This is a genomic window from Chromobacterium sp. FG22, assembly GCF_057809415.1.
In genome coordinates, this window is the sequence record NZ_JBMDJX010000014.1 from 1 (window position 1) to 57671 (window position 57671).

Sequence of the window (57671 nt, forward strand, 5' to 3'; positions counted from 1 at the left end):
TAAACCCGTCAACACCTTTTGCGAGAAAAACCTCAACAAAAGCGGACCCCGCAGGCCAAACCCTTGATGCGGCAAGAAATATCCGAAAGGGGTATTTGCCGACACACCTCAACCGCCCCGCCGAACCATGAAAAACGGGCCGGCGCTTCGCCGGCCCGTTGCAGGATGCACGCAAATCTTCTAGTTTTTCACGCTCTCCGCCGGCTTCAGATAAGGCAGGAAGGCGTTGACGACTTCCGGATCGTCCGGCTTGGTGCGCGTGCCTATGCTGACCACCTTGCTGGCGCCGGGCAGGATCAGGTATTTGTGGAAGTTCCATACCGGAGCGTCGTCAGTGGCCTTGATCAAGGCTTTGAAGAACGGCTGCGCATCGGCGCCGCGCACATGCCCTTTTCCGGCCATCGGGAAGGTCACACCGTAATTGGCCTCGCAGAAGGCGCCGATCTCCTTATCGCTCTCCAGTTCCTGAAAGAAATCGTTGCTGGGAAAGCCAACCACCATCAGCCCCCTCTGCCCATAGGTCTGATACAGCGATTGCAGTTGCTTGAACTGCGGCGTGAAGCCGCAGTGGCTCGCGGTATTGACCACCAGCAACGGCCGGTCCGCGTACTGACATAGATTGATCTGACCGCCCATCAGACCCGGCACCGTGTAGTTCAATAAAGCCGGGCAAGCCGCCATCACCGCCTGACTGCAAAAAATCAGCATTGCGCCCCATCGTTTCATTCGCGTCTCCTCGCTGCGCCATACCTATATAGATGGCAGACAAAATAATAAGGCAATGCCTGAAGCATTGCCTTATCTATTGTCCTGAGCGCCGCGCGTCGGCGCCAGCTGTCATTCCTGCTGGCTGGCGATATCGGCCCGCACCTTGTCCATGTCCAGTTCGCGCAGCCCCTGGATCAGTTGTTCGAATTGCGCCGCCATCATCGCGCCGGCCTGGTTGAACACCATGATGCCGTCCTTGATGGCGATCAGCGTCGGAATGGAGCGGATATTGAAGTGAGCGGCCAGGTCGCGTTCGTCTTCGGTATTGATCTTGCCGAACACGATGTCGGCGTGTTTTTCCGACGCGGCTTCGAAAGTGGGGCCGAACATTTTGCACGGACCGCACCACGGCGCCCAGAAGTCGAGGATGACCAGGCCTTCCTCTTTCATATGGATGTTGAAGTTGTCGGCGTTGAGATTGATGTAAGCCATGGGGATGTCTTTCGCTGTCTGAAGCGCCCGCCAGCGGCGGGCTGTTGCAGCAAAGATAGGTACGCGGCCACGTCATTGCAAGGCTATCGCCTGGTTGAATTTATCAATCCGGGCGATAGCCTCCGCTGCCGCAAGGCTTAGCCGATGAAGGGCAGTGCCAGGTAGAGCTTGATTACGATGGCGTTGACGATGTCGATGAAGAAGGCGCCCACCATGGGCACCACCAGAAAGGCCAGATGCGAAGGGCCGAAGCGCTCGGTCACCGCCTGCATATTGGCGATGGCGGTGGGGGTGGCGCCCAGGCCGAAGCCGCAATGGCCGGCGGCCAGCACCGCCGCGTCGTAATTGCGGCCCATCACCCGGAAGGTGACGAAGATCGCGTACATCGCCATCGCCGCGGTTTGCGCCAGCAGCAGCACGAAGATGGGCAGCGCCAACGCCGCCAAATCCCACAAGCGCAGCGACATCAGCGCCAGGGCCAGAAACAGCGACAGGCTGACATTGCCGAGCACCGACACTTCGCGCTCGAAGATCTGATACCAACCCAAAGCCGCCAAGCCGTTGCTGATCAGCACGCCGACGAACAATACGCAGACGAAGGTGGGCAGTTCCAGCGGCGTGCCTTTGAGCAGGCCGCCGAGAAAGGTGCCGCCCAGCAAGCAGACGGCGATCAGCGCCAGGGTCTCGATGAAGGAGTGCGGCGTGATCAGACGCTGGGCGTCCGGTTGTTCGAAGGCCAGCGGCGGATCGTCGGCATTGTGCTCGGCGCCCGGGGTTTTGACTTTCTTGACCAGGAAGCGCGCCACCGGGCCGCCGATCAGGCCGCCCAGCACCAGGCCGAAGGTGGCGCAGGCCAGCGCCAGTTCCGAGGCCGAGGCCAATCCGTATTTGGAGGCGAAGGTGCCGCCCCAGGCGGCGCCGGTGCCGTGACCGCCGGACAAAGTGATGGAGCCGGCCAGCAAGCCCATCAATGGGTCCAGGCCCAGCAAGCTGGCCAAAGCGATGCCCAAGGTGTTCTGCACCAGCAGCAGGCCGACCACCACGGCCAGGAAGACGCCGACGGTCTTGCCGCCCTGTTTCAGGCTTTTCAAATTGGCGTTGAGGCCGATGGAAGCGAAGAAGGCCAGCATCAGCGGGGTTTGCAGCGAAGCGTCGAAGCGGACTTCGCTGCCGGTGACTTGGCGGAACAGCAGCAGCAAGGCGGCGATCAGCAAGCCGCCGACCACCGGCTCGGGGATGTTGTAGGTGCGCAGCGCGCCGACATGCGCCACCAGTTTGCGCCCGAGCAGCAAAACCAGCGACGCGGCCACCAGGGTGCCGTAGAAATCGAGTTGAATCATCGAGTCTCCTTATTGTGATGAGCGAAGGCGCGCATGATTCAGACTAGCAGCTGTCGGAATGTTGTCGCGCCATGCAATACGATAGGAAACCCGGCGATAAAGTTCGGCCTCTAATTAACCAGAACCTTATATAGAAGACTCAAACCGCTAGTCGCGGCGTATCTGCCAGCACTGATGGATGGCTCGGTTGCGGAAGTCTTCCGGCACCGATTGCGCGCTGATGTCGCGGATGACGTAATCCTCGGCCAGTCTCTCGTCCAGCTTGAAACTGCGCAGATTATTGGAGAAGTACAAGGTGCCGCCCGGCGCCAGCAGCGCCATCGCGTAGTCGATCAGCCAGACGTGATCGCGCTGCACGTCCAGGATGTCGCGCATTTTCTTGGAGTTGGAGAAGGTGGGCGGGTCCATCACGATCAGGTCGAACTGCTTGCCGCCGTCCACCGCCTCTTCCAGATACTGGAACACGTCGGCCCTCACCAGCTGATGCCGGGCCAGATCCAGGCCGTTGAGCTCGAAATTGCGGCGCGACCAATCCTGATAGGTATTGGACATGTCCACGGTTTCGGAACTGATCGCCCCGCCGCAGCCGGCGTAGACGGTGAAGCTGCCGGTATAGGCGAACAGATTGAGGAAACGCTTGCCGGCGGCCTCTTCCCTCACCCGCTTGCGGGTATTGCGGTGGTCCAAGAACAGGCCGGTGTCCAGGTAGGCGTCCAGATTGACGATGAAACGCTGGCCGAACTCATCGATGATGAAGTCGTCGCCCGACTGTCCCACTTTCTCGTACTGGCTGACGCCCTTTTGACGGCGGCGGTTCTTCAGCGTCACCGCGCCGGGCGCAAGGCCGGTGACCGCGCACAGGCTGTCCACCACCGCGTTGATCCAGTCGCGATAGGCCTCGTCCTCCATCTCCCAACCGGTGTCGTACTCCTGCAGATGGACGCGCTCGCCGTACAGGTCCACCGCGAACGGGAACTGCGGCACGTCCTTGTCGTAAACGCGCCAGGCGTCCAGCCCCTGGCGGCGCGCCCATTTGGCGTGGTGCTTGAAATTCTTGGCCAGGCGATTGGCGAATGGGCTGACGTCCAGCATGAGTCCTCGATATGGGCGATGGGCAAAACACAAAACAAACGCGCCGCTGACTGCAGGCGGCGCGTGAACGGATATCCAATTCTATTACAGCCGCGGCTATTCGGACGAATACATCTCGATCAGCTTGCTGTAGACCGGCTCCGGCAGATATTGGCGAATCACGCTTTCCCAGCCGCGCGGCCCCACCAGGCCTTTGACCATCGTCGACGACACCTCGGCGTATTCGCGCGGCGGCAGCAGGAAGATGGTGGTGATGTCCGGGTGCAAATCGGAGTTGATGTAGCGCATGGTGCGCTCGTACTCATAGTCGCTGGCGGTGCGGATGCCGCGGATGATGTAGTTGGCGCCTATGCTTTGCGCGTAATTGACCAGGAACTGGTTCTCGAACACATCCACCCGCAACTTGCTGAAGCCGCCGGTGACGGCGCGCAGCAAAGCCACTCGTTCCTCGACACTGAAGGTACAGTGTTTTTCCGGGTTCACTCCGACCGCTACGATCAATTCGTCAAACAGTTCCACCGCTTCGCGAATCATCCATAGGTGACCGTTGGTCACCGGGTCGAAGCTGCCCGCGTACACGGCTCGCTTCAATTCTCGTTTTCCTTTGACTGTGTGTGCCATGGCGAATGTATCGTGGTCGTTGGGGGCGGGTAAAGCAATTTTTGTGCATTGCGCAAAATGTTTCGCTTCCAGCTGGACTATCCGCAGCAGAATCTGTCCATTTTCCTCATTATCGACAAAGCGCGGCCAAAAAAAAGCGGGCCGCGCATGGCGGTCCCGCTGACAATAGGACAATACGCGCTCAGACGTTGATGTCTTCGGCGCGATGGCAGGCGATCATGCGCTGATCCAGCTCGCGCAATTCCGGCACCTCTTCCCCGCAACGCTGGTTCGCGTGCGGGCAGCGCTTGTGGAAGGCGCAGCCCGACGGCGGCTTCAAGGGGCTGGGCAGTTCGCCCTCGATCTTGATCTTGATGCGGCGCTGCTCAGGATGGATGGACGGCGTCGCCGACAACAAGGCCTGGGTGTAGGGGTGCAGCGGCCGTTCGTAAACGCGGTTCTTTTCCCCCACCTCCACCGCGCGCCCCAGGTACATCACCATCAGGTCGTCGGCCACATGCTCAACCACCGACAGATTGTGGGAGATGAACACATAGGCGGTCTTGAACTCGTCCTGCAAATCCATGAACAGATTGAGCACCTGGGCCTGGATGGACACGTCCAGCGCCGAGGTGGGCTCGTCCGCCACCACGATCTTGGGGTTCAGCATCATTGCGCGCGCGATGGCGATGCGCTGACGCTGGCCGCCGGAGAACATGTGCGGATAGCGGAAGAAGTGCTCCGGCCGCAGACCGACCCGCTGCATCATGCCGCGCACCTTGTCTTCGCGCTCCTTGGCGTTCAGCGAGGTGTTGATCAGCAGCGGCTCGGCCAGCTGGCTGCCGATTTTCTGACGCGGATTCAAGGACGCGTACGGGTTTTGGAACACCATCTGCACCTTGGTGCGCATGGCTTTCAAGTCGGCCTTGCCGGCCTGGGCCGCGTCCTTGCCGTCCAGCAGCAAAGAACCGGAGGTCGGCGCTTCGATCAGCGTCAGTTGCCGGGCCAGCGTGCTCTTGCCGCAGCCGGATTCGCCCACCACCGCCAGCGTCTTGCCGGCCTGCAGTTCGAAGGAGACGCCGTTGAGCGCCTTGACCTGCGCCGAGGGCTTGAGGAAGCCCTGGGACACGTCGTAATAGCGGGTCAGATCCCGCGCTTGCAATACGGTGCTCATTTCGCCTCCTTGTCCAGCAACGGGTAGTGGCAGCGCACGGCGCCGCCTTCCACCGGGGTCAGCCCCGGACGCTGGGTCCGGCAGTTGTCCTTGACATAGGGGCAACGCGGCGACAACAGGCAGCCGCTGGGACGGTCGTACTGCCCCGGTACGATGCCGGGCAAGGTGTTCAGCCGATGCGCGCCTTTGCTGTGCTCCGGAATCGACGACAGCAGCGCCTCGGTGTACGGGTGGGTCGGGTGATTGAACACGCCGGGCACCGCGCCCATCTCCGCCACCTGGCCGGCGTACATCACCGCCAGCCGGTGGGCCACCTCGGCCACCACCGCCAGATCGTGAGTGATCATGATCAGCGCCATGTTCTGGCTTTTCTGCAGACTGACCAGCAACTCCATGATCTGCGCCTGAATGGTCACGTCCAGCGCCGTGGTCGGCTCGTCGGCGATCAAGAGCTTGGGATTACAGGCGATGGCCATCGCGATCACCACGCGCTGGCTCATGCCGCCGGACAGCTGGTGCGGATAGGCGTTGAGCCGCGAGGCCGGCGCCGGAATCTCCACCAGTTCCATCAGTTCCAGCGCGCGCCGCTTCAGCGCGGCTCCGCGCAGGCCCTGATGCAGCTTCAGCACTTCCATGATCTGGTAACCGACGGTGTAGCTGGGGTTCAGCGAGGTCATCGGGTCCTGGAAGATCATCGCGATGTCCTTGCCGACGATCTTGCGGCGCTCGCGCGAGGAAATGGTCAGCAGGTTCTTGCCGTCGAAGCTCAGTTCGTCGGCCACGATGCGGCCCTGGCCTTCCAGCAGCCCCATCATCGCCATCATGGTCACCGACTTGCCGGAGCCGGATTCGCCGACGATGCCGACGATCTCGCCCTGATTGACCTCTAGGTCCAGCCCTTCCACCGCGCGGAAGGGATTTTTTTCCGAACCAAACTCCACCGAGAGGTTCTTGATTTGCAACAAACTCATGTCCATCCCCTCAAGCGGCGCGCTTCAGTTTCGGGTCCAGCGCGTCGCGCAGGCCGTCGCCCATCAAGTTGATGGCGAGCACCGACAGCAAAATGGTCAGGCCGGGCAGCGTCACCACCCACCAGGCGCTTTCAATGTAATCGCGGGCCGAGGCCAGCATGGTGCCCCACTCCGGGGTGGGCGGCTGCACGCCCAGGCCGAGGAAGCCCAGCGCGGCGATTTCCAGAATGGCCGAGGAAAAACTCATGGTCGCGTGCACGATCAAGGGGGCCATGCAGTTGGGCAGCACGGTGACGAACATCAGCCGCGGCAGGCCCGCGCCGGCCACGCGCGAGGCGGTGACGTAGTCGCGGTTCAGCTCGGTCATCGCCGACGCGCGGGTCAGGCGCACATAGGCGGGCAAGGACACGGTGGCGATGGCGATCATCGCGTTCATCAGCCCCGGTCCGAGAATGGCCATGATGGCCACCGCCAGCAACAGCGAGGGCAAGGCCATCATGATGTCCATCAGCCGCATGATCGCGCCGCCGAGGGCCTTGGGAAAGAAGGCGGCCAACAGGCCGAGCACCACGCCCGGCAGCAAGGCCATCAGCACCGAGCACAGGCCGATGAACAGCGACAGCCGCGCGCCGTGAATCAGCCGCGACAGGATGTCGCGCCCCAATTCGTCGGTGCCGAACAGGAACTGCGCCGAACCGCCGTCCACCCAGGCCGGCGGGGTCAGCAAATGATCGCGGTACTGCTCGATGGGGCTGTAGGGCGCCACCAGCGGCGCCAACAGCGCACAGGAGGTGACGATCAGCATGAAGATCAGGCCGGCCACCGCGCCCTTGTTGTGGGAAAAACCCTGCCAGAACTCCTTCAGCGGCGAGGGATAGGCCAGCGCCAGGTCCGGCCCGGCGTTGACTTGCGTAGTCTGAGTCATAAGTCCACCTACTGGCTGTTACTTGGCGTGACGGATGCGCGGATTGGCGATGCCGTACAGGATGTCGACGATGAAGTTGGTGACGATCACCAGCGTCGCCACCATCAGGATGCCGTTCTGCACCACCGGATAATCGCGGCGGCTGATGGCGTCGATCAGCCATTTGCCTATGCCCGGCCAGGAGAAGATGGTTTCGGTCAGCACCGCGCCGCCCATCAGCGTGCCCACTTGCAGGCCGATCACGGTCAACACCGGGATCAGCGCGTTGCGCAGGGTGTGGATGAAGATCACTCGCGCCGGCGACAGGCCCTTGGCGCGCGCGGTGCGCACATAGTCTTCGCGCAGCACTTCCAGCATCGACGAGCGCGTCATCCGCGCGATCACCGCCAGCGGAATGGTGCCCAGTACGATGGCGGGCAGAATCAGGTGCATCAGCGCGTTCTTGAAGGCGCCGGCGTTCACTTCCGGATCCGCGACCTCCGCCATCCAGGAGTCGATCAGCATGAAGCCGGTGTGCGGCGCGATGTCGAAGGTCAGGTCGACGCGGCCGGACACCGGGGTCCAGCCCAGCTTGACCGAGAAGAACATGATCAGGATCAGACCCCACCAGAAGATGGGCATGGAGAAGCCGGTCAGCGAGATGCCCATCACGCCGTGGTCGAACAGCGAGCCGCGCTTGATGGCGGCGATGACGCCGGCCAGCAGACCCAGCACGGTGGCGAAGATCAAGGCGGAGATCGCCAATTCCAGCGTGGCGGGGAACAGGGTTTTGAATTCGGTCCACACCCCGGTCTTGGTCACCAGGGACTCGCCCAGGTCGCCATGCAGCAGATTGACCACGTAGTCGAAATACTGAGCGTACAGCGGCTTGTCCAGACCCAGGCGATGCAAGGCTTCGGCGTGCATTTGCGGATCGAGCGCGCGCTCGCCCACCATCACCTCCACCGGATCGCCCGGAATCATGCGGATCAGGCCGAAGGTCAGCAGCGTGATGCCGAAGAAGGTTGGCACCAATAAACCCAACCTTCGCAGAATAAAGGAAAACATGAGGACTTCTCCCTTGCGCCGGCCCCGCTGGGCGACTGGGCGCAATACTCAAATGAGACCCAGAGCGACGACGCCTTGCATGGCAAACGGCGAACGACGGCTCTATTGCGTTTTGGGGAGACGTTACCGGAATCGGACGGAGAAGAAGCAAGGAAAACAGCAAGAAGAGCGCCGAAGCGATGGCATGCAACTGAACCACCCACCCACATCAGCTGCGCCACCGCTACGGCAAGTGCAAGATAGCACCCCTCGCCGCAGACGAGCTTGACCCAGGTCAAGCCGGACGCACAGCCTCTCCACGCTGTGACTGACTACCCTCTGAAAACCACCCAGTAGACGTTCCGCCGCCATCGGGCCCGCCGCCTCTGCGTGCGACTGGAAACCCAAGGCTTGTAGTGGCCAATAGCGCTCCGCTTCAGCGTCGGTCCCGGCCGCAACGCGGACAGGCCGGCATCAGCAGCGCCATTCGCCGAACTTAGCCAAAACATCGGGGGCCAGGCCCCCGATGTCGCCGTGTTTTTATTATTTCAGGCTTACTTGACGCTGACGCCGTAGAAGGAGTTCAGGCCGAAGGGGCTGACCTTGAAGCCCTGCACCGATTTCAGCATCGGCTGATTGACGGTGGAGTGGGCGATGGTGGTCATCGGCACTTGCTGTTTGACGATTTCCTGAGCCTTCATGTACAGCTTGGTGCGCTCGGCCACGTTGGCGGTGCGCTTGCCCTTCTGGATCAGGTCTTCAAACGGCTTGTAGCACCACTTGGAGAAGTTGTTGCCGTTCATCGCGTCGCAGCCGAACAGCACGCCCAGCCAGTTGTCCGGATCGCCGTTGTCGCCGGTCCAGCCGATCAACATGGTGTCATGCTCGCCGGCCTTGGCGCGCTTGATGTACTCGCCCCATTCGTAGGAAGTGATCTTGGCCTTGACGCCGATCTTGGCCCAGTCCGACTGCACCATTTCCGCCATCAGTTTGGCGTTGGGGTTGTACGGACGCTGTACCGGCATCGCCCACAAGCTCAATTCAAAGCCGTTGGGGTAGCCGGCCTTGGCCAGCAGCGCCTTGGCCTTGGCCACATCGTAAGGCGCGTCTTTCAGGCTCTTGTTGTAGGACCACTGGGTCGGCGGCATCGGATTGGTGGCCGGCTGGCCGGCGCCCTGGTACACCGCGTCGATGATGGCTTTCTTATTGATCGCCATGTCCAGCGCCTGACGCACTTCCAGCTTTTCCAGCGGCTTGTGCTTGACGTTGTAAGCCAGGTAGCCCAGGTTGAAGCCCGGCTGCGCGGTCACCGACAGCTTGGAATCGGCCTTCATCGCGGCCAGATCGGTCGGACGCGGGTTGACGGTGATCTGGCACTCGCCGGCTTTCAGCTTCTGGTAGCGCACGGAAGCGTCGGTGGTGATGGCGAACACCAGATTGTCCACTTTCGGGCCGTCGGCCTTGTTCCAGTATTCCTTGTTGGCGGCGAAGCGGATCTGCGCGTCTTTCTGGTAACGCTTGAAGATGAACGGGCCGGTGCCCACCGGCTGCTGATTGATCAGCTGCGGCTTGCCGGCCTTGAGCAGCTTGTCCGCGTACTCGGCGGACTGCACCGAGGCGAAGCTCATCGCCAGGTTCTGCAGGAAGGCCGCGTCCAGGCTCTTCAGAGTGAACTTGACGGTATTGGCGTCAATTTTCTCGACCTTGACGATATTGGTGTCCAGGCCCATATCGGTGAAATACGGGAATTCGGTCGGATAGGCTTTGCGGAACGGATGGTTTTTGTCGACCATGCGGCTGAAGGTGAACACCACATCGTCGGCGTTGAATTCGCGGGTCGGCTTGAAGTAGTCGGTGGTCTGGAACTTCACGCCCTTGCGCAGATGGAAGGTGTAGCTCAGGCCGTCGGCGGCCACATCCCATTTCTCTGCCAGCGCCGGCACCACCTTGGTGCCGCCGCGTTGGAACTGCACCAGGCGGTTGAACACGGTTTCGGCGGAAGCGTCGAAATCGGTGCCGGTAGTGTATTGACCAGGGTCGAAACCCGCCGGGCTGCCTTCGGAGCAGTACACCAGGGTGCCGGCGGCCTGGGCGGCCATCGCGGTCCCGGCGATCAGGCCGGCTGCCAACAGCGCTTTCTTGACAGTTTGCATCTTTATTTCCTTTCCCTTGTACAGACTCATCGGTCTTTCTTGTCAGCGGGATCCAAGCCCGCCATGGGGGGATACATTATGCAGAGAGGACGCTTTTGACAAGCGTCCTCTGCTTTTTTCTGCCAAGGGCCCTTCGCGCTAGGACTATTTTTTCCGGCTTATCAGATTTTCCTCAGCACAACGCTGCCCACCGAATAGCCCGCGCCAAAAGATGAAATGACGCCGACATCCCCGCTCCGCAGGTCATCCGAATGCAGATGGAATGCAATCACGGAGCCGGCGGAACTGGTGTTGGCGTAACGGTCCAGAATCACCGGCGCCTCTTGATCGCCGGCCTCTCGGCCCAGCACGCGCCGGGAGATCAGCTGATTCATCGCCAGATTGGCCTGGTGCAGCCAGAAGCGCGCCACCTCGGCCGGCGCGATGCCCAGGCCTTCCAGATGCGCGGCGATATGATCGCCCACCATCGGGCAGACTTCCTTGAACACCTTGCGGCCTTGCTGCACAAAAAGCTTGTCCGGCTGGCCTATCCCCGCCTCGTCGCAACGATTGAGGAAGCCGAAGTTGTTGCGGATATTATTGGAGAACACCGTGGCCAGCTTGCTGCCCAGCACCTCGTAACGCTGCGCCGAGCTCGCCGCCTCGGCGCGCTCCAGCACCACCGCGGTGCAAGCGTCGCCAAAGATGAAGTGGCTGTCGCGGTCGCGGAAGTTCAAATGGGCGGAACAGATTTCCGGATTCACCATCAGCACCGCGCGCGCCTGGCCGCAAGCGACGGCGTTGACCGCGGTCTGAATGCCGAAGGTGGCGGACGAGCAGGCCACGTTCATATCGAAGGCGTAGCCCTGGATGCCGAGCGCCTGCTGCACTTCGATGGACACCGCCGGGTACGGACGCTGCATATTGGAGCAGGCGACGATGACCATGTCGATGTCCGCGGCGCTGCGGCCGGCGCGTTCCAGCGCCTGGCGCGCCGCGGCCACCGCCATCTCCGCCTGCACCGACAACTCGTCGTTGCCGCGTTCCGGCAAACGCGGCGCCATTCTGGCCGGATCCAGCACCCCGCTCTTGTCCATCAGGAAACGTTGCTTGATGCCGGAGGCCTTCTCGATGAATTCGGAACTGGACTCGGCCAGCGCTTCCATTTCTCCGGCGGCGATCCGGTCCGCGTGCTGCTGATTGTGAGCGTGTACAAAGGCATTGAAAGCCGCGACCAGTTCCTGGTTGCTGACCGCGTGCGGCGGCGTGAACAAGCCGGTTCCGCTAATGACGACCTTGTGCATGAATTGTCCTTTTAGCCCCCCGTGACCCGGGTAAGTGTAGATTTTTGTTGCGGCGACGACAGTCCTCGCTGCGCCGCCCGAGCGGAAATGCCCGCCCCGTTTCGGCCCGTCCGCGGACGATCCTTATCCGTCGCCGGATTCTACACCAAGCCCTTCATCTGAAAGTAATAAAACCGCAAACGCCGCCGCGGCGCGGCTCGCGGCCCTTCCCGCCCCTGCGCGGCCGGCTCGCGCCGCCCTGCCGACGCCCGATTCCGGCCTGCGGCCTGCCGCGGATCCCGTAGGCAAAACTACCCCTCGAACTAAAAACCGAGTAAAATGATCGGCTTTGCGCAGCCGCATCCTCTTGCCTCCGCCGATAATAGTTGACTAAAACAGTCGGATATTAGGTATAATCGTCTGCATCAGGAATTCATCCTCCTCCAAATACCCACTCTTGGAGACCAGAGACATGCGTTTAACCACTAAAGGGCGTTTTGCCGTCACCGCGATGCTGGATCTGGCATTGCGCGAGAGCGGCGGCCCGGTCACGCTGGCCGGCATCAGCGAGCGTCAAGGCATCTCGCTCTCCTACCTGGAACAACTCTTCGGCAAGCTGCGGCGCGCCGAACTGGTGGACAGCGTGCGCGGCCCCGGCGGCGGCTACACCCTGGCCAAGACCCCGATCGACATCTCCGTGGCCGACATCATCACCGCCGTGGACGAGCCGGTGGACGCCACCCAGTGCGGCGGCCGCGAGAACTGTCGCGGCAATCAGCGCTGCATGACCCACGATTTGTGGACCAATCTGAACGTCACCATTTTCGACTACCTGTCCAAGGTCAGCCTCGCCAGCCTGGTTGAGCAGCAAAAGACCAAGGAAAACACTGTATTGCAGGATAAGCGCGAATGCAGCGTGGTTCACGCTTCTGCCGCCTCCGGCGCCCTGTGAGGCGCGGACCCATCTTCTGTGGAGAGAATATAAATGAGCCAGCTCAAGCATCCGATCTACCTCGACTACTCGGCCACCACGCCGGTAGACCCGCGCGTTGCCGACAAGATGATTCCCTATCTTTACGAAAAGTTCGGCAACCCGGCCTCCCGCAGCCACAGCTTCGGCTGGGACGCGGAGGAAGCGGTGGAGAACGCGCGCGCTGAAGTGGCCAAGCTGATCAACGCCGACTCCAAGGAAATCGTCTGGACCTCCGGCGCCACCGAGTCCGACAACCTGGCGATCAAGGGCGCCGCCCACTTCTACAAGAGCAAGGGCAAGCACCTGATCACCGTCAAGACCGAACACAAGGCGGTGCTGGACACCATGCGCGAGCTGGAACGCCAGGGCTTTGAAGTGACCTATCTGGGCGTGCAGGACAACGGCCTGCTGGACATTGAAGAATTCAAGGCCGCCATCCGCCCGGACACCATCGTCGCCTCGGTGATGTTCGTCAACAATGAAATCGGCGTGGTGCAGGACATCGAACAGCTGGGCGAAATCTGCCGCGCCAAGGGCGTGATCTTCCATGTCGACGCCACCCAGGCCCCGGGCAAGGTGATCATCGACATGGAAAAGCAGAAAGTGGACCTGCTCAGCCTGTCCGCCCACAAAGTGTACGGCCCCAAAGGCATCGGCGCCCTGTACGTGCGCCGCAAGCCGCGCGTGCGCCTGGAAGCGCAGATGCACGGCGGCGGCCATGAGCGCGGCTTCCGCTCCGGCACCCTGGCCACCCACCAGATCGTGGGCATGGGCGAAGCCTTCCGCATCGCCCGCGAAGAGATGGACAGCGAGCGCGAACGCATCCGCATGCTGCGCGACCGCCTGTGGAACGGCATCAAGAACATGGAAGAGGTCTACATCAACGGCGACATCGACCAACGCGTGCCGCACAACCTCAATGTCAGCTTCAACTTCGTCGAAGGCGAAAGCCTGATCATGGCGATCAAGGAGCTGGCCGTATCCAGCGGTTCGGCTTGTACCTCGGCTTCGCTGGAGCCGTCCTACGTGCTGCGCGCGCTGGGCCGCAACGACGAAATGGCCCACAGCTCGATCCGCTTCACGCTGGGCCGCTTCACCACCGAGGAGGAAATCGACTTCGCGGTGAATCTGCTAAACCAAAAGATCGGCAAGCTGCGCGAACTGTCCCCCTTGTGGGAAATGTTCAAAGACGGCGTGGATCTGAATTCGGTTCAATGGGCCGCCCACTAAGGGCGACAGCAATATCCAGCGCCGAGCCGGCCAGGCCGGAGCGGCGCTGAAGGAGACAATCATGGCATACAGCGACAAGGTAATGGATCACTACGAAAACCCGCGCAACGTGGGCTCTTTCGAAAAAGGCGACGACAGCGTGGGCACCGGCATGGTGGGCGCGCCGGCCTGTGGCGACGTGATGAAGCTGCAAATCAAGGTGGGCGAGGACGGCGTGATTCAGGACGCCAAGTTCAAGACTTACGGCTGCGGCTCCGCCATCGCCTCCTCCTCGCTGGTGACCGAATGGGTCAAGGGCAAATCGCTGGACGAGGCGCTGGATATCAAGAACACCGCCATCGCCGAAGAACTGGCCTTGCCGCCGGTGAAGATTCACTGCTCCATCCTGGCCGAAGACGCGATCAAAGCCGCGGTCAACGACTACAAGCAAAAGCACGGCAAATAATCAGCGGGGACACATCATGGCTATCACCCTTTCCGAACGCGCCGCCGCTCACGTCAGCGCCTTCATCGCCAAACGCGGCAAGGGCTTGGGCATCCGTCTGGGCGTCAAGACCTCCGGCTGCTCCGGCATGGCCTACAAGCTGGAGTTCGTCGACGCGGCCAGCGACGAAGACGTGACCTTTGAAAGCCATGGCGTCACCGTGTTCACCGATGCCAAGAGCCTGGCCTATCTCGACGGCACCGAGTTGGATTACGCCAAGGAAGGCTTGAACGAGGGGTTTCAGTTCAACAACCCCAACGTCAAAAACGAGTGCGGCTGCGGCGAAAGCTTCAACGTCTGACCCCGGCAGGCGGGCACGCTTCGGCGCCGCCCGCCCGTCGTCCAACTGTACGCTAGGTTTTCCGGCCCCGTCCCTATGAGCACCGATTTCAGCCAAGACTTCTTCTCCCTGTTCAATCTGCCGCGCCGTTTCGCCATCGACGGCCAAGCGCTGGAGCACGCCTGGCGCACCGCCGCGGCCCAGGTCCATCCCGACCGCTACGCCAGCAGCTCCGACGCCGAAAAACGCAGCGCGCTGATGCAGGCCACCCGGGTCAACGAAGCCTACCAAACGCTGAAGTCGCCGCTGAACCGCGCCCGCTACCTGCTGACGCTCGCCGGCGTGGACACCCAGGAAGACACCAACACTCAGATGCCGGCCGCCTTCCTGATGGCGCAGATGGAATGGCGCGAAAACATCGAAGAAGCCCGCGCCGGCGGCGAACTCGAACGCCTAGAAGCCTTGTCGCGCCAGTTGCGGGACGAGAGCCGCGCGCATCAGGCCGAGCTGGAGGTGGCGCTGGACCAGCGCGCCGACTTGGACGCCGCCGCGCTTCTAGTGAGAAAATTGCGGTTTTTGGAAAAACTGGACCAGGAAATCGGCGATGCCATCGAGGCGCTGCTTGACTGAGCCCTCGGCCGCCGGCCCTTCCCCGTCGTGGGGATCGCGCTCCGGCCCGTCCTCTCCATCCGCCTCCGCCGCAGCAGGCGGCTTACCTCGAACTGATTTGAACTGAATATGGCCTTACTGCAAATCGCCGAACCCGGCCTCTCCGCCGCCCCTCACCAACACCGCTTGGCGATCGGCATCGATCTGGGCACCACCAATTCCCTGGTGGCCTCGGTGCGCAGCGGATCCGCCGCCGTCCTCAAGGACGAGCACGGCCGCAGCCTGCTGCCCTCGGTGGTGCGCTACGCCGAAGAAGGCGGCGTCAGCGTGGGCTACGACGCCCAGAAAGAGCAGAACAAGGACCCGCACAACACCATCGTCTCGGTGAAGCGCTTCATGGGCCGCGGCCTGGCCGATCTGCCGGACGTCCGCAACCTGCCCTATCGCTTCGTCGACGCGCCCGGCATGCTGCAACTGGTGACCCGCGGCGGCATCAAAAGCCCGGTGGAAATCTCCGCCGACATTCTGCGCACCCTGAAACAGCGCGCCGAAGCCAGCCTGGGCGGCGATCTGACCGGCGCGGTCATCACCGTGCCGGCCTATTTCGACGACGCCCAGCGTCAGGCCACCAAGGACGCCGCGCGTCTGGCCGGCCTGAACGTGCTGCGCCTGCTGAACGAACCCACCGCCGCCGCCATCGCCTACGGGCTGGACAACGGCAGCGAAGGCATATACGTCGTCTACGATCTGGGCGGCGGCACCTTCGACGTCTCCATTCTCAAACTCAGCCGCGGCGTGTTCGAAGTGCTGGCCACCAGCGGCGACTCCGCGCTGGGCGGCGACGACTTCGACCATCGCGTCTACTGCTGGATGCTGGAACAAGCCGGCCTGTCCGGGCTAGGCGCCCAGGATACCCGCTTACTGCTGACCCGCGCCCGCGAGGCCAAGGAAGCGCTGACCGAGCACGCGGAGACTCAGATCACCGCGCTGCTGTCCGACGGCCAGGCCCTGAACCTGACGCTGGACCAGGACACCTTCCGCGGCATCACCAAGAACCTGGTGGACAAGACCCTGCTGCCGGTGCGCAAGGCGCTGCGCGACGCCGGCGTCGCCGCGGACGAGGTCCATGGCGTGGTGATGGTGGGCGGCGCCACCCGCATGCCCCAGGTGCAAAAAGCCGTCGGCGATTTCTTCCGCCAGGAGCCGCTGACCAATCTGGACCCGGACAAGGTCGTCGCCTTGGGCGCGGCGATCCAGGCCAATGTGCTGGCCGGCAACAAGGGCGACGACGAGTGGCTGCTGCTGGACGTGATCCCGCTGTCGCTGGGCATCGAGACCATGGGCGGCCTGACCGAGAAGATCATTCCGCGCAACAGCACCATCCCTGTGGCCCGCGCTCAGGACTTCACCACCTTCAAGGACGGCCAGACCGCGATGTCCATCCACGTGCTGCAAGGCGAGCGCGAGCTGGTGGCCGATTGCCGTTCGCTGGCCAAGTTCACCCTGAGCGGCATCCCGCCGATGGTGGCCGGCGCGGCGCGCATCCGCATCACCTTCCAGGTGGACGCCGACGGCCTGCTGGAAGTGTCCGCCCGCGAACAGACCAGCGGCGTGGAAGCGCGCATCGAGGTCAAGCCCTCCTACGGTCTGAGCGACGAGGAAATCAGCCGCATGCTGACCGAGTCCATGACCCATGTGCATGAAGACATCGAGGCGCGCAAGCTGCGCGAAGCCGTCGTCGACGCCACCAGCCTCAGCGAGGCCTGTCGCGTTGCGCTCGCCAGCGACGGCGATCTGCTGGACGCCGACGAACGCGCCGCGGTGGAAGAGGCGCTGGCCGCCGTGGACGCCGCCATCGCCGCCGCTCAAATCGCGCGCGAGGTCAACGAGGCCTCCGGCCGCCTCAACCGCGCCACCGAAGAATTCGCCTCGCGCCGCATGGATCGCAATATCCGACGCGCGCTCAAAGGCCACAACATTTCCGATTTGTAAGGATCCGCCATGCCGCGAATCATTGTATTGCCCCACGCCGACCTCTGCCCGGAAGGCCTGGTCATCGACAACGCCGAACCCGGCCAGAACATCTGCCAGGTCCTGCTGGATCACGATATCGAGATCGAGCACGCTTGCGAGATGTCCTGTGCCTGCACAACCTGCCATTGCATCGTCCGCGAAGGCGGCGACTCCCTGAACGAAGCCGACGAGCTGGAAGAAGACCTGCTGGACAAGGCCTGGGGACTGGAAGCCCAGTCCCGGCTGTCCTGCCAGGCCATTGTCGCCGATGAGGATTTGGTGATAGACATTCCCCGGTACACCATCAACCACGCCCGCGAACACCATTGAGTTTTCCTTCTCAAGCGCACTGCCTTTGTCGCCGCCGCCTTGCCGTGCCATAGCACTGTCTGCGGCTTGGCTTCGCGGCATCGCCGCTTGATAAGAAAAATCAAACTCAAGAACCGCAAATCAGGCTCAGGAGAGACACAAGATGAAATGGACCGACGTGCTGGACATCGCCATCGAACTGGCGGAAACCCATCCGGAAGTCGACCCCAAGACCGTGCGCTTCGTTGATCTGCACAACTGGGTCGTCGAGCTGCCGGATTTTGACGACGACCACAGCCGCGGCGGCGAACGCGTGCTGGAGGCGATCCAGCAAGCCTGGATCGACGAGGTGGAATAAGCCTCCCCGCCCCCCCGTTTTAGCAAGGCCGCGTCGCAGGATGCGGCCTTTTTGCCGTCTTGGGCCCAAAACCCGCCGTCTCCGCATAGGAAAAGACGGGCCGATGGCGGTATCATCGGACAAAGGCTGCGACAGCCCGCCGGCAGCCTCCTCTTTCGAAACGGAGCTCCCTGATGTTCACCCTCATCATCGGCAATAAAAACTACTCCTCCTGGTCCCTGCGCCCCTGGCTGGTGCTGAAAATGCTGGACGAGCCGTTTGAAGAGCAGCAGATCGATCTCTATCTGTCCGACACCAAGGCCCGCATCCTGGCCGCCAACCCGGCCGGCAAGGTGCCGGTGCTGATAGACCGCAAGCTGCGGATCTGGGATTCGCTGGCCATCTGCGAATACCTGGCCGAATGCTTTCCCGCCGCCAAGCTGTGGCCGGACGACGCGGGGCTGCGCGCGGTCGCCCGCTCCATCGTCGCCGAGATCCACTCCGGCTTCTCCGCGCTGCGCGAACACCTGGCGATGAATCTGACGCTGCGCCACATCAATTATCAGAGCACGCCGGCGGTGGAGTTCGACATCGCCCGCATCATCTCGCTGTGGGAAGAGCATCTGCCGCGCCACCAGGCCAACGGCGAATTCATCTTCGGCGGCTTCAGCATCGCCGACGCCTTCTTCGCGCCCATCGCCACCCGCTTCCACACTTATAACGTCAAATTGCCGGAGCAATCGCAGGCTTACGTCGATCGTCTGCTGGCTTTGCCGGCGATGCGGGAGTGGTATGAGGCCGCCCAGGCGGAAGGTCAGCGCGCTTCATAGCGGATAATGTCGCAATTAGAGTGGAAGGACGCGCCATAACTCATTAGAATGGCGCGTTTTTTTATCATTTTTACGCGTAGAAGGATAGTTTCATGACCACCCCGTTCATCATCGGCGTTGCAGGCGGCAGCGGCAGCGGTAAAACCACGGTGACCAATCAAGTGCTGGAAACCATTGGCTCCGAGATGGCGGCAGTGATCATTCAAGACTATTACTACCGCGATCAGAGCCATCTGACCTTCGAACAGCGGCTGGCCACCAACTACGACCACCCGCAAGCCTTCGATTGGCCGCTGCTGATCGAGCACATCGACGATCTGCGCAACGGCCGCGCCATCGAAATGCCGGTCTACGACTTCGCCAACCACACCCGCGCCGAGGAAACCATCACCGTGCAGCCGGCGCCGGTCATCGTCATCGAAGGCCTGTTCCCGCTGTACGACGCCGCGCTGCGCGACATGATGTCCTTGAAGATCTTCGTCGACACCGATTCCGACGTGCGCTTCATCCGTCGTCTCAAGCGCGACATCACCGAACGCGGCCGCACCACCGACAGCGTGATCGAACAATACCTGACCACGGTGCGCCCGATGCACAACCAGTTCATCGAGCCCACCAAGCGCTTCGCCGACGTGATCCTGCCGCACGGCGCCAATGATCCGGCGGTGGACATCATCACCACCAAGGTGGCCAGCCTGATGGTGCACAACTGATTTACCCGGCGGCGTCCGCGCCGCCGTCTTCCGCCCGCTTAGCGGGCCCCAAGCACAGGAGCACTCCATGCACACGATCAAACCGCGCAATCCGCACGCTTGCGCGCCCATCATGAAAAAAGGCGGCGCCCACGGACAAAGCCGCTCCGGACAGCGCCAGGCCGGACGCCAGGCCATGCTGGCCGAACTGGATCTGGATTGGGATCTGGATTGGAACGAAGCGGACGCCTATCCGCCGCAGCCGCAAGCCGCTGCCGACGACGAGCCGGCGGTTTTTGGCGACGTGAATAACAAAGAGCCGCGCAATGCGCGGCTCTTTGTTATTCACGGGGCCCAGCCGGCGTTTAAACGTCGGACTTCAACTGCAGCAAATCCCAGCGATTACCGTACAAGTCCTCGAACACCACCACGGTGCCGTATTCCTCCTCGCGCGGCTGCTCGCTGAAGCTCACGCCCGCCGCCGCCATGCGGCGGTAATCGCGCCAGAAATCGTCGGTATGCAGGAAGAAACCCACGCGGCCGCCGGTCTGGCCGCCCACCGCCGCCTGCTGCCGCGCATTGCTCGCCTTGGCCAGCAGCAGCGCGCACTCGCTCGCTCCCGGCGGCGCCACGCGCACCCAGCGCTTGTCCTCGCCCTGGCGTTCATCCTCCAGCAAGACAAAGCCCAGCTTGTCCACATACCAGGCGATGGCTTCATCGTAATCCGTCACCACCAGGGCGACCGAACCCAAAAACTGTTTCATATCACGCTCCAAACAAAAACGGCGCCCCCGAGGACGCCGTGACGCGTTAGCCGCTCAAGCCCCAAGGGGCCAAGCCGACAGCGCTTACTTGCCGATATGCGGCGCCAGCGTATGCAGCAGCTGCGCCAGCACTTTCGGGTTGGCGGCGACGATGTCGCCGGACTCCAGCCAGCCTTGTTCGCCGGACAAATCGGTGACGATGCCGCCCGCTTCCTGCACGATCAGGCTGCCCGCGGCGATGTCCCAAGGCTTGAGGTTCAGCTCCCAGAAACCTTCCACGCGGCCGCAAGCGACATTGCACAGGTCCAGCGAGGCCGCGCCTTCGCGGCGCACGCCGGCGGTCTTGGCCAGCACATCCTTGAGCATGCCCAGGTATTGGTCGATATAGCTTTGGTCGGACACCGGGAAGCCGGTGGCGATCACACATTCATTCATCATGAAGCGTTTGGACACGCGGATGCGGCGATCGTTGAGGAAGGCGCCGACGCCGCGCGAGGCGGTGAACAGATCGTTGCGGTTGGGGTCGAAGACCACGGCTTGCTGCACCTGGCCCTTATGCGCCAGCGCGATGGAGATCGCGTACTGCGGGTGGCCGTGCAGGAAGTTGGTAGTGCCGTCGATCGGATCGATGATCCACTCGTATTCCGACGAACCGATGCCTTTCGCGCCGGACTCTTCTGCTAGAATCGCGTGCTTGGGATAAGCTTCCAGAATGGAAGCGATGATGGACTCTTCCGCGGCGCGGTCCACTTCGGTCACGAAGTCATTGTGTTTCTTGCGCTCTACGCGCACCGCGTCGAGATTCAGCGACGCGCGCTGGATGACACTGCCGGCGCGGCGAGCGGCTTTCACCGCGACATTGAGCATCGGATGCATTGACGGCCTCTACACTTTCAACCATGACAGACGTCCGCCACATGACGCGACGTCTGCTAGTAACAATCTGGGTTAAGGAACAAGAAAAACCCGGCGCAATCGGGCAAGGCGACACGCCTGCCCAATCCGGCAAACGCTGGCCTTGCGCGCAAAACGGCGCGCGGGCTTTTCGATAAGCCGGCTATTTTAATGTGAAACTGCTGATGAATAAACCCCAAGTACCTGATTTTCTGAAAAACATTCGCATCGTGTTGGCCCGCCCCAACCATCCGGGCAATATCGGCTCCGCCGCCCGGGCGATGAAAACCATGGGCCTGAGCCGGCTGTATCTGGTTGAACCCAAAGTGTTTCCCAGCGACGAGGCCAATACGCTGGCCTCCGGCGCGGTGGATCTTCTGGAGCAGGCCACCGTGGTGTCCAGCCTGGCCGAGGCCTTGCAAGACGTCACCATCGCCTGCGCGCTGACCAGCCGCCGTCGCGAGCTGACCACCCCGCTGTCCACCCCGCGCCAGACCACGCCGGAACTGGTGGCGCGCGCCCGCGCCGGCGAACAGGTGGCCCTGGTGTTCGGCAACGAGACCTTCGGCCTGTCCATTGAAGAAGTCGAACAATGCAACCGCCTGGTGACCATCCCCGGCAACCCGGACTACTTCTCGCTGAATCTGGCGATGGCGGTGCAGGTGATGACTTACGAACTGTTCAGCCACACCGGCGTGGACGTCGACTATCTGCGCGCCGACAGCGACGCGGCGGCGCTGGGCGAGGTGGAGGGCTTCTGCGGCCACCTGGAACAGACCATGGACAAGATAGGCTATTTCCGCCGCCGCAACAGCGAACGGATGATGCGCCGGATGCGCACCCTGTTCAACCGCGCCGGCCTGCTGCGCGAGGAAATCGACATCCTGCGCGGCTTCCTCAAACAGGTGCAGCGCGCCGCCGACGGCGAAGTCCGCCGCGACGCGCCCGGACAGGATGGCGAATAAGCCGCTATTCACCCTGCCCTACGCGCACCCGGCGGTGCGCGATCTGGCTTTTCTGCTCTCCGCGCCCTCTCCCTGGCGCAGCGGCGCGGACATCCCGCCGCAGCGGCTGCTGGGGGCCGACGGCCCGGCCTTGCTGCAAACGCTGGACGCCGATCCTGCCGAACTTCAGCACTGGCTGGCGCGCCAGCCCACCCGCCGTCTGGGCCATTACGCGGAACGGCTGCTGTCCTTCTGGTTCCGGCTGGCGCCGCACATCGAACTGGTGGCCAGCAATCTGCCGGTGCGCGCGCCGGACGGCCGCACCGTCGGCGAGTTCGACTTCCTGCTGCGCCTAGACGGCCAACCGCTGCATCTGGAAGCCGCCAGCAAGTTCTATCTGCAACTGGGCCGCAGCGCGGACACCTTGACCGGCCCCAGCCTGCGCGACGCCTGGGCGCTGAAAGCCCATAAACTGCAAACCCAGCTGCGCCTGTCCCGCCACCCGGCGGCGCAAGCGACGCTGCCGGCGGGCTTTGAGGGCTGCGCGGTCGGCGCCCGGCTCAGCGGCTGGCTGTTCCACGCCCGCGACACCGCGCCGGAAGCGCCGCCCGGCGCCCAGCCGCTGTACGGGCAATACTGGCCGCTGCGCGGCGACTGGCCGGCGTTGAATGCGGATTCGCGCTGGGCCTGGCTGCCCAGGCTCAGTTGGCTGGCGCCGGCGCGCCGCTCGCGGGAACACACCGCCGACGCGGCGGAACTGCGCGCGCGCCTGGAACAGGCCGAGGCGCCGCAGCTGCTGGCCGAACTGCAGCCCGGCCCCGACGGCGACTGGCATGAAGTGGCCCGCGGCTTCGCCGTGCCGCCGGGCTGGCCTCAGGAAGCGCCGCTGTCGCGGCTGCTGCTGCAAATCGCGGACTGCGCGCCGGCCCCATGAAAAAAGGCAAGCCCGAGGGCTTGCCTTGCGTTTTCCATCTGTCCGCCCGCGCGGCGGAATCAATGTCCGTTGGCGTGAGCGCAGCCGGAAATCAGCGCCTTCAATTCGTCCACCATCACCAGTTGGATGTGCTTGTGATCGACGGTGATCCAGCCTTGCTGCTGGAACTTGGACAGCGTGCGGCTGACGGTTTCCAGCTTCAGGCCGAGGAAGCTGCCGATTTCCTCGCGGCTCATGCGCAGGATGAAGTCGTTGGCGGCGAAGCCGCGGGTGGACAGACGCTGCGACAGATTGAGCAGGAAGGCGGCCAGGCGCTCTTCCGCCTTCATGTTGCCCAATAACAACATTACATTCTGATCGCGAACGATCTCGCGGCTCATCAGACGGTAGAAATGGTGCTGCAGGGTGGGAATTTCGCGGCCCAGGCTCTCCATGCGGCTGAACGGCAGCTCGCACACCTCGCTGTCCTCCAGCGCGATGGCGTCGCAGCCGTGCACATTGGCGGAAATGCCGTCCAGGCCCATCAGTTCGCCGGACATATGGAAGCCGGTGACCTGCTCGCGGCCGTCCTGGCTGGCGACGCTGGTCTTGAAGAAGCCGGTGCGCACCGCGAACAGCGAACGGAAGCCTTCGCCGCTGCGGAACAAGTACTCGCCGCGCTTCAAACGGCGGCTTTGGCGGATCACCGCGTCGAGCTGGGTCAGCTCCTCGCGGTTAAGCCCCACAGGTAGACAAAGTTCCTTCAGGCTGCAGTTGGAGCAGGAGACCTTCAGGTTATGCAAAGAGATATGGTTCTGATCGGACATGGCATGTTTAGTACAAGCTTGCGATGAAGCTTGACCCTTATCAAAGCGAAATTCGCAGGATTTCCGCAAATTTACCAGTCCACCAGAGGTTTTGCCATCCAAATACGACATGAAGACCACCCACCCATTTTCTCCTGCCCATTTTGAATTCGACCGCGCGCTGATTGAGCGCCTCGACGGGACAGGTCCTAGATATACGTCATACCCGACAGCGGATCGCTTTACGCCGGGTTTTGCCGAAAGAGACTACATCCACTGGCTACGGCAGCGCAGCATCGGCGCCAACCGGAAACCTTTATCATTGTACGCTCATATACCTTTTTGCAACACTATCTGCTACTACTGCGGTTGCAACAAGATCATCACCAAGGACAGCGGCAAAGCGGACTTGTACCTGGACTACCTGGAGAAGGAGGTCCGCATGATCGCCTCCTGTCTGGGCCGCCGCGAGCAAGTGATACAGCTGCATTTCGGCGGCGGCACCCCCACTTTCTTGTCCGACGCGCAACTGGAACGATTGATGACCTTGCTCAAGACTCATTTCGAGTTCTTGAAGGAGGGGGAGTATTCCATAGAAATAGACCCGCGCAAAGTCAGCGCGGCGACAATCTTCAAACTGGCCGAACTCGGCTTCAACCGCATCAGCGTCGGGATTCAGGACTTTGAACCGGCGGTGCAGCAGGCGGTGAACCGGGTGCAGTCCGAAGAGGAAACGCTGGAGGTGATCCAGGCCGCGCGCGACGCCGGCTTCAAGTCCGTCAGCGTCGACCTGATCTACGGCCTGCCGCTGCAGACCCGGGAATCGGTGCGCCGCACGCTGGACAAGGTGATCGCCATCGGGCCGGACCGGCTGGCGCTGTACAACTACGCCCACCTGCCCACCGTGTTCATGCCGCAGCGGCGCATCAACGAGGCCGATCTGCCCTCGCCGGAAACCAAGCTGGACATCCTGCAGGACTCGGTGCAGCGCCTGGCCGACGCCGGCTATGTCTTCATCGGCATGGATCACTTCGCCAAGCCGGACGACGAACTGGCCTCCGCCCTGCGCCAGGGCCGGCTGCAACGCAATTTCCAGGGTTACTCCACCCATGCGGACTGCGACATGATCGGTCTTGGCGTGTCCTCCATCGGCAAGGTCGGCCCCTGTTACAGCCAGAGCGCCAAGGACTTGGACAGTTATTACGCGGCGCTGGACAGCGGCCATCTGCCGGTGTTGCGCGGGCTGACGCTGGACAATGACGACATCCTGCGCCGCAGCATCATCCAGGGCCTGATGTGTCGCTTCTCGCTGTCGGTGGAGGCGCTGGAAGAGATCCACGGCATCAACTTCGCCGAGTACTTCGCCGAAGAACTGCCGCAGATCCGCGAATACCAGCAACTGGGCCTGCTGTCCTTCGACGGCGACTTCATCATGGTGGAGCCCAAGGGCCGCTTCCTGATCCGCAATATCGCGATGATCTTCGACCGCCACCTGCGGGAGCGCCGCACCCAGGCGCGCTACTCCAAGACCATTTGAACGGGGCTAGCAACAAAACAGCCCGCGTCTGGACGCGGGCTGTTTATCGTTGGAGCCGGACGCGGCTTACCAGATGTCTTTTTCTACCTTGGCGGCCAGTTCCGGGTAATCCGCCACCTTGAACACCGGGGTGGACTCGCCCCGCTTCAGCTGACGCTCGTAATCCTTCAGCACAATGAAGAAATAACGCGACAGCAGCACGATGGCCACCAGATTGATCAGCGCCATCAGGCCCATGGCAAAGTCAGCCATATCCCACACCAGCGGCAGGCTGGCCACCGCGCCGAACATCACCATCGCCAGCACGATCAGACGGAAGGCCAGCAAGATCCCCTTATTGCTGCGGATGAATTCGACATTGCCCTCGGCGTAAGCGTAATTGCCGATGATGGTGGAAAAGGCGAACAGGAACATCGCCACCGCCAGGAAGGACGCGCCTATCGGGCCGAACTGCGATTCGATCGCCTTCTGCGTCAGCGCCACGCCGCTCAAACCCTGGTCATACACGCCGGACAACAGAATGATGGCGGCGGTGGCGGTACAGATCACCATGGTGTCGATGAAGACGCCGAACATCTGGATCGCGCCCTGGCTCGCCGGGTGACGCGAAGTCGCCGTCGCCGCCGCGTTGGGGGCGGAGCCCATGCCCGCCTCATTGGAGAACAGGCCGCGCTTGATGCCCAGCATCATCGCCTGGCTCACCGCATAGCCGGCGAAGCCGCCCGCCGCCTGCTCCAGACCGAAGGCGCTCTTGACGATCAACACGATCAAACCCGGCAGCTCGGCCGCGTGCGCCGCCAAGACATAGAAGGTCATCAGCAGATAAATGGCCGCCATCACCGGCACCAGCCACTCGGCCACCCGCGCCACCGAGCGCACGCCGCCAAAAATGATGGGGGCGGTCATCACCACCAGGGCGATGCCCACCATATAGCGGTTCCAGCCCCAGGCGCCCTCGGTGGCCGCCACGATGGAGTTGGCCTGCACCGCGTTGAACACCAGGCCGAAGGCCAGGATCAGACACAGGGCGAAGATCACGCCCAGCCAGCGTTGCCCCAGGCCTTTCTGGATGTAGTAGGCCGGGCCGCCGCGGAAGGTGTCGTCATGGTGATTGGTCTTGAACAGCTGCGCCAAAGTCGATTCGGCGAAAGCGCTGGCCATGCCCAGCATGGCGGTCAGCCACATCCAGAACACCGCGCCGGGGCCGCCGGCGGCAATGGCGATGGCCACGCCGGCGATATTGCCGGTGCCCACCCGGCTGGCGAGGCCGGTGGCGAAAGCCTGGAACGGCGAAATATCGTCCTTACTGCGATGGCCGCCGCGGCCGCCCATCATTTCGCGCCAGCCGCGCGCGAACAGCCTCAGCTGCAACAGGCCGGAACGCAACGAGAAATACAAGCCGACGGCCAGCAACAGGCCGATCAGCATCTTGCCCCAAATCACATCATTGGCGGCATTGATAAACGAATGAAGCAAGTCCATGGATCCTCTTAAAGCTCTGAGCGTGGCAATCTGGAAATGGGCGACGCGCGCCGGAAGGATTTCAGACTGGAAGATTGACCCCGTCCCGATCTTGGCGCCGGGCTCGAGGGTTGCGGTCTTGACGAGACAGCTCCCCGCAGCCGTCAGGCCGCCTGCTTCGGGACACCGCTTCGTCAGACTGTTTTGATGCGAAACCCGGCGAATTTAGCAAAATAGAGTGATTGCTGGCAATGCCGGACGCCATCGGCCAAAGCCGCGCCAGCCGGCTTTCCGTCGCGCCCGGACACGCCTTTGTCATTGATCCTATCCAGAGAGCGGCCTATTTATCCAAGCACAAAACAATCAAAAGTCATTTTTGATGACTTAAGCATTATGGCCGGTTGCCTGCATACGCCAGACAAGGCAAAGCTCATGCTCCCGCCCGCAATGAACTGATACGCGGCGCTTCAGCCCAGCCATCGCATTTCATGCGGCAATCGCAGTCCGTGAAAATTGCCTATTCTGGAACTGGCGCGGTAGACGTTCACATTGCGGGCGTCGCCGCCACAGTCAGGAGCGAAATCATGACAACGCCCGTGGTAAGGCTGATGCAGCGCTTGAGCTACCCCAGCCGCTTTGCGCTGATCGGCGCGGTCTTTGCCGTCGCCTTACTCTATATGGTGTACGGTCTGTATCGAACCAATCAGGACAATATCGACTTTTCGCAAAAAGAAAGAGTCGGCGTGTCCTACATCCAGCCGCTGCATCACCTGCTGGGCGCGCTGGAACAAGCTCAGGATCTGGCCGTGCGAGCGGCGCAGGGCGAGGCCGCCGCCAAGGCGGCGCTGCCGGCGGCGCAGGCGCAGTTGGAGCAAGGCTGGAACCGGCTGCAAAGCGCCCATGAACAATACGGCGCCATCCTGCAAACCGACGAGGCCTGGAAAACCGCCAGCGCCGCGCGAGGCACGCTGTCGCGGATAGGCGCGGCGCCGCCGCCGCAAGTGATCGCCAGCTTCGACAGCACAGCGGACAAACTCAACGCCCTGCTCGGCGCCGCCAGCGACAATTCCAATCTGACGCTGGACCCGGACATCGACAGCTATTACCTGATGGACGCCGCCACCGCCAAGCTGCCCTCGCTGAGCAACTACATCGGCGAAGCGCTGGCCTGGGCCGCCAAACCGGAAGCCGGCCAGGCGCTGACGCCGGCGGAACGCGACCGCCTGGTGGAACTGCGCCCGCTGATCAACGGCGCGCTGGACGGCTTGAATGGCGATCTGGCCAAGGCGCTGGCCTACAATCCGGCGCTGAAGACCGCGCTGAACGCCGAATCCCAGGCCTTGGCCGCGTTTCATCAAGGCCAGGGCGCGGCCATAGACAAGGCCATCGCCGGCCAAACCGGCGCGGCCTTGGCGGTGAGCGGCATGGCGGCGAAAAACGCCGAGATCGGCGCCCGCTTCGGCGACGTGACGCTGAACAATCTGGACACGCTGCTGCAAGCCCGCATCGAACGGATGCAGGCCCAGCGCAATTTCTACATCGGCATCGGCCTGGCCGCCATGCTGCTGGCCAGCTTCCTGTTCCACCAGCTCTATCTGTCCATCACCCTGCAACTGGGCGGCGAGCCTTTCTACGTTCAAAGCGTGGTCGAGCAATTGGCCGCCGGCCAGCTGGGCACCCGCATCCAGTTGCGCGAACAGGACCGTAGCAGCTTGCTCGCCTCCATCGGCCAGATGCGCGACCAATTGCGCGACACCGTGACCCAGTTGCTGGACACCTCGCGCGAAGTCAATTCGGCCGCCGACCAGATGGCGCAAAGCGCCCAGAACGTGTCCCACAGCAGCACCAAGCAAACTCAGGCGGCGGCCAGCATGGCGGCGGCGATCGAACAGTTGAGCACCAGCCTGATGGTCAGCGCCGAGCAATCGGAACAAGCCAATCAACTCTCGCGCGCCGCGGTCAGCCAATCCAGCGAGGGCAACGCCATCATCCACGACGCCAGCGCCAGCATGGACAGCATCGTGCGCGACGTGTCCTCGGCCTCGGAAACCATAGGCGCGCTGGGCCAGCAATCGGAGTCCATCGCCAGCATCGTCGATGTGATCCGCGATGTCGCCGACCAAACCAATCTGCTGGCGCTGAACGCCGCCATTGAAGCCGCCCGCGCCGGCGAACAAGGCCGCGGCTTCGCCGTGGTGGCCGACGAGGTGCGCAAGCTGGCGGAACGCACCGCGCAATCCACCACCGAGATCAGCACCATCGTCTCCGACATCCAGCGCACCTCGCAGCAGGCCATCGCCAATATGCAAACCGGCATGAGCGCCATCATGCAAGGCCAGGAAAACACCCGCAACGCCGGCGCCAGCATCGCCTCCATCCGCCAATGCGTGGACCAGGTGCTGGACAGCATCCATCAAATCACTCAGGGGCTGAAGGAACAGAGCAGCGCCAGCCAGTCCCTGGCTCAAAACGTGGAGAGCGTGGCGCGGATGTCGGAAACCAACGCCAGCGCCGTCGAAGCCAGCGCGCAGACCGCCGGCGAACTGCAGTCGGTGTCGCAGCGGCTGGGCCAGCTCGCCGGCCGCTTCAGCGTCTAGGCCGCGATGCGGCGCCTGCTGTGGCTGGGGATTGCGGCGCTGGCCCCGGCGCCGGCCGCGGCGGCCGGGCTGACCATACTGGTCAGCCCTCAGCCCCCCATCATCGAAGTGTCAGCCGATCAGCAACGCGTCTCCGGCGCCGCCATCGACCTGATGCGCGCGCTGTCGCAACGCGCCGACCTGCCGTTCAAGTTCGCGCCCTACCCCACCGCCCGCGCGGTGCTGCTGGTCCGGCACACCCCGGACACCTGCCTGACCGCCGCCCGCTTTCCCGAACGCGAGGCGCTGTTCCGCTGGAGCGAGCCCATCATCCGCCTGCGACTGGTGCTGCTGGCGCGTCAAGACGAGACCCGCCGCTTCGACAAGGCGGAGCAGGCCCGGCAATTCCACATCGGCGCCGTGCGCGGCACCGCCGTGGCCAGCCGGCTAAGACAACAGGGCTGGGCGCTGGACGAAAGCGCGGACTTGGAAACCAGCCTGCGCAAACTGCAGTTGGGCCGCATCGACTTGCTGGCCACGCTGGATGTGGGCATACAGGGCATGGCCGACAAAATGAAAATGGCGACGCCGCGCGTCGCCCTGGTGGTGAATGAGACGGACATCTATTTCGCCTGCCATCCTCAATTGAGCGACGACGCCATGCAACGGCTGAACCACGCCATCCTGACGATGAAGGCGGACGGGAGCTTCAAGGCTTTCAATCTGAAATAGGCCGCAGCAAATCCAAGCGATCCGTGCAGACGCTGTCCACGCCCCAGGCCAGCAAGCGCTCGGCGTCGGCCGGCCGGTTCACCGTGTAGCACAGCAATTGAAAGCCGGCTCGCTTGATCTCGGCGCTCAGCTCAGCGTTCAAGCTCTGGTGATCACAGTGCAGCGCAATACAAGCCAGCTCGCGCAAACGCGCCTCCCAGTCCGCCGGCGCCTGCTCCACCAGCCAGGCGCGCGGCAGACGCGGCGCGGCGTCGCGCGCGGCGCGCAGCGCCTCGTCGGAAAAAGACGACAGCAAGGGCGGCTGTGCGACGCCGGCCCATAGCCGCGCGGCTTCCGCCGCCACCGCCGCGCCGGTGTCCGCCTCCCGTCCCGGGCAGGGTTTGATCTCGATGTTCAAGGCGATGCCGTGCGCAAGGCAATAAGCGGCGACATTGTCCAGCGTCGGCATCGGCTCGCCGGCAAAAGCCGCGCCCTTCCAGCCGCCGGCGTCCAGCCGCGCCAATTGCGCCATGCACATCGCCGCCGCCGCGCCGCGGCCGTTGCTGGTGCGCTCCACCGTGTCGTCGTGCAGCAGAAAGCAGACATTGTCCGCGGACAGCTTCACATCGCATTCCGCGCCGCGGTAGCCGTAGCGCAAGCCTTCGCGAAATCCCGCCAGGGTGTTCTCCGGCGCCAGGACGCCGCCACCGCGATGGGCGATGAAGCGGGGATAAGGCCATTGCCGGCCGGACGTGGACTGGGACATGGGCGCTTCCTTGCGGACCTCGGACAAAAGGCGTCATTGTCGCCGACGCGGATTGCAGGCGGATGACGCGCTTCCAGTATGGCAAAAGCCGCCTCTGCTCGGCAAAGGCGGCTTCGTCAAGGACGGAAATCGCAAGCTTATTGGTAAGTCAGCGCATTGGCCTTGCCGTGGAACACCCGATAGACGAAGGCCGTGTACAGCAGAATCACCGGCAGCACCACCGCCGCGCCCCAGAAGATCACCCACAGCGCCGCGGTGTCGCTGGCCGCCTGCCAGATGTTCAGCCGGCCGATCACCACCTCCGGGAACACGCTATAGGTCAGGCCCCAGAACGACAACAGCACGATGCCGACGGTGCAGGCGAACGGCGCCCAGCACCAATTGTCGTTGCCTGCCGCCTGGCGCACCGCCAGCCGCGGCAGGATCACCCACAAAGTGGCGAACAACACGATGCAACCCAAGGGCAGCGGCAGCAACAGCAGGAACTCCGGCAAGGCGAACCACTTGGCGGCGATATGGCTGCTGGCCAGCGGCGTGGCCGCCGACACCAGCAGCACCGACAGGCCGGCGCCGGCCAGGCTGCGCCGCGCCCAGGCCACCGCCTTGGCCTGCAAGGCGCCGCTGGTTTTCATGATCAGCCAGCCGGCGCCCAACAACGTATAGGCCGCCGCCAGGCCGATGCCGGCCAGCAAGGCGAAACCCCAGGCCAGCCAGCCTTCGGCGAAACCGGTCAGATAGCGGCCCAGCATCACGCCCTGGGTCAACGCCGCCAACAGGGAACCACAGGCGAAGGCGACGTTCCACCACGGCTTGTGCGGTTCGCGCGCCTTGACGCGGAAATCGAAAGCCACGCCGCGCACGATCAAGCCGGCCAGCATCAGCGCCACCGGCAGATAGAGTTCGCCCAGGATGATGCCGTGCGCCAGCGGGAAGCCCACCAGCAACAGGCCCACGCCCAGCACCAGCCAGGTTTCGTTGGCGTCCCAGAACGGACCGATAGACGCGATCATCATGTCCTTCTCGTCGTCCTCGGCGAAGGGCAGCAGCAGGCCCACGCCCAGATCGTAACCGTCCAGCACCACGTAAATCAGCATGGCCAGGGCCATCAGGCCGGCGAACACCACCGGCAACCAATACACAGCGCCACTCATGCCAGTTTCTCCTCGAGATGCGCGGCTTCGCCGCCGGACTGCCCGGCAGCCTTGCCGGCCATATAGAACAAGACCGACACATAGGCGGTCAGCAACACCAGGTATAGACCCAGATACATCGCCAGGGTGGACGCCACCATGCCTCCGGTCGCCGGACCCGCCGCCTGCGCGGTGGTCAGCACCCCTTCCACCAGCCACGGCTGACGGCCGATCTCGGTCACGTACCAGCCGGCCAGGGTCGCCACCCAACCGGCGAAGGTCATGCCCACCAGCGCCCGCAGCATCAGCGGCGCCAGCTGGCCGCGACGGCGCAGTTGCCAACAGGCCAGCCAGGACACCAGCAGCATCAGCGCGCCGACGCCCGCCATCACTCGGAAACTCCAGAACACCTTGCCCACCGGCGGATGCTGGGCGAACTCGTTGAGGCCGCGGATCTCGCCGTTGGGATCGTGGGTGATGATCAGGCTGGCCAGTTTGGGAATGCCCACCGCCATATCGTTCTGCCGCGTTTCCGCGTTGGGCAGCGCGAACAGCAACAGAGGCGCGCCCTTCTCGGTATGCCAGACGCCTTCAATCGCCGCCAGCTTGGCCGGCTGATGCTTGAAGGTGTTCAGGCCGTGCATGTCGCCCACGAAGATCTGCAGCGGAATCAGCAAGGCAGCGGTGATCACGCCGGTTTTCAAGGCCATCTTGGCGCCGTCGCTGCGGTCGCCCTTCAGCCGGCGATAAGCGGACAGGCCGGCCACCAGGAAGGCCGTGGTCAGGCCGGAAGCGATCAGCATATGGGTCAGCCGGTAAGGCAGCGAAGGATTGAAGATCACCTCCAGCCAGCTGGTCACCACCGCCTTGCCGTCCACCATCTTGAAGCCGGCCGGAGTCTGCATCCAGGAATTCAAGGCCAGGATCCAGAACGCCGACACCGTGTTGCCGAAGGCGACCAGGAAGGTGGCCCAGGTATGCACCCGCTCCGACACCCTGGAACGGCCGAACAGCATCACGCCGAGGAAGGTGGCCTCCAGGAAGAAGGCGGTCAGGATTTCGTAAGCCAGCAAGGGACCGGCGATATTGCCCACCGTCTGCATATAGCCCGGCCAGTTGGTGCCGAACTGGAAGCTCATGGTCACGCCGCTGACCACGCCCAGCGCGAAGGACAGCGCGAAAATCTTCACCCAGAAGCCGTAGGCGTCCATCCAGCCCTGCTGGCCGGTCTTGAGATAGCGCAGTTTGAAGAACAGCAGCACCCAGCCCATCGCGATATTGATGGTGGGAAACAAGATGTGGAAGGAAATATTGGCGCCGAACTGAATGCGCGCCAATACCAGCGGGTCAAAGTCCATAGCTACTCCCTGTCGCCGTCGCGACTGGTCAGTTTCGAAAGCGAGTGGGTGAACTGCAGGATCTTCTGCACCTGCGAGCCCAGTTTCATCAAGCGTTGCAAGGTCTCCACGTCCATGTGCTGGATGTCGGAAAACCAGGTGGTCACCAGTTCGATCAACTGGTGCATCTCCTTCATCCGCTGCTGCGCGTGGCGTTCCGCGTCGCTGGCCGGCTTCTCCATGATGGCGCCGCGCAACATGGTCAGCGTGGGCTCCACCTCGCGCTTTTTGCGCTCCTCGGCCAGGGTCTTAAAGATGGCCCACACATCGTCGGGCGTGGAGAAATATTCGCGGCGGTCGCCGGGAAAGTGCTGCAGCCGGACCAGGCGCCAGGACTCCAGCTCCTTGAGTCCCATGCTGACGTTGGAGCGCGAGAAGCTCAGGCTTTCGGCGATTTCATCCGCGTTCAGCGGCTTCTCAGATACATATAGCAGCGCGTAGATCTGCCCGACGGTGCGATTGATGCCCCAGCGGCTGCCCATTTCACCGAAATGCAGCACGAAAGACTGGACGAGTGGCGATAGATTCATGACGTTCTCAATTTTCAGGAATTTCTGAAACTTTGATATAAATCATAAATTCGCAATGAAACCAAGTCAATCACAACCATCGTTGAGCGGCTCGCTTGACAAGACGCCGTCTCATGCAAACCGCATTGCGACGCCCATGCCCGGCGCGGCTGACGCCGCTGTCGGGCTGCGCTAAAATAGCGCCGACTCTCCAAAGCCCCGCCCCGCGCGGGGCTGAAATCTTTAATCAGGGATGCCCGGCGCCCGCGCGGCCTTGATCCGCGGGCCGCGGCCGCGGCATCCTGTTGTCCATTGAAAACATAAGAGCCCATAGCCGATGAGCACGCCCCAACACACCCCGATGATGCAGCAATACCTGGCCATCAAACGCGAACACGCCGACAAGCTGGTGTTCTATCGCATGGGGGACTTCTACGAACTGTTCTATGAGGACGCGGAGAAGGCGGCTCGCTTGCTCGACATCACCCTGACCACACGCGGCGCCAGCGGCGGCAATCCGATCAAGATGGCCGGCGTGCCCTATCACGCCGCGGAAGGGTATCTGGCGCGCCTGGTCAAGATGGGCGAATCCGTCGCCATCGCCGAACAGATCGGCGATCCGGCCCTGTCCAAGGGTCCGGTGGAACGCAAGGTGGTGCGCATCGTCACCCCCGGTACGCTGACCGACGCCGCGCTGCTGGACGACAAGCGCGACAACCTGGTGCTGGCGGTGAACATGGTCAAGGGCGTGCTGGGCCTGGCCTGGCTATCCCTCGCCAGCGGCGAATTCAAAGTGCTGCAGACCCGGGTGGACGATCTGCACAGCGAGCTGGAACGCTTGAAACCGGCCGAGCTGGTGATTCCGGACGACACCGGCCTTAATGTGTTCGAAACCGTGGCCGCGCCCAAGAAAAAGCTGCCGCCGTGGCAGTTCGACATCGAATCGGCGCAGATGACGCTGACCCGGCACTTCGGCACCCGCGACCTGGCCGGCTTCGGCGCCGACACCCTGCCGGTGGCGGTGGGCGCCGCCGGCGCGCTGCTGGAATACGTCAAGACCACCCAGAGCGTGAACCCGGCCCACATCGCCAATCTGGCGGTGGAAGACGCCGGCGAACTGATACGCATGGACGGCGCCACCCGCCGCAACCTGGAACTGACCGAAACCATACGCGGCGAACCGTCGCCGACTCTGGCCTCGCTGCTGGACGGCTGCGCCACCAGCATGGGCAGCCGTCTGCTGCGCCATTGGCTGCATCACCCCATCCGTAGCCACGGCAAGCTGGCGCGCCGGCTGGAAGCGGTGCGCGCCCTGCTGCCGGCCTACGACGACGCCCACGCCCAGCTGCGCGAAGTGGCGGACATCGAACGCATCACCGCCCGCATCGCGCTGCGCAGCGCCCGCCCGCGCGATCTGGCCGCGCTGCGCGATTCGCTGAAGGCGCTGACCGGCGTCAAGCGGCTGGCCGCCGGCCTGGACGCCGAGCTGCTGGGCGAGCTGGCGCGTCTGCTGCCGGACGACTCCCCGGTGGAAACCATGCTCAGCCAGGCCATCCTGCCCGAGCCCTCCACCTTCCTGCGCGACGGCGGCGTGATCAACCACGGCCTCAACGCCACGCTGGACGAATTGCGCGCGATCCAGACCGACTGCGGCGCCTTCTTGCTGGCGCTGGAAGCGCGCGAGAAGGAACGCACCGGCATTCCCACGCTGAAAGTGGAATTCAACCGCGTGCACGGCTTCTACATCGAAGTCACCAAGGCCCAGGGCGACAAGGTGCCGGACGATTACCGCCGCCGCCAGACGCTGAAGAACGCCGAACGCTACATCACGCCGGAACTGAAGGAATTCGAAGACAAGGCGCTGTCGGCGCAGGACCGCGCGCTGGCGCTGGAAAAGCAGTTGTACGAAGACCTGCTGGACCAGCTGGCGCCGCACATCCCCGACCTGAAGCTGATCGCCCAGGCGGTGGCCGGGCTGGACGTGCTGTCCGCCTTCGCCGAGCGCGCCAGCGTCAACAACTACGTGGAGCCGGAATTCGTCGCCGAACCGCGGCTGGAAATCATCGAAGGCCGCCACCCGGTGGTGGAGGCGGAGGTGGAGCGCTTCATCGCCAACGACACCCGGCTGTCCGACACCCGCAAACTGCTGCTGATCACCGGCCCGAACATGGGCGGTAAATCCACCTATATGCGCCAGAACGCGCTGATCACCCTGATGGCTCACGTCGGCAGCTTCGTGCCGGCCCAACGCGCGGTGATCGGGCCGATAGACCGCATCTTCACCCGCATCGGCGCCTCGGACGACCTGGCCGGCGGCCGCTCCACCTTCATGGTGGAAATGACGGAAACCGCCAACATCCTCAACAACGCCACCGAACACTCGCTGGTGCTGATGGATGAAGTGGGCCGCGGCACCTCCACTTTCGACGGCCTGGCGCTGGCCTGGGCCATCGCCAAGGCGCTGATAGAGAAAAGCCGCGCCTATACGCTGTTCGCCACCCATTATTTCGAGCTGACCAGCCTGGAAAGCGAATATCCCAGCGTCGCCAACGTCCATCTGTCCGCGGTGGAGCACAAGGACCGCATCGTGTTCCTCCACCATGTGGAGGAAGGTCCGGCCAGCCAGAGCTACGGCCTGGCGGTGGCCCAGTTGGCCGGCGTGCCCGGCAAAGTGATCCGGGAAGCGCGCCGCTATCTGACCGAACTGGAGAACCACTCCGCCAGCCGCGTGCAGCCAGACCTATTTATCAGTTTACCCACGACGGCAAACGTGGAACCGGAACCGAATCCCGCGGTCGAACGCCTTCTGGAGGTCGATCTAGACGATCTCTCGCCACGGGAAGCGCAAGCTCTGCTCTATGAATTAAAGAAACTGGCCAAATGACCAGGCCAGACCCGGGGACGTTTCCTATATTACTAGAAGGTAACATCCGAGACAGGAGCAACAACAATGTCGCTTGAAAACACTGCCACCGCCCCGGGCCTGGTCCAGCTGTTCAGTCAGGTCACGGACGATGGAAGCATTGCCCTTTCCTCCATCCGCGAGCGGGCCAACCTCGAATTGTCCAGCTTCGCCGAACTGGCGAACCAACAATTGCAACAACTGGACATCAGCATGCCGCCTGCGATCAGCCTGATCAGCACGCCGGCCTGCCAGCTGGACTTGGAAAACAACCACCCGCATGCCGAGGAAATCCGGGCCTGGTTGCTGGGCAATGACAACATCACCCGAAAATTCAAGGAAGTGGAAGTGCTGTACGAGATCGTGCGCGCCGCGGAAAGCATAGGCGAGACCTTCCCGGAAAGCTCGACCTTCCACATCGGCTTAACCAGCGCCGGGCCTATCGCCTACTTCGAGGACAGCCACCGCGCCTAAGCGCAGGCCCAAAGAACAGGGCCGCGTGCGACACCCAGGACGGGGAAGCGAAAGCTTCCCCGTTTTTCTTTGCGCCGTCGGCGCCAGGCAAGCCTCGCTTCGGGTGCGGTTCAAGGCTTGCGCGGGCCTCCGCGCCGAAAACCGCCGCCGCGCGGCTGCGCGCCGGGCTTGGCGGTGCGCTGAGCTTGCGACACCCGCGGCAAATCCGCAAGGTCCACCTCCAGCTCGCGCATGTCCCCCGGCTGCAGGCCGTCCAGCGTCCACGGCCCGATCGCCGCCCGCACCAGGCGCAGCGTCGGCAGCCCCACCTTGGCGGTCATGCGCCGCACCTGGCGGTTCTTGCCCTCGCTGATGACGATCTCCAGCCAGCCGTCCGGCACCGTCTTGCGAAAACGCACCGGCGGCGTGCGCTCCCACAGCGCGGGCGCCTCGATGCGCCGCGCCTGCGCCGGCTGGGTGGTGAAATCGCCCAGGTCGACGCCGCGGCGCAGCTGCTCCAGCTGCTCCTCGCGAATCAGCCCCTCCACCTGCACCCAATAGGTCTTGGGCAGTTTCCAGCGCGGATTGGCGATGCGGTGCTGCAATTCCCCGTCGCCGGTCAAGAGCAACAGGCCTTCGCTGTCGGTGTCCAGCCGCCCCGCCGGATACACGCCCGGCAAGGGCACGCAGGATTTGAGCGTCGGATGCTTGGGATGCTCGGAAAACTGACAGATGACGCCGTAGGGCTTGTTGAGCAGAATGAGTCGGGACATGGCGTGAAGAGCGGCAAGAAAGAATGAGGCGAATGATACAAGAGCCGCGCGCCGCGCGCCGCAAGTTTGCCGGCGAAGCCGGCGCATGCACGCGCCGGATGCGGCCTATAATTCGCATTCGAACCGCCGCCGCGCAGTTATCAAGCATAAAAGTTCAAATGCGCTGCGAGCCAAGCGCGCGCACAGAGGTATAATTCGCTTTTGAAAATTGCCAGAGAGTCTCCGGACCGCGTTCAGGCCGCGTCGCCTGGGCCCGGCATCCGCCTTTCCAAGGTCTTTCAATGCGCCGGCAGCGCCCTGCGCAATCGTTCTGTCGTCACAAGATAAAGGAGATAGAGTAATGCCATCGGAACAGCCCAAAATCATCTACACCCTGACCGACGAAGCGCCGGCTCTGGCGACCAGCGCCTTCCTGCCGGTCGTGCAAGCCTTCGCCGGCTCCGCCGGCATTGAAATCGCCACCGCGGACATTTCGCTGGCGGCGCGCGTCCTGGCCGAATTCCCCGACTATCTGGCCGACGAACAGAAAGTGCCGAACACCCTGGCCGAGCTGGGCAAGCTGACCCAGCAGCCCGACACCAACATCATCAAGCTGCCCAATATCAGCGCCTCGGTGGCTCAGCTGATCGCCTGCGTCAAGGAACTGCAGGCCAAGGGCTACCCGCTGCCGGACTATCCGGAAAACCCGGCCTCGGACGCCGACAAGGCGATCAAGGACCGCTACGCCAAGTGTCTGGGCTCGGCGGTGAACCCGGTGCTGCGCGAGGGCAACTCCGACCGCCGCGCGCCGCTGGCGGTGAAGAACTACGCTAAGAAGCACCCGCACTCGATGGGCGAATGGAAGCAATGGTCGCAGACCCACGTCTCCCACATGCACCATGGCGACTTCTACCACGGCGAAAAGTCGATCACGCTGGACAAGGCGCGCGACGTGAAGATGGAGCTGACCACCAAGAACGGCCAGACCATCGTGCTCAAGCCCAAGGTCGCGCTGCAGGCCGGAGAGATCATCGACTCCATGTTCATGAGCAAGAAGGCGCTGTGCGACTTCTACGAGCGTGAAATGGAAGACTGCCGCGAATCCGGCATCCTGTTCTCCCTGCACGTCAAAGCCACCATGATGAAGGTCTCCCACCCCATCGTGTTCGGCCACTGCGTCAAGATCTACTACAAGGAAGCCTTCGAGAAGCACGGCAAGCTGTTCGAGGAACTGGGCGTCAACGTCAACAACGGCATGGCCACCCTGTACGAGAAGATCGAAACCCTGCCGGCCTCCAAGCGCGAAGAAATCATCCGCGATCTGCACGCCTGCCAGGAGCACCGCCCGCGTCTGGCCATGGTGGATTCGGCCAAGGGCATCACCAACTTCCACTCGCCCAACGACGTGATCGTGGACGCCTCAATGCCGGCGATGATCCGCGCCGGCGGCAAGATGTGGGGCGCCGACGGCAAGCCTTACGACGCCAAGGCCGTGATGCCGGAATCCACCTTCGCCCGCATTTACCAGGAGATGATCAACTTCTGCAAATGGCACGGCAACTTCGATCCCAAGACCATGGGCACCGTGCCCAACGTCGGTCTGATGGCGCAGAAGGCCGAGGAATACGGCTCCCATGACAAGACCTATGAAATCCAGGAAGACGGCGTCGCCAACATCGTCGACCTCGCCACCGGCGAGGTGCTGCTGTCGCAGAACGTCGAGCAAGGCGATATCTGGCGCATGTGCCAGGTGAAGGACGCGCCGATCCGCGACTGGGTCAAGCTGGCCGTCACCCGCGCCCGCAACTCCGGCATGCCGGCGGTGTTCTGGCTGGACCCGTACCGCCCGCATGAGAACGAGCTGATCAAGAAGGTGCACGCCTACCTGAAGGATTACGACACCAGCGGCTTGGAAATCCACATCATGTCCCAGGTGCGCGCGATGCGTTACACCCTGGAACGCGTGGCCCGCGGCCTGGACACCATCTCGGTGACCGGCAACATTCTGCGCGACTACCTGACCGATCTGTTCCCCATCATGGAACTGGGCACCTCGGCCAAGATGCTGTCCATCGTGCCGCTGATGGCCGGCGGCGGCATGTACGAGACCGGCGCCGGCGGCTCCGCGCCCAAGCACGTGCAACAGCTGCTGGAAGAAAACCATCTGCGTTGGGACAGCCTGGGCGAGTTCCTGGCGCTGGCGGTGTCGCTGGAAGAACTGGGCATCAAGACCGGCAACGACAAGGCCAAGATCCTGGCCAAGACGCTGGACCTCGCCACCGGCAAGCTGCTGGACGAGGACAAGTCCCCGTCGCGCCGCACCGGCGAATTGGACAACCGCGGCAGCCAGTTCTACCTGTCCATGTACTGGGCTCAGGCGCTGGCCGCCCAGTCCGACGATAAGGAGCTGCAAGCCCGCTTCGCGCCGCTGGCCAAGAGCCTGGCCGACAGCGAGCAGAAGATCCTGGCCGAACTGAAGGCGGTGCAAGGCAAAGCGGCCGACATCGGCGGCTACTACCACCCCGATGCCGCCAAGTGCGGCGCGGTGATGCGCCCTAGCGCCAGCTTCAACGCCGCACTGGCCGCCGTGCTCGGCTAAGCGCTGCGCAGCCATGGCGGAAAACCTCCGCCGGACAAAACGCCAAGACTCTCGTCTTGGCGTTTTTTTTGCGTCAATCCTCCACCTGCTGTCCTGCGTCCACGCCTTGCAAGCCCATTCGCCGAAACGGGCATGGCTCGAAGACCGAAGCGAGACCGCCGAAGCATGCCCCGCATCCAACAAACGGCTACAGTAGTCCGTGCCCCTTCTCACGCTAGGCCTGCTGCACGCCTCATCTTTCGGCCCCCGAGAAGTGGAAAAACAGGTTTTGATCCTATTTCGCTCCTTCACGAGCCGAGTCATTAAGGAGTCATGAATGGACTCAGCAACACTTGCTCTCTACGTGGTCTCGGTGTCCGCCGTCACCGCCACGCCCGGCCCCACCATGTTGCTCGCACTGAACAATGGCGCCTATGGCGGCAAACGGGTCGCGGCCTGCGGTATCGCCGGCGCGGCCTTGTCGGACCTGATCTTGATCGGCGCGGTCGCCTGTGGGCTCGGCGCGCTTCTGCTGGCCTCCGAACAGTTGTTCACGCTGGTGAAGTGGATCGGCGCAGCCTATCTGCTTTATTTGGCCGCGGCGCTATGGCGAGCGCCCGTCCGCCCTATTCAGGCGGACGCGAGCGCCGTAAGGCCTCCAACCGGCCGGGCCGCCTTTGTCCGCTCGCTACTGGTCGCTCTTTCCAATCCCAAAGGGCTGCTGTTCTTCTCCGCCTTCCTACCTCAATTCATCCGTCCCCAAGACGACATCGTGGCTCAATACCTTAGCCTCGCGTTGCTGACCGCAGTCATCGACATCGCCTTGATGAGCGTCTACGCCCTGGGCGGCTATCACTCGATGCGCCTCCTATCCGGCCGGACCATGCGCTGGCTGAACCGGGCTTGCGCCGGCATGTTGGCGGGACTGGGCGTCGCGCTGAGCCTGTATCGTCGCAACGAGCTCGACTGACCGCCCCCTGGCCCCTTGAACGGAAAACGCGGCAAGGCGGCAAACCTCATCCGGAACCCGCAACCGCCTTCATCAAAAAACCCGCTCAAGGCGGGTTTTTGGCTCGAAACCGGTTCGCAGTCGCCTGCGCAAGGACAAGGCGAGGCGAAACCGCTTCAGGACGCGATCTCAGCGCCGCAGATAATCGACGAAGGCGTAAGCCAGCCCGGCGGCGCTGACATGCGCCTCGCGGCTGTCCTCGCGCCAGAGTTCGGCTGACACCTCGGGGAAATGGGCGTCGCCCGGGTAATCGCCGTCGATCTCGGTCAGACGCAGGCAATCCGCGCCGGCGATCGCCTGGCGGTACAATTCGGCGCCGCCGATCAGGCACACCTCCTCCACCGCGCCGGCCAGGACCAAAGCCTGCTCCAGCGAATGCGCGGCCTCCGCGCCGTCGGCGCGCCAATCCGTCTGGCGCGTCACCACGATGTTGCGGCGGCCCGGCAGCGGCCGGCCTATCGAGTCCCAGGTCTTGCGGCCCATGATCACCGGTTTGCCCAGCGTCACCGCCTTGAAGTGCTTGAGATCCTCCGGCAAATGCCAGGGCAGGCGGTTGTCTATGCCAATCACCCGCTTGGCCGCCATCGCCGCCACCAGGGTCAAGCGCGGCTTCCCGGCCGCCGTCATACCGCCACCGCCGCTTTGATGTGCGGATGTGGATCGTAGCCTTCCAGTTCGAAATCCTCGAACTTGAAGCCGAAGATGTCCTTGACCTGCGGATTGATCTTCATCGTCGGCAAAGCGCGCGGTTCGCGCGACAGCTGCAGCTCGGTCTGCTCCAGATGGTTGCTGTACAGATGCGCGTCGCCCAGCGTGTGGACGAAATCGCCCGGCTGCAGTCCGCACACCTGCGCCACCATCATGGTCAGCAAGGCGTAGCTGGCGATATTGAAGGGCACGCCCAGGAAGATGTCGGCGGAGCGCTGATAAAGCTGGCAGGATAGCTTGCCGTCGGCCACGTAGAACTGGAACAGGCTGTGGCAGGGCGGCAGCGCCATCTCGTCCACCAGCGCCGGGTTCCAGGCCGACACGATCAGGCGGCGCGAATCCGGGTTGTTCTTGATCATCGCCACCACATTGGCGATCTGATCGATGTGGCGGCCGTCCGGCGCCGGCCAGCTGCGCCACTGGTAGCCGTAGACCGGCCCCAGATCGCCGTTTTCATCGGCCCACTCGTCCCAGATCGACACGCCGTTTTCCTTCAGATAGCGGATATTGGTCTCGCCGGACAGGAACCACAGCAATTCATGGATGATGGAACGCAGATGGCACTTCTTGGTGGTGATCAGCGGAAAACCCTGTTGCAGGTCGAAACGCATCTGGTGGCCGAATACCGAACGGGTGCCGGTGCCGGTGCGGTCGGACTTGTCGTGGCCATGTTCCAGCACATGGCGCATCAGGTCGAGATACTGTCGCATTGTGTTCATTCCATCTTTGATACCGGCCATTGTACCCGACTTGAAGCCGGCTCGGAAAAGCTGGCCCGGCCTCGCCGCTTCGGCTACCATTCTCTTTAAAATCAAGACAGAAGCATGAAACACCGGACATGGCTGAAGATTCCGATCTAGAACGCACCGAACCCGCGACCGCGAAACGGCTGGGCCTCGCCCGAGAAGACGGCAATATCCCGCGCTCGCGCGAGCTGACCACCTTCGCCATCACCATGGCCGGCGTGGCGCTGCTGATGGCCCAGGGCGGCCACATCGCCACCAATCTGGCGCAGACCATGCGCATGCTGCTCACCTTCGACCAGACCACGGTGCACAATGTGGAGCCGGCGCTGACCCGCTTCAAGGAAACCATTTTCAACGCGCTGTGGAGCCTGGCGCCGCTCCTGGCCGGCCTGGCGCTGGTGGCGCTGTTCGTGCCCATGCTGGTGGGCGGCTGGAACCTCACTTTCAAGGCGGTCGAGCCCAAGTTCAGCAAGCTCAACCCCTTGCCCGGCATCAAACGGATATTCTCGGTCAACGCCGCCACCGAAGCGCTGAAGGCCATTCTCAAGAGCGTGCTGATCGGCGGCATCGCCACCTGGTTCATCTGGCGCGAGCGCGCGGAAATCATCGGCCTGATCTCCATGCCGCTACCCACCGGCATCGCCAAGATGACCGATATGATCATCACCACCTTCTTCGTGGTGACTTCGGCGATGATTCTGCTGGTGGCGATAGACGTGCCCTTCCAGCTGTGGAGCTATCACAAGAAGCTGCGCATGACCAAGGAAGAGGTCAAGCAGGAATACAAAGAGGCCGAGGGCTCGCCCGAGGTCAAGGGCCGCATCCGTCAGATGCAGCGCGAAGCCGCGCGCAAGCGCATGATGCAGGAGATTCCCAGCGCCAACGTCATCGTCACCAACCCTACCCACTACGCGGTGGCGATCAAGTACGACGACGGCATGCGCGCGCCGCAAGTGGTGGCCAAGGGGTCTTTGAAGCTGGCGGAAAAAATCATCGACACCGGCAAGGACCACCACGTCATCGTGATGCGCTCGCCCAGCTTCGCCCGCGCGCTGTACTTCCACGCCGAAATGGGAGAGGACATTCCGGCCAAGCTCTATTCCGCCGCCGCCCAGGTGCTGGCCTATGTGTTCCAGCTCAAGAGCTATCAGGACAACGGCGGCCTGGCGCCGGTGTTCCCGGACCAGCTGGACGTGCCCGCCGAGCTTGACCCGCAAAGCAAACGCCAGCAAGATGCGACGCCACCATAATGATAAGGTCGACGAACCGATTCGACCGGCTTGAGCCATAAATCCAGCATGGACTCCATACTAGACATACTGAAGCGCTTCAAAGTCACCCAGCTGGCCGGCCCCGTGCTCATCATCCTGATTCTGGCGATGATGGTGCTGCCGCTGCCGCCGGTGCTGCTGGACATCTTCTTCACCTTCAACATCGCCGTTTCGGTGATCGTGCTGCTGGTGGGGATCAATGTGCGCAAGCCGCTGGACTTTTCCGCCTTCCCCACCGTGCTGCTGGTCACCACCTTGCTGCGGCTGTCGCTGAACGTCGCCTCCAGCCGGGTGATCCTGCTGGAGGGCCACTCCGGCCCGGACGCCGCCGGCAAGGTGATCGAATCCTTCGCCCACTTCCTGATCGGCGACAACGTCGCCATCGGCATCGTGGTCTTCGTCATCATCACCATCATCAACTTCGTGGTGATCACCAAGGGCGCCGGCCGCATCGCCGAAGTGAGCGCCCGCTTCACCCTGGACGCGATGCCCGGCAAGCAGATGGCCATCGACGCCGACCTCAACGCCGGCCTGATCGGCGAGGACGAAGCCCGGCTGCGCCGCGTCACCATCGCCGAGGAAGCCAACTTCTTCGGCGCGATGGACGGTGCCTCCAAGTTCGTGCGCGGCGACGCCATGGCCGGCATCCTGATCATCATCATCAACATCGTCGGCGGCTTGATCGTGGGCATGGTCCAGCACGATCTGGACGCCGGCGTCGCCGCCAAGACCTATACCCTGCTGACAATCGGCGACGGCCTGGTGGCGCAGATTCCGGCGCTGATCATCTCCACCGCCGCCGGCATCGTGGTGTCCCGCGTGGGCACCGACAAGGACATGTCCGAGCAATTCCTCGGCCAGATGTTCACCAAGCCGCAAGTGCTCTACATCACCGCCGCGGTGATCGGCATGGTCGGCCTGATCCCCAATATGCCGCACTTCTCCTTCCTGCTGATCGCCGGCAGCCTGGGCCTGCTGGGCCGCATGATGGAGAAGCGCCAGAAGGCCGAGGCGCAGCAGGCGGAGCAGCAGCAACAGGCCGCGCCGCCGCCGGAACACACCACGACCGAAGTCAGCTGGAACGATGTCCAGCACGTGGACCAGTTGGGCATGGAAGTGGGCTACCGGCTGATTCCGCTGGTGGACCGCAGCCAGGACGGCGAACTGCTGCGCCGCATCCGCGGCATCCGCAAGAAGATCGCCCAGGAGCTGGGCTTTCTGGTGCCACCGGTCCATATCCGCGACAACCTGGAAATCAAGCCCAACGCCTACCGCATCCTGCTCAAGGGCGTGGAGCTGGGCCTAGGCGAAGCCTTCATCGGCCAATATCTGGCCATCAATCCGGGCCGGGTCAACGGCGAGCTGGCCGGCACCCCCACCACCGATCCGGCCTTCGGCCTGCCGGCGATCTGGATAGACGCCGGCAAGCGCGAAGAGGCGCAGAGCCTGGGCTATACCGTGGTGGACGCCAGCACCGTGGTGGCCACCCATATTTCCAATCTGCTGCAGACCCACGCGGCGGAATTGCTGGGCCGCGAGGAAGTGCAGGCGCTGATCGATCATCAGGCCAAGGAATCGCCCAAGCTGATCGAAGACCTGGTGCCCAAGGTGGTGCCGATAGGCACGCTGCAAAAAGTGCTGCAACAGCTGCTGACCGAAGGCATCCACATCCGCGATTTCCGCACCATACTGGAAACGCTGGCCGATCACGTGGCCACCACCCAGGACATCGACGAACTGACCAATATCGTGCGCACCGCGCTATCCCGCGTCATCGTCCAGCAATTATTCCCCGGCGAGCAAGAATTACCCTTGATGACCCTGGAGCCGACATTGGAAAATGTGCTGATGCAGGCGGTGCAATCCAAGACCGGCGGCGGCCTGGAACCGGGCCTGGCGGAAAATCTGCTGGCCAGCGCCGCCCAGGAAACCGAACAAGTGGAAATTCAAGGGTACAATCCGGTACTCTTGACCGCGCCGGGACTGCGGCCTTTGCTGGCGCGCTTCCTGCGCCGCGCGCTGCCGCAGCTGCGTGTTATTTCTCATAATGAGATACCGGACAATAAATCAATTCGTATAATTGCTGTAATTGGGGGAAGCAAGGGCTAATCGAACATGGTGGTGAAAAAGTTTTTCGGCAAAACCACGCGTGACGCGCTCAGACAAGTTCGAGAAGAACTGGGCGCGGACGCCCTGATTCTGTCCAACCGCCCCACCATGGGCGGCGGGGTGGAAATCATGGCGGTGGCCGACGCCGACGTCGCCAACCTCGCCACCAATCTGGCCACTTCCTCCAGCAAGCATCCGCCGCGCAACGCGCCGCCGGTGGTCAACCGCGCGCCGTCGCCGCTGCCCACCCCGGCCGGCGCCGCGGTCAACCGCGCCATCGCCCGCACTTACGCCATGCCGGTGGAGCCGCTGGACAGCCCGCCGCCGCCGCGCATCGAAGCGCAAGCGCCGCGTCAACGCATCGAGCCGGCCTTCGCGCCGGAGCCCCAGGCCGCGCCGCGGCCGGCCCAGCCGTCCTATCCGCCACAGTACGCGCAAGCCGCGCCCCAGCCCGCCGCCCCGCGCGTGCAGCCGCCTGCGCAAACCGCGCCGCCGCCCCGCCCCGCCGCGCCTCAAGTCGCCAACAACGGCGAGGAGCCGGAAGTGATGGCGCAGGAGCTGAAGCAGATCGGCGACGAGATCAAGCTGCTGCGCAGCCTGCTGCAAAGCCAGCTGGCCAGCTTCGCCTGGTCCGATATGGAGGGCAAGGCGCCCAATCGCCTGGAACTGTTCAAACACCTGCTGGCCATGGGCTTTTCCGCCCACCTGATCCGCCAGCTGATCGAAAAGATGCCGGCCCAGTACGAGGCCGATGTCGCGGTCAAATGGGCGCGCTCGGCGCTGATGCACAATCTGAAATGCGCGGACGCCGACAAGGAAATCATGGACCGCGGCGGCATCTACGCGCTGGTGGGCCCCACCGGCGTCGGCAAGACCACCACCGTCGCCAAGCTGGCGGCGCGCGCCACCATGCGCTTCGGCGCCCAGCACGTGGCGCTGATCACCACCGACAGCTACCGGATCGGCGCCCAGGACCAGTTGCGCATCTACGGCAAGATTCTCGGCATCCCGGTGTTCTCCATCCAGAACGAGGGCGATCTGCAGCTGACGCTGGCCGATCTGTCCAACCGCCACATCGTCTTCATCGACACCGTGGGCATGGGCCAGCGCGACGCCCGCGTGCTGGCGCAGATCGAAATGTTCCGCACCGCCGGCCGGCCGATAGAAAGGCTGCTGCTGCTGGCCTCCAACGCCGACGGCCAGACGCTGGAAGACGTGGTGCGCCGCTATCGCGGCGACGGCCTCACCGGCTGCGTGCTGTCCAAGATAGACGAATCGGTGGCGATGGGCCCCAGCCTGGACGTGATCATCCGCAACCGGCTGCGCCTGTTCTACATCACCAACGGCCAGCGCGTGCCGGAAGACCTGCACGCCGCCCACGCCGGCTTCCTGGTGGACCGCGCGATGCGTTCGCAGCAACAGCATTCCCCCTTCACCCTTCAGGCCGACGAACTGCCCATCATGAACGCGGCCCAGGCCGGATGGTTGTAAGCGCGATGCAGGATCAAGCCGCCAGCCTCCGCCTGCTCAGCGCCCGGTCCGCGCGCGCGCCCAGTTTCGCCTTCATCGGCTCCGCCAGCGCCGGCGCCAGCACCCTGGCCACCGAACTGGCGCTGGGCCTGGCCTACGCCGGCCAGCGGCCCTTGCTGGTGGACTGCACGCTGGGCCAGGTGCAGGCGCGCCGTCTGGGCGTGCCCACCACCGCCACGCTGGAAAGCCAGGTGCTGACCCTGGGCGGCCTGGACGAGATGATGATGAGTTCGCGCCAGGGCATTCAGTTGATCAATCTCTACGCGCGCCCGGAAGAGCGCGCGCTGTTCTCCGCCCAGCTATGGCTGAGGCTGGGCAGCGAATTCGCCGCGCTGGAGCGCGACGCCTCGGTGCTGCTGGTGGACGCCCCCAGCCCCGCCCACGACCCGGTGCCGGCCAGCGTGGCCGACAATTTGGTATTAGTGCTCACGCCGGCGGCGGAGTCGCTGACAACGGCCTACGCTAATATCAAGAGGTTGTCCGGCAGCTACGGCCGCCAGCGCTTCAATGTGCTGATCAACCGCGCGCGCCATCTGGAGGAAGCGCGCGAATTGTTCACCCGGCTGTCCGCCGCCACCGGCGAATTCCTGTCGGTGTCGCTGCGCTGGGTGGGCTTTGTGCCGATGGACAACGCGGTGCGTCGCAGCCAGACGCTGCGCCGGCCGTTGATGGAGGCGTTTCCGGACAGCGAGGCCGCGATGGCCTTCTCGCAGCTGGCCGCGGTGCTGCCGCAGTGGGACACCCAGGAAACGCCGCGCAGCGGCACCGGATTCATGGATTTGTTGATTGCCGCCTCGCGCGACTGGGCCGAGGCGGATGGAGTCAAACCGCTATGAGCTTGCCGTCCTTACGCCGAACCGGCTACGCCGCCGCCTCGCCTCCCGCCGAGATCGACGTGGAGGCCTACGCGCCGCTGGTCAAGAAGCTGGCCGGCATGATGATCGCCCGGCTGCCGGCCTCGGTCGACATCGACGACCTGATCCAGGTCGGCGTCATCGGCCTGATCGAAGCCGCGCGCCAATTCGACCCGGCCCAGGGCGTGATGTTCGAAACCTTCGCCAGCCAGCGGGTGCGCGGCGCCATGCTGGACGAACTGCGCCGCGAAGACTGGATGCCGCGCCAGGCGCGCCGCCACTCGCGCCAGATCGAAGACGCGGTCCGCCAGCTGGAACACCAGCTGGGCCGCTCGCCGCTGGAATCGGAAATCGCCGCGCAAATGGGGCTGGAGCTGGAACAGTATCAGGACATGCTGGGCGATTGCCGCGGCATGACCTTGCTGCATTTCGAGGATTTTTCCAACGACGACGGCGACGCGCTGCCCGACGCGGTGGCCAATGTCGCCGACGACGACTCGCCGGACCCGTTCGCCGCGCTGGCCGACGGCGGCTTCCGCCAGGCGCTGATAGACGGCATCAAGCTGCTGCCGGAGCGCGACCAGTTGGTGATGTCCCTGTATTACGAGCAGGAATTGAACTTGAAGGAAATCGGCGCGGTGCTCGGCGTCTCCGAATCCCGAGTCAGCCAACTGCACAGCCAGGCCATCGCCCGGCTGCGCGCGCGCATCAAGGACTGGCTCTGACCCTCCGCGCCCTGACGCGGCATAACATTAAAAACCGGAACTTCGCGTGGACAAGATAAGCATTGTAGCCATTCTGATGGGCCTGACCGCCATTATCGCGGGGCAGGCGCTGGAGGGCGGCAACATCGGCTCCCTGATGCAGCTGACCGCCTTCATGATCGTCATCGGCGGCACCGTCAGCGCGGTGATGCTGCAAAGCACGCCCAAGCAATTCGCCGCCGGCGTGCGCATGCTCAAATGGATCTTCCAGCCGCCGGTGCTGGATCACGACAAGATGATCCGCGAAGTCATCAACTGGAGCCAGACCGCGCGCAAGGGCGGCCTGCTGGCGCTGGAAGGCTACATCAATCTGCAAAAAGACCCCTTCATCAAGAAAGCGCTGCAAATGCTGGTGGACGGCGCGGAGCCTGACACCCTGCGCTCGGTGATGGACGTGGAGATCTCCATGTTCGAACACGCGCGCAAACAGGCGGCGCGCATCTGGGAATCCGCCGGCGGCTACGCGCCGACCATGGGCATTCTGGGCGCGGTGCTGGGCCTGATCCACGTGATGGAAAACCTGTCCGACCCATCCAAGCTGGGCGCAGGCATCGCCGTCGCCTTCGTCGCCACCGTCTACGGCGTCGGCTCCGCCAACCTGTTGTTCCTGCCCATTGCCAACAAGCTCAAACACCTGATCGCCTCGGAAGTCGCCTTGAAAGAGCTGGTGGTGGAAGGCCTGGTCTCCATCGCCAACGGCGAAAACCCGCGCATCATCGAAAGCCGTCTCAAGGGCTTCCTGGCGATGCACGAGTAAAAAGCGCGCGCCCGGCGCGCGCTTTCCCGCCAGCGGCCTAAGACCCTGTTCAATGTCTGCTGCGCTTCAGCGATACAGCGTTGAAAACAAGCTCAAAATGCTCATGTGCCACGTGCACATTCCGCTTTTTCGCTCGTTTTCGCCTTGTCTCGCCCTTGCTCGCGAGACTTTGAACAGGCTCTAAGCGGCCGCCTTCCTCCTCTCCACACTCCCCCTCCCCGTCGTCGTTTTTTGAAAGACAGGCCCCGCCTTTTTCGCTGCAATGGTCGGCGCGGCCAGACCCCTGGCCCGAAACCAAAGCAGCGCCCGCGCGCCGGCCCAGCGCCACAGCGAGGGAAAGCCCTTCTCCATCCCCTATTCCGCCTGGAACAGCAGATGAAAATATCGAGTCCGATATCCATCAAAACAATCTACGAACAATTGCTTCAACAGCCGGCGGCCAAGCAAGGCAAAGCCCAAGACCTGAGATTCGGCCTGAGCAAAAGCGGCGCCCTGGTGGTGTACAACAGCCGGCTGCACAGCCTGCTGCACCCGGATCAGACCAAACGCGCCAAGGCCTTCGTCCGGCAGCTCTGCCAGGACCCAAACGCGCAAGCCAATCTTTACCACGCCAAAAAGGCCTTGATCAGCCAAAGCCGCGTCGTGCACGACCACGCCAAATACGGCGATCCCACGGCGAACTTCAGGCAGGACGTCAGACAAAACAAAACCGTCACCACCTCCTCGCCTCAAGAAAAGCTCTTGTTCGAGCGGGATAAATCGCAAGTGTTGTCCGGCAGCGTCGCTCCGCTGATCGGCAAGGGCGTGCTTTCCGTCGAAGGCGGCGCCCAGGCCTCCGCTCCGGCCGGCGTCGTCGACTGCGTCCGCCACGACCGGGAGGGCGATAAAAAAGGCGGCGACGCCGTCTCCTCCGACTTCATCCAGTACTCTCACGGCGGCCAGGCCAAAGCCAAGGAGCTGATTCCCGGCACGCCGATCGGCAACTATTACAATAAATTCCAGTTCGGCGACACGCTGCGGCTGATCGAAATCGGCAACGGCCTGCAAGGCACGGTGGGGGTGAAGTTCGACACCGGCGCGCTACGGGACGGCGATTGCTGCCTGTTCAACTCCGGCGCGCTCTCCGGCTGCACCATGGTCTACGCGCTGAAAGCAGGAATGCTTTACGCCTATCACGCCGGCACCGTGAAAAACGGCGACGGAGAATGGGAGACGGCGACCGACGGCGCGCGCTCCATTGTGGACGCCCATAGACGGCTATGCGGCGACCAAGCTCCGCCAGACCGTCCGGTCGGCAATAACCGCGAACTGGCCGCCTTTCTTCGCGATCACTTCGATCACGCGATGATGGTCTACAGCGGCAAGGGGGAAACGCCGGATCTAGCGGACAGCGGCCATGTCCACCACTTTGACTACAACAAGACGCCGCTGGGGCAAGAGCTGGCCAGCGTCGGCAACGCGTTGGCGCTGCTCAAGAAGACCGGCGACAGCCTGAGCCTTGAGTTCCTGGGCGACAGCATGCGGATCAATCACAACTGCGGCGTTCATTCACAGGACGCCGAAATTTACGCGGTCGACATGAGTCGGCTTTGAGCCCACGGCCAATCAGCTACGCGCCGCCGCTACTGGAAAAACTGCTGTAGGTAATCGACGAAAGCCCGGACCTTGCCCGGCACGTGCCGCCGCGCCGGGTACACCGCCGACAAGTCCAGGCAGTGCCAGTCGTAATCGCTGAACAGCGGCACCAACGTGCCGTCCGCCAGGCCCTGTTCCACCAGAAAACGCGGCTGCAGGATCACCCCCATGCCGTGGACGGCGGCGTCCGTCAGGATGTCGCCGTTGTTGGCGCGCAGCATGCCCTTGACCTTGACCCGGCCGCTGCTGCCGTCCGGCGCGGTGAAATCCCATAGATTGGGCTGCGCGGTCAGCGCGTACAGCAGACACTGATGCTCGGCCAGATCCGCCGGCGTCGCCGGCGTGCCGCAGCGTTGCAGATAGCTGGGCGCGGCGACGACCAGATCCCGTATCCGCGCCAACCGGCGCGCCACCAGGGAAGAGTCGGACAGATTCGACACCCGCAGCCCCAGATCGAAGCCCTCCTCCACCAAGTCCACCCGCCTATCGTTCAAGTTCAGCTCCACTTCGATCTGCGGGTACTGCAGATGAAAGCCCGCCACCGCGCGCCCCAGATAACGCATGCCGAAGGACACCGGCGCCGACACTCGCAAACGCCCCACCGGACTGCTGGCGCCGTGCGATAAACGCGCGTCCAGATCGTCAAGCTCGGCCAGCAGGCCGCCGGCCTGCCCCAGATAGGTCTCGCCCGCCTCGGTCAGCGACAAACGCCGCGTGGTGCGATGCATGAGCCGCACGCCCAGACGCCCTTCCAGACTGGACACCAGCTTGGTCACCATCGCCCGCGACAGCTCCAGCCGCTCGGCGGCGGCGGCGAAACTGCCCAGCTCCGCCACGCAGACGAAGGCGCGGATTTCCGAAAAGCGGTCCATGATCATTTCCTATTGGTAAACAATATTTTTATTAATAGCGGATTTATTGAGTTTTCTCTACATGGTCAAATGCACTCCATCGCAAACTTGATTGGAACCCACCATGAACCGCTTCCAGAACCCCGCCCTCGGCACCCTGATCCTGCGCCTGTCGCTGGGCCTGATGTATCTGTCCCACGGCCTGCTCAAGCTGCTGGTGTTCACACCGGCCGGCACCGCCGGCTACTTCGCCAGCCTGGGCCTGCCCGGCTTCGTCGGCTACCTGGCCATCCTGGCCGAAGTCGGCGGCGGCCTGCTGCTGCTGTCCGGCTTCTTCGCCCGCTGGGTGGCGCTGGCGCTGACCCCGCTGCTGCTCGGCACCATCGTGCTGGTGCACGGCGCCCACGGCTGGATGTTCGCCAACGAAGGCGGCGGCTGGGAATACCCGGCCTTCCTGATCGCCGGATCGCTGGCCCTGTTCTTCCTCGGCGACAACAAGCGCCAGGCCTGAAACAACGGCGCCTGACCGCCTCCAAGACGGCGGCCCTCTCGAGAGGCCGCCGTTTTTCATTTCGCGCATAACAAAAATGCAACAGCCGCCCGGCCGCGGGCCCCGCCGCCAAGACGCTCGCATTTCCACGCCAAACCCATCCCCGTCGCAGCCCGCCTCGTCCCTCCGCCATCGTCTCCGCGCGAACTAGTGCAAATACGTGAATTCCTACTTGCGCAATTTCTTGATTGCCATCAAGCTGCACCGTTATTTCGATGTAGTTAAACTACAATATTGGCATCATATCGCCAGCTGGACAGTAAGCGTCTGTACTGTTGCCGCGCGATGGATGCCGCAGCGCCATCGAATCAAGACAGGCCTTTCCGTACGGTGTACCCTATCCGGCACGCCACGCGGAACCGCTCATGAAGAAGCAGGCCGACGCTCGTAATAAAACAACTGATAAATTCCCGATCTGAGGAGTTACATATGAGCACACCCTTGCCAAGACTGAAGATCCTCGCCCCCCTCTCCGGGTGGCTGGTCGCCCTGGACACCGTCCCGGATCCGGTGTTCGCCGGCAAGATGGTGGGAGACGGCATCTCGCTGGACCCCACCTCCTGCAGTCTGCTCGCGCCGGTGTCCGGCGTCGTCAGCAATCTCCATTCCGCGCACCACGCGCTCACCATCACCTCGCCCGAAGGCGTGGAAGTGATGGTGCACATCGGCATCGACACCGTGATGCTCAAAGGCCAGGGCTTCCAGCCGCTGGTGGAACAAGGACAACGCGTCAGCGCCGGCCAGGCGCTGATCGACTTCAATCTGGACATGGTGGCGCGCAACGCGCAGAGCCTGCTGACCCAGATCATCATCACCAACGGCGACGAAACCGTCAGCGCCATGCACCGCGCCAGCGGCTTGGCCGAAGCCGGCAAGACCGCGGTGCTGGAGTTGGAGCTGGCCGGCGCGGCCGCCGCCGCCGCGCCCGCGGCCGGCGGCGCCAAGCTGCTGTCCCCGGAAATAGAAATCACCAACCCCGCCGGCCTGCACGCCCGGCCGGCCGCGGTCTTCGCCAGCAAGGCGAAAAGCTTCCAGGCCGACATCCACCTGCTGCTGGACGAGCAGTCCGCCAACGCCAAATCCGTGGTCGGCGTGATGGGCCTGTCCACCCGCAACGGCGACAAGGTGCGCATCGAAGCCGTCGGCGCGGACGCCGAACAGGCGCTGGCCGAGCTGACCCAGCTGCTGCTGGACCGCTGCGGCGAAGCCGAAGACGAAGCGCCGGCCGCGCCCGCGCCCATCGCCGCCGTCGCCCAACAACAGGAAAGCGCCGAGCTGCTGGTCGGCGTCGGCGCCTCTCCCGGCCTGGCCATCGGCCGCGTCTATCATCACCGGCTGCAGGAATTCGACGTGCCGGAATTCGGCCAGGGCGCCAGCCTGGAACAGCAACACTTCGCCCGCGCCACCGAAGAAGCCGCTCAGCAGATCGACGCGGTCAAGAGCCAGCTGACCGACAAGGCCAAGCAGGCCATCCTGTCCATGCACCAGGAACTGCTGCAAGACCCGGACCTGCTGGCGCAGACCTACGCCGGCCTGGCCGACGGCAAATCCGCCGCCTGGTCCTGGCGCGCCGCCTTCAGTTCCTACTCCGCGCGGCTGGAAGCGCAAGACAACGCGCTGCTGCGCGAACGCGCCAACGACATCCGCGACGTGGGCCGCCGCGTGCTGGCGCTGCTGGCCGGCGTCAAGCAGGCCAGCCTGGACGTGCCTGCCGGCTCCATCCTGATCGCGGAAGACCTGACCCCGTCCGACACCGCCGCGCTGGACCCCAACAAGGTGCTGGGCTTCTGTACCCGCACCGGCGGCGCCACCAGCCATGTGGCCATCCTGGCGCGTTCTCTGGGCATCCCGGCGATCTGCGGCATCTCCCAGGCCGCGCTGGCCCTGCCCGATAGCGAACAAGTCATCATCGACGGCGGCCGCGGCACGCTGCGCATCGCGCCGAACGCCGAACAGCTGGCCACCGCCGAGGCGGAGATCGCGCAGATCGCGGAGCGCCGCGCCGCCGAGGCGGCGATGTCGCAGCGGGAAGCCCGCACCAGCGACGGCGTCCGCATCGAAGTGGTGGTCAATATCCGCAACGCCGCCGACGCGCGCGAAGCGGTGGCCAAGGGCGCCGAGGGCGTGGGCCTGCTGCGTTCGGAGTTTCTGTTCGACAACCGCGACACCCCGCCCAGCGAGCAGGAACAGGCGGAGGAATACTGCGCGGTGGCCCGCGCGCTGGGCAAGGAGCGCCCGCTGGTGGTGCGCACCCTGGACGTGGGCGGCGACAAGCCGCTGTCCTACCTGCCGCTGCCCAAGGAGGACAACCCCTTCCTCGGCCTGCGCGGCATCCGCGTCAGCCTGGAGCGCCCGGACCTGCTGCGCACCCAGTTGCGCGCCATCCTGCAAGCCGCGCCGCTGACCCGCTTGCACATCATGTTCCCCATGGTGGCCTCGCTGGACGAACTGCGCGCCGCCAAGGCCGTGCTGGCCGAAGAGCAGGCCGCCAGCGGCCAGCATGACGTCAAGGTGGGCATCATGGTGGAAGTGCCGTCCGCCGCCGTCATGGCCGCGCGCTTCGCGCCGGAAGTGGACTTCTTCTCCATCGGCACCAACGACCTGACCCAGTACGTGCTGGCGATGGACCGCGGCCACCCGCAACTGGCCAAGCAGGCCGACGCGCTGCATCCGGCGGTGCTGGCGATGATCGCAATGACTTGTAACGGCGCCCGCGCCCACGGCAAGTGGGTGGGCATCTGCGGCGGCCTCGCCTCCGACGAGCGCGCCGCGCCGCTGCTGGTGGGCATGGGGGTCAGCGAGCTGTCGGTCAGCACGCCGGCGCTGGCCGCGGTCAAGGCCACGCTGTCGCGCTGGAGCGCGGCGGAGTGCGAGGTTCTGGCGCAACAAGCGCTGGCCCTGTCCACGGCGAGCGAAGTCCGCGAACACCTGAACGCGCAAGCCCGATAAACGAGACTCTCCGGCCATCCGGAGCGATGTAGGGCGGCGAGTGCGCCGCCCGCTATTTCCTACGCTGTTGAGCAAGGAATGAACCACCATGTTTAGTCAATCATTCGCATTTCTGCAAAAGATCGGCAAAGCGCTGATGCTGCCGGTGGCCGTGCTGCCGGTGGCCGGCCTGCTGCTGGGCATAGGCGCCACCGATTTCCACACCCAGAACACCATCGCGCTGGCCATCCTGTCGCTGATGAAGAACTCCGGCGACGTGATCTTCGGCAATCTGCCGCTGATCTTCGCCGTCGGCGTGGCGCTGGGCTTTACCGAAAACGACGGCGTGGCGGCGATCGCCGCCGTGATCGGCCACCTGGTCACCACCGTCACCCTGGGGGTGATGGCCGGCCTGATGGGGGTCAAGCCCGACACCATCATGGGCCTGCCGTCCATCCAGACCGGCGTGTTCGGCGGCATTCTCGCCGGCGGCCTGGCGGCCTATATGTTCAACCGCTTCTACCGGATCAAGCTGCCCGAATACCTGGGCTTCTTCGCCGGCAAGCGCTTTGTGCCCATCATCACCGCCATCAGCGCCATCGCGCTGGGCGTGGCGCTGTCCTTCATCTGGCCGCCGATAGGCAACGGCATCAAGAGCTTCTCGCAGTGGGCCGCGGTCAGCGATCCGCGCACCGCCGCCACCGTCTACGGCCTCGTAGAACGGCTGCTGCTGCCCTTCGGCCTGCACCATATCTGGAACGTGCCCTTCTTCTTTGAAATCGGCGCCTTCCCGGACGCGATCAGCGGCAAGATGATACACGGCGACATCAACCGCTTCTTCGCCGGCGATCCGACCGCGGGCATCCTGTCCGGCGCCTTCCTGTTCAAAATGTTCGGCCTGCCGGCCGCGGCCATCGCCATCTGGCATTCGGCCAAGCCGGAGAACCGCGTCAAGGTGGGCGGCATCATGATTTCCGCCGCGCTGACCTCCTTTTTGACCGGCATCACCGAGCCCATCGAATTCTCCTTCCTGTTCGTGGCGCCGGTGCTCTACCTCCTCCACGCCTGCCTGGCGGCGTCGGCGCAGTTCATCGCCAACACCCTGGACATGCACATGGGCTTCACCTTCTCCCAGGGCGGCATCGATTTCCTGATGTTCAACCTGATCGGCGACAAGGCCAAGCACGCCTGGTACGTGTTCATCCTCGGCCCGATCTACGCGGCCATCTACTACGGGGTGTTCCGCTTCGTCATCGCCAAGTTCAACCTGAAAACCCCGGGTCGCGAGGACGAGAGCGCCGACGCCGGCGCGGCGGTCAGCGAAGACGCGCGCGCGCGCGAACTGGTTCTGGCCTTTGGCGGCCGC

Annotated in this window: 53 protein-coding genes (1 of these 53 running past the window's edge); 29 read left to right on the plus strand and 24 right to left on the minus strand. The window is 63.6% G+C overall.

What is annotated here, in order from left to right; genetic code table 11:
• Positions 1-180 precede the first annotated feature (180 nt).
• The 11 genes from ACODSD_RS14535 to ACODSD_RS14585 all read right to left on the minus strand — a co-directional run bounded on the left by ACODSD_RS14535 (position 181) and on the right by ACODSD_RS14585 (position 11764).
• Positions 181-726 (minus strand): glutathione peroxidase, encoded by a 546-nt coding sequence (locus ACODSD_RS14535; RefSeq protein ID WP_107800335.1) that lies wholly within the window; start codon positions 724-726, stop codon positions 181-183.
• Between the two features lie 111 nt (positions 727-837).
• Complete coding sequence (gene trxA / locus ACODSD_RS14540) at positions 838-1200, minus strand: thioredoxin (protein WP_488877683.1); 363 nt, start codon at positions 1198-1200, stop codon at positions 838-840.
• Between the two features lie 137 nt (positions 1201-1337).
• Positions 1338-2540, minus strand: a complete 1203-nt coding sequence (gene gltS / locus ACODSD_RS14545; protein WP_107800337.1) for a sodium/glutamate symporter — start codon at positions 2538-2540, stop codon at positions 1338-1340.
• A gap of 147 nt (positions 2541-2687) precedes the next feature.
• Positions 2688-3632 (minus strand): class I SAM-dependent methyltransferase, encoded by a 945-nt coding sequence (locus ACODSD_RS14550; protein ID WP_107800338.1) that lies wholly within the window; start codon positions 3630-3632, stop codon positions 2688-2690.
• A gap of 96 nt (positions 3633-3728) precedes the next feature.
• A complete protein-coding gene (coaD, locus tag ACODSD_RS14555) occupies positions 3729-4253 on the minus strand; it encodes a pantetheine-phosphate adenylyltransferase (protein WP_488877684.1) in 525 nt (174 codons plus the stop codon).
• Between the two features lie 181 nt (positions 4254-4434).
• Positions 4435-5406, minus strand: coding sequence for a peptide ABC transporter ATP-binding protein (locus ACODSD_RS14560; RefSeq protein ID WP_227104687.1), 972 nt, complete (start codon positions 5404-5406; stop codon positions 4435-4437).
• Complete coding sequence (locus tag ACODSD_RS14565) at positions 5403-6377, minus strand: ABC transporter ATP-binding protein (protein WP_107801933.1); 975 nt, start codon at positions 6375-6377, stop codon at positions 5403-5405. Before ACODSD_RS14565 ends, ACODSD_RS14560 begins: the two co-directional genes overlap by 4 nt.
• A 10-nt stretch (positions 6378-6387) precedes the next feature.
• On the minus strand, positions 6388-7302 hold the full coding sequence (locus tag ACODSD_RS14570; protein ID WP_107800341.1) for an ABC transporter permease subunit: 915 nt from the start codon (positions 7300-7302) through the stop codon (positions 6388-6390).
• An 18-nt stretch (positions 7303-7320) separates the two neighbouring features.
• Complete coding sequence (locus ACODSD_RS14575; RefSeq protein WP_107800342.1) at positions 7321-8349, minus strand: ABC transporter permease subunit; 1029 nt, start codon at positions 8347-8349, stop codon at positions 7321-7323.
• A 533-nt stretch (positions 8350-8882) separates the two neighbouring features.
• Complete coding sequence (locus ACODSD_RS14580) at positions 8883-10481, minus strand: ABC transporter substrate-binding protein (protein ID WP_107800343.1); 1599 nt, start codon at positions 10479-10481, stop codon at positions 8883-8885.
• Between the two features lie 161 nt (positions 10482-10642).
• A complete protein-coding gene (locus ACODSD_RS14585) occupies positions 10643-11764 on the minus strand; it encodes a beta-ketoacyl-ACP synthase III (RefSeq protein ID WP_227104689.1) in 1122 nt (373 codons plus the stop codon).
• A gap of 451 nt (positions 11765-12215) precedes the next feature.
• On the opposite strand from ACODSD_RS14585, the gene iscR reads away from it, so the two are divergent.
• From iscR to udk, 10 genes are all read left to right on the plus strand, one after another.
• Positions 12216-12695, plus strand: a complete 480-nt coding sequence (gene iscR / locus ACODSD_RS14590) for a Fe-S cluster assembly transcriptional regulator IscR (RefSeq protein ID WP_107800345.1) — start codon at positions 12216-12218, stop codon at positions 12693-12695.
• A 33-nt stretch (positions 12696-12728) separates the two neighbouring features.
• Positions 12729-13946 carry an IscS subfamily cysteine desulfurase gene (locus ACODSD_RS14595; protein WP_107800346.1) on the plus strand — a complete coding sequence of 406 codons (1218 nt, stop codon included), beginning with the start codon at positions 12729-12731 and terminating at the stop codon, positions 13944-13946.
• 61 nt (positions 13947-14007) lie between these two features.
• Complete coding sequence (iscU, locus tag ACODSD_RS14600; protein WP_048411946.1) at positions 14008-14391, plus strand: Fe-S cluster assembly scaffold IscU; 384 nt, start codon at positions 14008-14010, stop codon at positions 14389-14391.
• A gap of 16 nt (positions 14392-14407) precedes the next feature.
• Complete coding sequence (iscA, locus tag ACODSD_RS14605; RefSeq protein ID WP_107800347.1) at positions 14408-14731, plus strand: iron-sulfur cluster assembly protein IscA; 324 nt, start codon at positions 14408-14410, stop codon at positions 14729-14731.
• A gap of 75 nt (positions 14732-14806) precedes the next feature.
• The gene (hscB, locus tag ACODSD_RS14610; RefSeq protein ID WP_488877685.1) at positions 14807-15340 is read left to right on the plus strand and encodes a Fe-S protein assembly co-chaperone HscB; all 534 of its coding nucleotides are present in this window, start codon (positions 14807-14809) and stop codon (positions 15338-15340) included.
• Between the two features lie 108 nt (positions 15341-15448).
• Entirely contained in the window at positions 15449-17311 is a 1863-nt protein-coding gene (gene hscA / locus ACODSD_RS14615; RefSeq protein WP_227104694.1) for a Fe-S protein assembly chaperone HscA, read from the plus strand.
• A 9-nt stretch (positions 17312-17320) separates the two neighbouring features.
• Positions 17321-17662: an ISC system 2Fe-2S type ferredoxin gene (gene fdx / locus ACODSD_RS14620; protein ID WP_107800350.1), complete on the plus strand. Its 342-nt coding sequence runs from the start codon at positions 17321-17323 to the stop codon at positions 17660-17662.
• A 142-nt stretch (positions 17663-17804) separates the two neighbouring features.
• Positions 17805-17999, plus strand: coding sequence for a Fe-S cluster assembly protein IscX (gene iscX / locus ACODSD_RS14625; protein ID WP_107800351.1), 195 nt, complete (start codon positions 17805-17807; stop codon positions 17997-17999).
• A 173-nt stretch (positions 18000-18172) separates the two neighbouring features.
• Positions 18173-18808, plus strand: coding sequence for a glutathione S-transferase family protein (locus ACODSD_RS14630; RefSeq protein WP_107800352.1), 636 nt, complete (start codon positions 18173-18175; stop codon positions 18806-18808).
• A gap of 92 nt (positions 18809-18900) precedes the next feature.
• Positions 18901-19521 (plus strand): uridine kinase, encoded by a 621-nt coding sequence (udk, locus tag ACODSD_RS14635; RefSeq protein WP_048413454.1) that lies wholly within the window; start codon positions 18901-18903, stop codon positions 19519-19521.
• 1 nt (position 19522) lies between these two features.
• Here udk and ACODSD_RS14640 read toward each other — a convergent pair whose 3' ends face one another.
• From ACODSD_RS14640 to ACODSD_RS14650, 3 genes are all read right to left on the minus strand, one after another.
• Positions 19523-19849, minus strand: a complete 327-nt coding sequence (locus ACODSD_RS14640) for a hypothetical protein (RefSeq protein WP_253314523.1) — start codon at positions 19847-19849, stop codon at positions 19523-19525.
• 16 nt (positions 19850-19865) lie between these two features.
• A complete protein-coding gene (locus ACODSD_RS14645; protein WP_107800353.1) occupies positions 19866-20264 on the minus strand; it encodes a VOC family protein in 399 nt (132 codons plus the stop codon).
• A gap of 84 nt (positions 20265-20348) precedes the next feature.
• A complete protein-coding gene (locus ACODSD_RS14650; RefSeq protein ID WP_048411783.1) occupies positions 20349-21140 on the minus strand; it encodes an inositol monophosphatase family protein in 792 nt (263 codons plus the stop codon).
• Positions 21141-21343: 203 nt separating this feature from the next.
• On the opposite strand from ACODSD_RS14650, the gene ACODSD_RS14655 reads away from it, so the two are divergent.
• A complete protein-coding gene (locus ACODSD_RS14655) occupies positions 21344-22123 on the plus strand; it encodes an RNA methyltransferase (RefSeq protein ID WP_107800354.1) in 780 nt (259 codons plus the stop codon).
• Positions 22113-23036, plus strand: a complete 924-nt coding sequence (locus ACODSD_RS14660; RefSeq protein ID WP_486635746.1) for a DUF1853 family protein — start codon at positions 22113-22115, stop codon at positions 23034-23036. Before ACODSD_RS14655 ends, ACODSD_RS14660 begins: the two co-directional genes overlap by 11 nt.
• A 59-nt stretch (positions 23037-23095) precedes the next feature.
• On the opposite strand, the gene fnr is transcribed toward ACODSD_RS14660, so the two are convergent.
• On the minus strand, positions 23096-23842 hold the full coding sequence (fnr, locus tag ACODSD_RS14665; protein WP_043590811.1) for a fumarate/nitrate reduction transcriptional regulator Fnr: 747 nt from the start codon (positions 23840-23842) through the stop codon (positions 23096-23098).
• A 109-nt stretch (positions 23843-23951) separates the two neighbouring features.
• On the opposite strand from fnr, the gene hemN reads away from it, so the two are divergent.
• Positions 23952-25358, plus strand: coding sequence for an oxygen-independent coproporphyrinogen III oxidase (gene hemN / locus ACODSD_RS14670; RefSeq protein ID WP_107800356.1), 1407 nt, complete (start codon positions 23952-23954; stop codon positions 25356-25358).
• A 66-nt stretch (positions 25359-25424) separates the two neighbouring features.
• On the opposite strand, the gene ACODSD_RS14675 is transcribed toward hemN, so the two are convergent.
• The gene (locus ACODSD_RS14675; protein WP_107800357.1) at positions 25425-26840 is read right to left on the minus strand and encodes an alanine/glycine:cation symporter family protein; all 1416 of its coding nucleotides are present in this window, start codon (positions 26838-26840) and stop codon (positions 25425-25427) included.
• 563 nt (positions 26841-27403) lie between these two features.
• Between ACODSD_RS14675 and ACODSD_RS14680 the strand changes: the two genes are divergently transcribed.
• Positions 27404-29416: a methyl-accepting chemotaxis protein gene (locus ACODSD_RS14680; RefSeq protein ID WP_227104704.1), complete on the plus strand. Its 2013-nt coding sequence runs from the start codon at positions 27404-27406 to the stop codon at positions 29414-29416.
• 6 nt (positions 29417-29422) lie between these two features.
• Positions 29423-30127 carry a substrate-binding periplasmic protein gene (locus ACODSD_RS14685; RefSeq protein WP_488877686.1) on the plus strand — a complete coding sequence of 235 codons (705 nt, stop codon included), beginning with the start codon at positions 29423-29425 and terminating at the stop codon, positions 30125-30127.
• On the opposite strand, the gene ugpQ is transcribed toward ACODSD_RS14685, so the two are convergent.
• The 4 genes from ugpQ to ACODSD_RS14705 all read right to left on the minus strand — a co-directional run bounded on the left by ugpQ (position 30114) and on the right by ACODSD_RS14705 (position 33929).
• Positions 30114-30872: a glycerophosphodiester phosphodiesterase gene (gene ugpQ / locus ACODSD_RS14690; protein WP_488877687.1), complete on the minus strand. Its 759-nt coding sequence runs from the start codon at positions 30870-30872 to the stop codon at positions 30114-30116. The two genes, ACODSD_RS14685 and ugpQ, sit on opposite strands and share 14 nt — an antisense overlap.
• A gap of 137 nt (positions 30873-31009) precedes the next feature.
• Positions 31010-32023, minus strand: coding sequence for a cytochrome d ubiquinol oxidase subunit II (locus ACODSD_RS14695; protein WP_019100876.1), 1014 nt, complete (start codon positions 32021-32023; stop codon positions 31010-31012).
• The gene (locus ACODSD_RS14700) at positions 32020-33360 is read right to left on the minus strand and encodes a cytochrome ubiquinol oxidase subunit I (RefSeq protein WP_227104710.1); all 1341 of its coding nucleotides are present in this window, start codon (positions 33358-33360) and stop codon (positions 32020-32022) included. Before ACODSD_RS14700 ends, ACODSD_RS14695 begins: the two co-directional genes overlap by 4 nt.
• Before the next feature lie 2 nt (positions 33361-33362).
• A complete protein-coding gene (locus ACODSD_RS14705; RefSeq protein ID WP_107800362.1) occupies positions 33363-33929 on the minus strand; it encodes a GbsR/MarR family transcriptional regulator in 567 nt (188 codons plus the stop codon).
• A 316-nt stretch (positions 33930-34245) separates the two neighbouring features.
• Between ACODSD_RS14705 and mutS the strand changes: the two genes are divergently transcribed.
• Positions 34246-36792, plus strand: coding sequence for a DNA mismatch repair protein MutS (gene mutS / locus ACODSD_RS14710; protein WP_253314529.1), 2547 nt, complete (start codon positions 34246-34248; stop codon positions 36790-36792).
• Between the two features lie 66 nt (positions 36793-36858).
• On the plus strand, positions 36859-37284 hold the full coding sequence (locus ACODSD_RS14715) for a hypothetical protein (protein WP_107800364.1): 426 nt from the start codon (positions 36859-36861) through the stop codon (positions 37282-37284).
• Positions 37285-37394: 110 nt separating this feature from the next.
• Here the strand turns inward: ACODSD_RS14715 and ACODSD_RS14720 are convergent, their stop codons facing one another.
• Positions 37395-38036 (minus strand): pseudouridine synthase, encoded by a 642-nt coding sequence (locus tag ACODSD_RS14720; protein WP_253314530.1) that lies wholly within the window; start codon positions 38034-38036, stop codon positions 37395-37397.
• Between the two features lie 340 nt (positions 38037-38376).
• Here ACODSD_RS14720 and ACODSD_RS14725 point away from each other — a divergent pair, with 340 nt between their 5' ends.
• Complete coding sequence (locus ACODSD_RS14725; RefSeq protein ID WP_227104716.1) at positions 38377-40614, plus strand: NADP-dependent isocitrate dehydrogenase; 2238 nt, start codon at positions 38377-38379, stop codon at positions 40612-40614.
• Between the two features lie 316 nt (positions 40615-40930).
• Entirely contained in the window at positions 40931-41563 is a 633-nt protein-coding gene (locus ACODSD_RS14730) for a LysE family translocator (protein ID WP_235087031.1), read from the plus strand.
• A gap of 168 nt (positions 41564-41731) precedes the next feature.
• On the opposite strand, the gene ACODSD_RS14735 is transcribed toward ACODSD_RS14730, so the two are convergent.
• Positions 41732-42229 (minus strand): dihydrofolate reductase, encoded by a 498-nt coding sequence (locus ACODSD_RS14735; protein ID WP_253314531.1) that lies wholly within the window; start codon positions 42227-42229, stop codon positions 41732-41734.
• Positions 42226-43020 (minus strand): thymidylate synthase, encoded by a 795-nt coding sequence (locus tag ACODSD_RS14740; RefSeq protein ID WP_107800369.1) that lies wholly within the window; start codon positions 43018-43020, stop codon positions 42226-42228. Before ACODSD_RS14740 ends, ACODSD_RS14735 begins: the two co-directional genes overlap by 4 nt.
• 128 nt (positions 43021-43148) lie before the next feature.
• Between ACODSD_RS14740 and flhB the strand changes: the two genes are divergently transcribed.
• The 7 genes from flhB to ACODSD_RS14775 all read left to right on the plus strand — a co-directional run bounded on the left by flhB (position 43149) and on the right by ACODSD_RS14775 (position 51934).
• Positions 43149-44306, plus strand: a complete 1158-nt coding sequence (gene flhB, locus ACODSD_RS14745; RefSeq protein WP_107800370.1) for a flagellar biosynthesis protein FlhB — start codon at positions 43149-43151, stop codon at positions 44304-44306.
• 48 nt (positions 44307-44354) lie between these two features.
• Positions 44355-46436: a flagellar biosynthesis protein FlhA gene (gene flhA, locus ACODSD_RS14750; protein WP_107801935.1), complete on the plus strand. Its 2082-nt coding sequence runs from the start codon at positions 44355-44357 to the stop codon at positions 46434-46436.
• 6 nt (positions 46437-46442) lie between these two features.
• Positions 46443-47927, plus strand: a complete 1485-nt coding sequence (gene flhF / locus ACODSD_RS14755; protein ID WP_488877688.1) for a flagellar biosynthesis GTPase FlhF — start codon at positions 46443-46445, stop codon at positions 47925-47927.
• Between the two features lie 5 nt (positions 47928-47932).
• The gene (locus ACODSD_RS14760) at positions 47933-48802 is read left to right on the plus strand and encodes a MinD/ParA family ATP-binding protein (RefSeq protein ID WP_107800372.1); all 870 of its coding nucleotides are present in this window, start codon (positions 47933-47935) and stop codon (positions 48800-48802) included.
• Positions 48799-49545 (plus strand): RNA polymerase sigma factor FliA, encoded by a 747-nt coding sequence (locus ACODSD_RS14765; RefSeq protein ID WP_081545393.1) that lies wholly within the window; start codon positions 48799-48801, stop codon positions 49543-49545. Before ACODSD_RS14760 ends, ACODSD_RS14765 begins: the two co-directional genes overlap by 4 nt.
• Positions 49546-49591: 46 nt before the next feature.
• A complete protein-coding gene (locus ACODSD_RS14770; RefSeq protein ID WP_081545394.1) occupies positions 49592-50341 on the plus strand; it encodes a flagellar motor protein in 750 nt (249 codons plus the stop codon).
• A 375-nt stretch (positions 50342-50716) separates the two neighbouring features.
• Complete coding sequence (locus tag ACODSD_RS14775) at positions 50717-51934, plus strand: cytotoxic necrotizing factor Rho-activating domain-containing protein (RefSeq protein ID WP_227104724.1); 1218 nt, start codon at positions 50717-50719, stop codon at positions 51932-51934.
• A gap of 29 nt (positions 51935-51963) precedes the next feature.
• Here ACODSD_RS14775 and ACODSD_RS14780 read toward each other — a convergent pair whose 3' ends face one another.
• Complete coding sequence (locus ACODSD_RS14780; RefSeq protein ID WP_253314536.1) at positions 51964-52848, minus strand: LysR family transcriptional regulator; 885 nt, start codon at positions 52846-52848, stop codon at positions 51964-51966.
• Positions 52849-52951: 103 nt separating this feature from the next.
• Between ACODSD_RS14780 and ACODSD_RS14785 the strand changes: the two genes are divergently transcribed.
• The 3 genes from ACODSD_RS14785 to ptsG all read left to right on the plus strand — a co-directional run.
• On the plus strand, positions 52952-53338 hold the full coding sequence (locus ACODSD_RS14785) for a DoxX family protein (protein WP_019103721.1): 387 nt from the start codon (positions 52952-52954) through the stop codon (positions 53336-53338).
• A gap of 468 nt (positions 53339-53806) precedes the next feature.
• Positions 53807-56326, plus strand: coding sequence for a phosphoenolpyruvate--protein phosphotransferase (ptsP, locus tag ACODSD_RS14790; protein ID WP_488877689.1), 2520 nt, complete (start codon positions 53807-53809; stop codon positions 56324-56326).
• An 88-nt stretch (positions 56327-56414) separates the two neighbouring features.
• Positions 56415-57671, plus strand: the 5' portion of a protein-coding gene (gene ptsG / locus ACODSD_RS14795; RefSeq protein ID WP_253314537.1) for a PTS glucose transporter subunit IIBC. Its footprint extends 507 nt past the window's final position; the window shows 1257 of its 1764 coding nt (coding positions 1-1257); its start codon is at positions 56415-56417; its stop codon lies beyond the right edge, outside the window.

Coding starts and splice junctions, on each gene's coding strand:
- ACODSD_RS14535 (WP_107800335.1), bottom strand. CDS start 726: ATGAAACGATGGGGCGCAATGCTGATTTTTTGCAGTCAGGCGGTGATG.
- trxA (WP_488877683.1), bottom strand. CDS start 1,200: ATGGCTTACATCAATCTCAACGCCGACAACTTCAACATCCATATGAAA.
- gltS (WP_107800337.1), bottom strand. CDS start 2,540: ATGATTCAACTCGATTTCTACGGCACCCTGGTGGCCGCGTCGCTGGTT.
- ACODSD_RS14550 (WP_107800338.1), bottom strand. CDS start 3,632: ATGCTGGACGTCAGCCCATTCGCCAATCGCCTGGCCAAGAATTTCAAG.
- coaD (WP_488877684.1), bottom strand. CDS start 4,253: ATGGCACACACAGTCAAAGGAAAACGAGAATTGAAGCGAGCCGTGTAC.
- ACODSD_RS14560 (WP_227104687.1), bottom strand. CDS start 5,406: ATGAGCACCGTATTGCAAGCGCGGGATCTGACCCGCTATTACGACGTG.
- ACODSD_RS14565 (WP_107801933.1), bottom strand. CDS start 6,377: ATGAGTTTGTTGCAAATCAAGAACCTCTCGGTGGAGTTTGGTTCGGAA.
- ACODSD_RS14570 (WP_107800341.1), bottom strand. CDS start 7,302: ATGACTCAGACTACGCAAGTCAACGCCGGGCCGGACCTGGCGCTGGCC.
- ACODSD_RS14575 (WP_107800342.1), bottom strand. CDS start 8,349: ATGTTTTCCTTTATTCTGCGAAGGTTGGGTTTATTGGTGCCAACCTTC.
- ACODSD_RS14580 (WP_107800343.1), bottom strand. CDS start 10,481: ATGCAAACTGTCAAGAAAGCGCTGTTGGCAGCCGGCCTGATCGCCGGG.
- ACODSD_RS14585 (WP_227104689.1), bottom strand. CDS start 11,764: ATGCACAAGGTCGTCATTAGCGGAACCGGCTTGTTCACGCCGCCGCAC.
- iscR (WP_107800345.1), top strand. CDS start 12,216: ATGCGTTTAACCACTAAAGGGCGTTTTGCCGTCACCGCGATGCTGGAT.
- ACODSD_RS14595 (WP_107800346.1), top strand. CDS start 12,729: ATGAGCCAGCTCAAGCATCCGATCTACCTCGACTACTCGGCCACCACG.
- iscU (WP_048411946.1), top strand. CDS start 14,008: ATGGCATACAGCGACAAGGTAATGGATCACTACGAAAACCCGCGCAAC.
- iscA (WP_107800347.1), top strand. CDS start 14,408: ATGGCTATCACCCTTTCCGAACGCGCCGCCGCTCACGTCAGCGCCTTC.
- hscB (WP_488877685.1), top strand. CDS start 14,807: ATGAGCACCGATTTCAGCCAAGACTTCTTCTCCCTGTTCAATCTGCCG.
- hscA (WP_227104694.1), top strand. CDS start 15,449: ATGGCCTTACTGCAAATCGCCGAACCCGGCCTCTCCGCCGCCCCTCAC.
- fdx (WP_107800350.1), top strand. CDS start 17,321: ATGCCGCGAATCATTGTATTGCCCCACGCCGACCTCTGCCCGGAAGGC.
- iscX (WP_107800351.1), top strand. CDS start 17,805: ATGAAATGGACCGACGTGCTGGACATCGCCATCGAACTGGCGGAAACC.
- ACODSD_RS14630 (WP_107800352.1), top strand. CDS start 18,173: ATGTTCACCCTCATCATCGGCAATAAAAACTACTCCTCCTGGTCCCTG.
- udk (WP_048413454.1), top strand. CDS start 18,901: ATGACCACCCCGTTCATCATCGGCGTTGCAGGCGGCAGCGGCAGCGGT.
- ACODSD_RS14645 (WP_107800353.1), bottom strand. CDS start 20,264: ATGAAACAGTTTTTGGGTTCGGTCGCCCTGGTGGTGACGGATTACGAT.
- ACODSD_RS14650 (WP_048411783.1), bottom strand. CDS start 21,140: ATGCATCCGATGCTCAATGTCGCGGTGAAAGCCGCTCGCCGCGCCGGC.
- ACODSD_RS14655 (WP_107800354.1), top strand. CDS start 21,344: ATGAATAAACCCCAAGTACCTGATTTTCTGAAAAACATTCGCATCGTG.
- ACODSD_RS14660 (WP_486635746.1), top strand. CDS start 22,113: ATGGCGAATAAGCCGCTATTCACCCTGCCCTACGCGCACCCGGCGGTG.
- fnr (WP_043590811.1), bottom strand. CDS start 23,842: ATGTCCGATCAGAACCATATCTCTTTGCATAACCTGAAGGTCTCCTGC.
- hemN (WP_107800356.1), top strand. CDS start 23,952: ATGAAGACCACCCACCCATTTTCTCCTGCCCATTTTGAATTCGACCGC.
- ACODSD_RS14675 (WP_107800357.1), bottom strand. CDS start 26,840: ATGGACTTGCTTCATTCGTTTATCAATGCCGCCAATGATGTGATTTGG.
- ACODSD_RS14680 (WP_227104704.1), top strand. CDS start 27,404: ATGACAACGCCCGTGGTAAGGCTGATGCAGCGCTTGAGCTACCCCAGC.
- ACODSD_RS14685 (WP_488877686.1), top strand. CDS start 29,423: ATGCGGCGCCTGCTGTGGCTGGGGATTGCGGCGCTGGCCCCGGCGCCG.
- ugpQ (WP_488877687.1), bottom strand. CDS start 30,872: ATGTCCCAGTCCACGTCCGGCCGGCAATGGCCTTATCCCCGCTTCATC.
- ACODSD_RS14695 (WP_019100876.1), bottom strand. CDS start 32,023: ATGAGTGGCGCTGTGTATTGGTTGCCGGTGGTGTTCGCCGGCCTGATG.
- ACODSD_RS14700 (WP_227104710.1), bottom strand. CDS start 33,360: ATGGACTTTGACCCGCTGGTATTGGCGCGCATTCAGTTCGGCGCCAAT.
- ACODSD_RS14705 (WP_107800362.1), bottom strand. CDS start 33,929: ATGAATCTATCGCCACTCGTCCAGTCTTTCGTGCTGCATTTCGGTGAA.
- mutS (WP_253314529.1), top strand. CDS start 34,246: ATGAGCACGCCCCAACACACCCCGATGATGCAGCAATACCTGGCCATC.
- ACODSD_RS14715 (WP_107800364.1), top strand. CDS start 36,859: ATGTCGCTTGAAAACACTGCCACCGCCCCGGGCCTGGTCCAGCTGTTC.
- ACODSD_RS14720 (WP_253314530.1), bottom strand. CDS start 38,036: ATGTCCCGACTCATTCTGCTCAACAAGCCCTACGGCGTCATCTGTCAG.
- ACODSD_RS14725 (WP_227104716.1), top strand. CDS start 38,377: ATGCCATCGGAACAGCCCAAAATCATCTACACCCTGACCGACGAAGCG.
- ACODSD_RS14730 (WP_235087031.1), top strand. CDS start 40,931: ATGGACTCAGCAACACTTGCTCTCTACGTGGTCTCGGTGTCCGCCGTC.
- ACODSD_RS14735 (WP_253314531.1), bottom strand. CDS start 42,229: ATGACGGCGGCCGGGAAGCCGCGCTTGACCCTGGTGGCGGCGATGGCG.
- ACODSD_RS14740 (WP_107800369.1), bottom strand. CDS start 43,020: ATGCGACAGTATCTCGACCTGATGCGCCATGTGCTGGAACATGGCCAC.
- flhB (WP_107800370.1), top strand. CDS start 43,149: ATGGCTGAAGATTCCGATCTAGAACGCACCGAACCCGCGACCGCGAAA.
- flhA (WP_107801935.1), top strand. CDS start 44,355: ATGGACTCCATACTAGACATACTGAAGCGCTTCAAAGTCACCCAGCTG.
- flhF (WP_488877688.1), top strand. CDS start 46,443: ATGGTGGTGAAAAAGTTTTTCGGCAAAACCACGCGTGACGCGCTCAGA.
- ACODSD_RS14760 (WP_107800372.1), top strand. CDS start 47,933: ATGCAGGATCAAGCCGCCAGCCTCCGCCTGCTCAGCGCCCGGTCCGCG.
- ACODSD_RS14765 (WP_081545393.1), top strand. CDS start 48,799: ATGAGCTTGCCGTCCTTACGCCGAACCGGCTACGCCGCCGCCTCGCCT.
- ACODSD_RS14775 (WP_227104724.1), top strand. CDS start 50,717: ATGAAAATATCGAGTCCGATATCCATCAAAACAATCTACGAACAATTG.
- ACODSD_RS14780 (WP_253314536.1), bottom strand. CDS start 52,848: ATGGACCGCTTTTCGGAAATCCGCGCCTTCGTCTGCGTGGCGGAGCTG.
- ACODSD_RS14785 (WP_019103721.1), top strand. CDS start 52,952: ATGAACCGCTTCCAGAACCCCGCCCTCGGCACCCTGATCCTGCGCCTG.
- ptsP (WP_488877689.1), top strand. CDS start 53,807: ATGAGCACACCCTTGCCAAGACTGAAGATCCTCGCCCCCCTCTCCGGG.